The sequence below is a fragment of the Pseudomonas sp. 22082 genome, from assembly GCF_052046055.1.
GTDB lineage: Bacteria > Pseudomonadota > Gammaproteobacteria > Pseudomonadales > Pseudomonadaceae > Aquipseudomonas > Aquipseudomonas pharyngis.
In genome coordinates this window covers 124,880-180,204 of the sequence record NZ_JBQEQB010000012.1, presented here as the reverse complement: position 1 = coordinate 180,204, position 55,325 = coordinate 124,880, and the positions used below count along the sequence as shown (strand labels likewise).

General features: G+C 62.6%; 54 protein-coding genes and 1 pseudogene (2 of these 55 running past the window's edge). 28 read left to right on the top strand and 27 right to left on the bottom strand.

Annotated features, from left to right (window positions below; translation table 11 throughout):
- The 4 genes from ACTJK9_RS16250 to ACTJK9_RS16235 form a co-directional block, all read left to right on the top strand.
- Positions 1-17, top strand: the final stretch of a protein-coding gene (locus tag ACTJK9_RS16250) for an IMPACT family protein (protein ID WP_085613581.1). The gene continues 565 nt to the left of window position 1, outside the view; the window shows 17 of its 582 coding nt (coding positions 566-582); the start codon falls outside the window, past its left edge; it ends in the stop codon at positions 15-17.
- Between the two features lie 537 nt (positions 18-554).
- A complete protein-coding gene (locus ACTJK9_RS16245) occupies positions 555-2,105 on the top strand; it encodes an ABC transporter ATP-binding protein (protein WP_440814841.1) in 1,551 nt (516 codons plus the stop codon).
- A 12-nt stretch (positions 2,106-2,117) separates the two neighbouring features.
- Positions 2,118-3,224 (top strand): ABC transporter permease, encoded by a 1,107-nt coding sequence (locus ACTJK9_RS16240; RefSeq protein ID WP_085613579.1) that lies wholly within the window; start codon positions 2,118-2,120, stop codon positions 3,222-3,224.
- Positions 3,224-4,150 carry an ABC transporter permease gene (locus ACTJK9_RS16235; protein WP_085613578.1) on the top strand — a complete coding sequence of 309 codons (927 nt, stop codon included), beginning with the start codon at positions 3,224-3,226 and terminating at the stop codon, positions 4,148-4,150. The genes ACTJK9_RS16240 and ACTJK9_RS16235 overlap by 1 nt, the downstream gene beginning before the upstream one ends.
- Here ACTJK9_RS16235 and ACTJK9_RS16230 read toward each other — a convergent pair.
- Positions 4,147-4,563: a hypothetical protein gene (locus ACTJK9_RS16230; RefSeq protein WP_221398630.1), complete on the bottom strand. Its 417-nt coding sequence runs from the start codon at positions 4,561-4,563 to the stop codon at positions 4,147-4,149. The two genes, ACTJK9_RS16235 and ACTJK9_RS16230, sit on opposite strands and share 4 nt — an antisense overlap.
- A gap of 83 nt (positions 4,564-4,646) precedes the next feature.
- Here ACTJK9_RS16230 and ACTJK9_RS16225 point away from each other — a divergent pair, with 83 nt between their 5' ends.
- The 3 genes from ACTJK9_RS16225 to ACTJK9_RS16215 all read left to right on the top strand — a co-directional run bounded on the left by ACTJK9_RS16225 (position 4,647) and on the right by ACTJK9_RS16215 (position 7,261).
- Positions 4,647-4,997 (top strand): MerR family transcriptional regulator, encoded by a 351-nt coding sequence (locus ACTJK9_RS16225; RefSeq protein ID WP_074689712.1) that lies wholly within the window; start codon positions 4,647-4,649, stop codon positions 4,995-4,997.
- Positions 4,998-5,024: 27 nt separating this feature from the next.
- Positions 5,025-5,720, top strand: a complete 696-nt coding sequence (locus tag ACTJK9_RS16220) for an SDR family oxidoreductase (protein ID WP_440814837.1) — start codon at positions 5,025-5,027, stop codon at positions 5,718-5,720.
- A gap of 182 nt (positions 5,721-5,902) precedes the next feature.
- Positions 5,903-7,261 carry an 8-oxoguanine deaminase gene (locus ACTJK9_RS16215; RefSeq protein ID WP_440814835.1) on the top strand — a complete coding sequence of 453 codons (1,359 nt, stop codon included), beginning with the start codon at positions 5,903-5,905 and terminating at the stop codon, positions 7,259-7,261.
- Between the two features lie 60 nt (positions 7,262-7,321).
- Here the strand turns inward: ACTJK9_RS16215 and ACTJK9_RS16210 are convergent, their stop codons facing one another.
- The gene (locus tag ACTJK9_RS16210) at positions 7,322-8,413 is read right to left on the bottom strand and encodes a calcium:proton antiporter (protein WP_285412942.1); all 1,092 of its coding nucleotides are present in this window, start codon (positions 8,411-8,413) and stop codon (positions 7,322-7,324) included.
- Positions 8,414-8,700: 287 nt separating this feature from the next.
- On the opposite strand from ACTJK9_RS16210, the gene ACTJK9_RS16205 reads away from it, so the two are divergent.
- From ACTJK9_RS16205 to ACTJK9_RS16195, 3 genes are all read left to right on the top strand, one after another.
- Complete coding sequence (locus tag ACTJK9_RS16205; protein WP_064593279.1) at positions 8,701-9,774, top strand: BMP family ABC transporter substrate-binding protein; 1,074 nt, start codon at positions 8,701-8,703, stop codon at positions 9,772-9,774.
- A 76-nt stretch (positions 9,775-9,850) separates the two neighbouring features.
- Positions 9,851-10,816 carry a 2-oxoglutarate and iron-dependent oxygenase domain-containing protein gene (locus ACTJK9_RS16200; protein ID WP_440814832.1) on the top strand — a complete coding sequence of 322 codons (966 nt, stop codon included), beginning with the start codon at positions 9,851-9,853 and terminating at the stop codon, positions 10,814-10,816.
- A gap of 81 nt (positions 10,817-10,897) precedes the next feature.
- Positions 10,898-11,851 (top strand): adenosine deaminase, encoded by a 954-nt coding sequence (locus tag ACTJK9_RS16195; protein WP_007958502.1) that lies wholly within the window; start codon positions 10,898-10,900, stop codon positions 11,849-11,851.
- Positions 11,852-11,946: 95 nt separating this feature from the next.
- On the opposite strand, the gene ACTJK9_RS16190 is transcribed toward ACTJK9_RS16195, so the two are convergent.
- From ACTJK9_RS16190 to ACTJK9_RS16180, 3 genes are all read right to left on the bottom strand, one after another.
- Positions 11,947-13,329 carry an MFS transporter gene (locus ACTJK9_RS16190; RefSeq protein WP_440814830.1) on the bottom strand — a complete coding sequence of 461 codons (1,383 nt, stop codon included), beginning with the start codon at positions 13,327-13,329 and terminating at the stop codon, positions 11,947-11,949.
- A gap of 126 nt (positions 13,330-13,455) precedes the next feature.
- A complete protein-coding gene (locus tag ACTJK9_RS16185) occupies positions 13,456-14,190 on the bottom strand; it encodes an ArsR/SmtB family transcription factor (protein WP_440814829.1) in 735 nt (244 codons plus the stop codon).
- Between the two features lie 304 nt (positions 14,191-14,494).
- The gene (locus ACTJK9_RS16180) at positions 14,495-15,424 is read right to left on the bottom strand and encodes a LysR family transcriptional regulator (protein WP_085613573.1); all 930 of its coding nucleotides are present in this window, start codon (positions 15,422-15,424) and stop codon (positions 14,495-14,497) included.
- 117 nt (positions 15,425-15,541) lie between these two features.
- On the opposite strand from ACTJK9_RS16180, the gene ACTJK9_RS16175 reads away from it, so the two are divergent.
- The 3 genes from ACTJK9_RS16175 (at position 15,542) to ACTJK9_RS16165 (ending at position 17,221) form a co-directional block, all read left to right on the top strand.
- Positions 15,542-15,835 carry a putative quinol monooxygenase gene (locus ACTJK9_RS16175; RefSeq protein ID WP_011332308.1) on the top strand — a complete coding sequence of 98 codons (294 nt, stop codon included), beginning with the start codon at positions 15,542-15,544 and terminating at the stop codon, positions 15,833-15,835.
- 31 nt (positions 15,836-15,866) lie between these two features.
- Complete coding sequence (locus ACTJK9_RS16170; RefSeq protein WP_064593274.1) at positions 15,867-16,880, top strand: zinc-binding alcohol dehydrogenase family protein; 1,014 nt, start codon at positions 15,867-15,869, stop codon at positions 16,878-16,880.
- A 167-nt stretch (positions 16,881-17,047) separates the two neighbouring features.
- Positions 17,048-17,221 (top strand): hypothetical protein, encoded by a 174-nt coding sequence (locus tag ACTJK9_RS16165; RefSeq protein ID WP_166742328.1) that lies wholly within the window; start codon positions 17,048-17,050, stop codon positions 17,219-17,221.
- A gap of 10 nt (positions 17,222-17,231) precedes the next feature.
- Here ACTJK9_RS16165 and ACTJK9_RS16160 read toward each other — a convergent pair whose 3' ends face one another.
- Both ACTJK9_RS16160 and ACTJK9_RS16155 read right to left on the bottom strand, forming a co-directional pair.
- A complete protein-coding gene (locus ACTJK9_RS16160) occupies positions 17,232-18,434 on the bottom strand; it encodes a multidrug effflux MFS transporter (protein WP_085613571.1) in 1,203 nt (400 codons plus the stop codon).
- Positions 18,435-18,537: 103 nt separating this feature from the next.
- Positions 18,538-18,735 (bottom strand): heavy-metal-associated domain-containing protein, encoded by a 198-nt coding sequence (locus tag ACTJK9_RS16155; protein ID WP_007958490.1) that lies wholly within the window; start codon positions 18,733-18,735, stop codon positions 18,538-18,540.
- Between the two features lie 148 nt (positions 18,736-18,883).
- Here ACTJK9_RS16155 and ACTJK9_RS16150 point away from each other — a divergent pair, with 148 nt between their 5' ends.
- The 3 genes from ACTJK9_RS16150 (at position 18,884) to cueR (ending at position 22,148) form a co-directional block, all read left to right on the top strand.
- Entirely contained in the window at positions 18,884-19,267 is a 384-nt protein-coding gene (locus tag ACTJK9_RS16150) for a hypothetical protein (RefSeq protein WP_064593272.1), read from the top strand.
- Between the two features lie 77 nt (positions 19,268-19,344).
- Entirely contained in the window at positions 19,345-21,738 is a 2,394-nt protein-coding gene (locus ACTJK9_RS16145; RefSeq protein WP_440814827.1) for a heavy metal translocating P-type ATPase, read from the top strand.
- A complete protein-coding gene (cueR, locus tag ACTJK9_RS16140) occupies positions 21,735-22,148 on the top strand; it encodes a Cu(I)-responsive transcriptional regulator (RefSeq protein ID WP_007958485.1) in 414 nt (137 codons plus the stop codon). The genes ACTJK9_RS16145 and cueR overlap by 4 nt, the downstream gene beginning before the upstream one ends.
- Here cueR and ACTJK9_RS16135 read toward each other — a convergent pair.
- Positions 22,102-23,319, bottom strand: coding sequence for an MFS transporter (locus tag ACTJK9_RS16135; protein WP_440814824.1), 1,218 nt, complete (start codon positions 23,317-23,319; stop codon positions 22,102-22,104). The two genes, cueR and ACTJK9_RS16135, sit on opposite strands and share 47 nt — an antisense overlap.
- 56 nt (positions 23,320-23,375) lie before the next feature.
- A complete protein-coding gene (locus ACTJK9_RS16130; protein ID WP_221398624.1) occupies positions 23,376-24,272 on the bottom strand; it encodes a PA4780 family RIO1-like protein kinase in 897 nt (298 codons plus the stop codon).
- 441 nt (positions 24,273-24,713) lie between these two features.
- On the opposite strand from ACTJK9_RS16130, the pseudogene ACTJK9_RS16125 reads away from it, so the two are divergent.
- A pseudogene (locus ACTJK9_RS16125) lies at positions 24,714-25,802 on the top strand (cache domain-containing protein); the annotation flags it as partial.
- Positions 25,803-25,892: 90 nt separating this feature from the next.
- The gene (locus ACTJK9_RS16120; RefSeq protein WP_371850984.1) at positions 25,893-26,660 is read left to right on the top strand and encodes a methyl-accepting chemotaxis protein; all 768 of its coding nucleotides are present in this window, start codon (positions 25,893-25,895) and stop codon (positions 26,658-26,660) included.
- Between the two features lie 49 nt (positions 26,661-26,709).
- On the opposite strand, the gene ACTJK9_RS16115 is transcribed toward ACTJK9_RS16120, so the two are convergent.
- A complete protein-coding gene (locus ACTJK9_RS16115; protein ID WP_085643975.1) occupies positions 26,710-27,987 on the bottom strand; it encodes an acetyl-CoA C-acetyltransferase in 1,278 nt (425 codons plus the stop codon).
- 177 nt (positions 27,988-28,164) lie between these two features.
- On the opposite strand from ACTJK9_RS16115, the gene ACTJK9_RS16110 reads away from it, so the two are divergent.
- From ACTJK9_RS16110 to ACTJK9_RS16095, 4 genes are all read left to right on the top strand, one after another.
- Positions 28,165-29,517: a 3-oxoacyl-ACP reductase gene (locus ACTJK9_RS16110; RefSeq protein ID WP_440814821.1), complete on the top strand. Its 1,353-nt coding sequence runs from the start codon at positions 28,165-28,167 to the stop codon at positions 29,515-29,517.
- Between the two features lie 2 nt (positions 29,518-29,519).
- Positions 29,520-30,374: a MaoC family dehydratase gene (locus ACTJK9_RS16105; RefSeq protein ID WP_440814819.1), complete on the top strand. Its 855-nt coding sequence runs from the start codon at positions 29,520-29,522 to the stop codon at positions 30,372-30,374.
- A gap of 306 nt (positions 30,375-30,680) precedes the next feature.
- Positions 30,681-32,243, top strand: coding sequence for a collagen-like triple helix repeat-containing protein (locus ACTJK9_RS16100; protein WP_178076452.1), 1,563 nt, complete (start codon positions 30,681-30,683; stop codon positions 32,241-32,243).
- A 134-nt stretch (positions 32,244-32,377) separates the two neighbouring features.
- On the top strand, positions 32,378-34,048 hold the full coding sequence (locus ACTJK9_RS16095) for a ShlB/FhaC/HecB family hemolysin secretion/activation protein (RefSeq protein ID WP_440814817.1): 1,671 nt from the start codon (positions 32,378-32,380) through the stop codon (positions 34,046-34,048).
- 37 nt (positions 34,049-34,085) lie between these two features.
- On the opposite strand, the gene ACTJK9_RS16090 is transcribed toward ACTJK9_RS16095, so the two are convergent.
- The 8 genes from ACTJK9_RS16090 to cpaB are packed head-to-tail and all read right to left on the bottom strand — an operon-like array spanning position 34,086 to position 41,555.
- A complete protein-coding gene (locus ACTJK9_RS16090; RefSeq protein WP_039772498.1) occupies positions 34,086-34,358 on the bottom strand; it encodes a DUF3613 domain-containing protein in 273 nt (90 codons plus the stop codon).
- 16 nt (positions 34,359-34,374) lie between these two features.
- A complete protein-coding gene (locus ACTJK9_RS16085; protein WP_064593262.1) occupies positions 34,375-35,094 on the bottom strand; it encodes a tetratricopeptide repeat protein in 720 nt (239 codons plus the stop codon).
- A 34-nt stretch (positions 35,095-35,128) separates the two neighbouring features.
- A complete protein-coding gene (locus ACTJK9_RS16080; protein ID WP_440814814.1) occupies positions 35,129-36,013 on the bottom strand; it encodes a type II secretion system F family protein in 885 nt (294 codons plus the stop codon).
- Between the two features lies 1 nt (position 36,014).
- The gene (locus ACTJK9_RS16075; RefSeq protein ID WP_221398620.1) at positions 36,015-36,899 is read right to left on the bottom strand and encodes a type II secretion system F family protein; all 885 of its coding nucleotides are present in this window, start codon (positions 36,897-36,899) and stop codon (positions 36,015-36,017) included.
- A gap of 18 nt (positions 36,900-36,917) precedes the next feature.
- Positions 36,918-38,186 carry a CpaF family protein gene (locus ACTJK9_RS16070; protein WP_085610989.1) on the bottom strand — a complete coding sequence of 423 codons (1,269 nt, stop codon included), beginning with the start codon at positions 38,184-38,186 and terminating at the stop codon, positions 36,918-36,920.
- Positions 38,183-39,373, bottom strand: coding sequence for a pilus assembly protein (locus ACTJK9_RS16065; RefSeq protein ID WP_221398618.1), 1,191 nt, complete (start codon positions 39,371-39,373; stop codon positions 38,183-38,185). The genes ACTJK9_RS16070 and ACTJK9_RS16065 overlap by 4 nt, the downstream gene beginning before the upstream one ends.
- The gene (locus ACTJK9_RS16060; RefSeq protein WP_440814811.1) at positions 39,370-40,593 is read right to left on the bottom strand and encodes a type II and III secretion system protein family protein; all 1,224 of its coding nucleotides are present in this window, start codon (positions 40,591-40,593) and stop codon (positions 39,370-39,372) included. Before ACTJK9_RS16060 ends, ACTJK9_RS16065 begins: the two co-directional genes overlap by 4 nt.
- A 20-nt stretch (positions 40,594-40,613) precedes the next feature.
- The gene (cpaB, locus tag ACTJK9_RS16055) at positions 40,614-41,555 is read right to left on the bottom strand and encodes a Flp pilus assembly protein CpaB (RefSeq protein ID WP_440814809.1); all 942 of its coding nucleotides are present in this window, start codon (positions 41,553-41,555) and stop codon (positions 40,614-40,616) included.
- Positions 41,556-41,894: 339 nt separating this feature from the next.
- Between cpaB and ACTJK9_RS16050 the strand changes: the two genes are divergently transcribed.
- Both ACTJK9_RS16050 and ACTJK9_RS16045 read left to right on the top strand, forming a co-directional pair.
- A complete protein-coding gene (locus tag ACTJK9_RS16050) occupies positions 41,895-42,101 on the top strand; it encodes a Flp family type IVb pilin (protein ID WP_039772511.1) in 207 nt (68 codons plus the stop codon).
- Positions 42,102-42,178: 77 nt separating this feature from the next.
- A complete protein-coding gene (locus ACTJK9_RS16045; protein ID WP_064593256.1) occupies positions 42,179-42,586 on the top strand; it encodes a response regulator in 408 nt (135 codons plus the stop codon).
- A gap of 22 nt (positions 42,587-42,608) precedes the next feature.
- On the opposite strand, the gene ACTJK9_RS16040 is transcribed toward ACTJK9_RS16045, so the two are convergent.
- Together ACTJK9_RS16040 and ACTJK9_RS16035 are read right to left on the bottom strand one after the other, a co-directional pair.
- Positions 42,609-43,385, bottom strand: a complete 777-nt coding sequence (locus ACTJK9_RS16040; RefSeq protein ID WP_440814807.1) for a response regulator transcription factor — start codon at positions 43,383-43,385, stop codon at positions 42,609-42,611.
- A gap of 126 nt (positions 43,386-43,511) precedes the next feature.
- Complete coding sequence (locus ACTJK9_RS16035; protein WP_085610993.1) at positions 43,512-43,982, bottom strand: A24 family peptidase; 471 nt, start codon at positions 43,980-43,982, stop codon at positions 43,512-43,514.
- Between the two features lie 75 nt (positions 43,983-44,057).
- Here ACTJK9_RS16035 and ACTJK9_RS16030 point away from each other — a divergent pair, with 75 nt between their 5' ends.
- A complete protein-coding gene (locus ACTJK9_RS16030; protein ID WP_064593254.1) occupies positions 44,058-44,504 on the top strand; it encodes a TadE/TadG family type IV pilus assembly protein in 447 nt (148 codons plus the stop codon).
- On the top strand, positions 44,501-47,248 hold the full coding sequence (locus ACTJK9_RS16025; protein ID WP_440814804.1) for an ATP-binding protein: 2,748 nt from the start codon (positions 44,501-44,503) through the stop codon (positions 47,246-47,248). The genes ACTJK9_RS16030 and ACTJK9_RS16025 overlap by 4 nt, the downstream gene beginning before the upstream one ends.
- On the opposite strand, the gene ACTJK9_RS16020 is transcribed toward ACTJK9_RS16025, so the two are convergent.
- The 5 genes from ACTJK9_RS16020 to ACTJK9_RS16000 form a co-directional block, all read right to left on the bottom strand.
- Positions 47,245-49,242, bottom strand: coding sequence for a pilus assembly protein TadG-related protein (locus tag ACTJK9_RS16020; RefSeq protein WP_440814802.1), 1,998 nt, complete (start codon positions 49,240-49,242; stop codon positions 47,245-47,247). The two genes, ACTJK9_RS16025 and ACTJK9_RS16020, sit on opposite strands and share 4 nt — an antisense overlap.
- A gap of 151 nt (positions 49,243-49,393) precedes the next feature.
- Entirely contained in the window at positions 49,394-49,951 is a 558-nt protein-coding gene (locus ACTJK9_RS16015; protein ID WP_064593251.1) for a DUF4136 domain-containing protein, read from the bottom strand.
- Between the two features lie 53 nt (positions 49,952-50,004).
- On the bottom strand, positions 50,005-50,619 hold the full coding sequence (locus ACTJK9_RS16010) for a DUF4136 domain-containing protein (RefSeq protein ID WP_221398613.1): 615 nt from the start codon (positions 50,617-50,619) through the stop codon (positions 50,005-50,007).
- A 12-nt stretch (positions 50,620-50,631) separates the two neighbouring features.
- Complete coding sequence (locus ACTJK9_RS16005) at positions 50,632-51,381, bottom strand: methyltransferase (protein ID WP_440814799.1); 750 nt, start codon at positions 51,379-51,381, stop codon at positions 50,632-50,634.
- Positions 51,381-51,683 (bottom strand): MazG-like family protein, encoded by a 303-nt coding sequence (locus ACTJK9_RS16000; protein ID WP_085610997.1) that lies wholly within the window; start codon positions 51,681-51,683, stop codon positions 51,381-51,383. The genes ACTJK9_RS16005 and ACTJK9_RS16000 overlap by 1 nt, the downstream gene beginning before the upstream one ends.
- Positions 51,684-51,826: 143 nt before the next feature.
- Between ACTJK9_RS16000 and ACTJK9_RS15995 the strand changes: the two genes are divergently transcribed.
- Positions 51,827-52,120: a hypothetical protein gene (locus ACTJK9_RS15995; RefSeq protein ID WP_007951010.1), complete on the top strand. Its 294-nt coding sequence runs from the start codon at positions 51,827-51,829 to the stop codon at positions 52,118-52,120.
- A gap of 37 nt (positions 52,121-52,157) precedes the next feature.
- Positions 52,158-53,507: an MATE family efflux transporter gene (locus ACTJK9_RS15990; RefSeq protein WP_103387223.1), complete on the top strand. Its 1,350-nt coding sequence runs from the start codon at positions 52,158-52,160 to the stop codon at positions 53,505-53,507.
- A 9-nt stretch (positions 53,508-53,516) separates the two neighbouring features.
- Here ACTJK9_RS15990 and ACTJK9_RS15985 read toward each other — a convergent pair whose 3' ends face one another.
- Both ACTJK9_RS15985 and ACTJK9_RS15980 read right to left on the bottom strand, forming a co-directional pair.
- Positions 53,517-54,311 carry a DUF4123 domain-containing protein gene (locus ACTJK9_RS15985; RefSeq protein ID WP_440814796.1) on the bottom strand — a complete coding sequence of 265 codons (795 nt, stop codon included), beginning with the start codon at positions 54,309-54,311 and terminating at the stop codon, positions 53,517-53,519.
- Positions 54,308-55,325, bottom strand: the 3' portion of a protein-coding gene (locus ACTJK9_RS15980; RefSeq protein ID WP_221398610.1) for a type VI secretion system Vgr family protein. Its footprint extends 332 nt past the window's final position; the window shows 1,018 of its 1,350 coding nt (coding positions 333-1,350); its start codon lies beyond the right edge, outside the window — the gene reads right to left on this strand; the stop codon is at positions 54,308-54,310. The genes ACTJK9_RS15985 and ACTJK9_RS15980 overlap by 4 nt, the downstream gene beginning before the upstream one ends.

Genomic DNA, 55,325 nt, shown 5'->3' with positions numbered 1-55,325 from the left:
TCCTGCTGCAGCGTTGAAGCCCCGCCATGTTTTGGGGCACCAGCCCGTTTGCTTATGCCCGAGACTTGCCCACATCCGCTGTGCACCCGGCTGTGGATAACCTGAGCACAGGAGGCTGTAACCCTTCTGTCACGTGGCTTTGCGGGATTTGCTCACTTTTCGTCCAATCGCCCATCGCAATGAACAATTTCACGTAAAAACAATCGCTTAGCGTTGTTTATCGCCTTTAGAAGAAAGCCCGGCAGTGCTTATGCCCGGGATTTTGTCTTGCGCACAAATACTGTGGAGCAACCTGTGGATAAGCCGTTCATGGCTGGCGCAGTCGCAGGTTCTGCATGGCTTCGGCGGGGTTGCTCGTTTTTTGATCAGCCAGTTGCGGGCAAAACTGGAGCCTGATCAAAGGCTTTGCCCTCAAGTGGTGCCGTGCAGGCAACCGAATTCGATTCACAGGCTCTGCGCCACAGGCTGGCAAACAGCAGCCACCTGCGTTCCTGACTCAATGGCCAGGAAATTGCTTTATCCACAGGCACAACTCCAAGCAACCCGAGCCTGTCATGCCAAACCCCACGTCCACACCGCAGCTGCAACTGCGCCACATCAGCAAACGTTATCCCGGTTGCCTTGCCAATGACGCCATCGACCTGAGCATCGCCCCCGGTGAAATCCACGCGCTGCTCGGTGAAAACGGGGCAGGCAAAAGCACGTTGATGAAGATCATCTACGGCGTCACCCAGGCCGATTCGGGTGAGATGCTGTGGCAGGGTCAACCGGTGATCATGCGCAACCCGGCCCAGGCGCGGCAGTTGGGCATCGGCATGGTGTTCCAGCATTTCTCGCTGTTCGAGACCTTGAGCGTGGCGCAGAACATTGCATTGGCGATGGGTGCAGCGGCCGGTTCGCCGAAACAGCTTGAGGCGAAAATCCGTGAAGTGTCGCGCCGATATGGCATGGCGCTGGAACCTCAGCGACTTGTCCACAGCCTGTCGATCGGCGAGCGGCAACGGGTCGAGATCGTGCGTTGCCTGATGCAGGACATTCGCCTGCTGATTCTCGACGAACCGACCTCGGTGCTCACGCCGCAGGAAGCCGAAGAGTTGTTCATCACCCTGCGCCGGCTCGCGGCCGAAGGCTGCAGCATTCTGTTCATCAGCCACAAACTTGGCGAGGTCCGCGCCTTGTGCCACAGCGCCACAGTGTTGCGTGGTGGTCGGGTGGCCGGGCATTGCGTGCCCGCAGACTGCACTGATCGGCAACTGGCGCAATTGATGGTGGGCGACGCCGCGACATCGATCGGCGAGTTCACGAAGGTCACCGGTGGCGCGGCGTTCTTGCAGGTCAGCGGTCTGAACTGGCACAACCCGGATCCGTTCGGTTGCTCCCTGAGCGACATCGATCTGCAGGTGCGCAGCGGTGAAATCGTCGGCATCGCCGGCGTGGCGGGCAACGGGCAGGACGAGCTTCTGGCATTGCTCAGCGGCGAACAGACATTACCCCGCGACGCAGCGCAAACCATCTGCTTCCAAGAACACCTCGTCGCCGATCAGCGCCCGGATGCCCGACGCAGACTCGGCCTGGCGTTCGTCCCCGCCGAACGCCTCGGGCATGGCGCGGTGCCGGACATGAGCCTGGCGGACAACGCCCTGCTCACCACCTTTCAACAAGGCCTGGTCAGCCACGGCTTGATCGAGCGTGGCAAGGTCGAAGCCCTCGCCCAAACGATCATCCAGCGCTTCGGCGTGAAAACCCCGGACACCCAGACCGCCGCCCGCAGCCTGTCCGGCGGCAACCTGCAGAAATTCATCCTCGGCCGGGAAATCCTCCAGCAACCGAAACTGCTGATCGCCGCGCACCCGACCTGGGGCGTGGATGTCGGCGCGGCGGCCACCATTCACCGGGCGCTGATTGCCCTGCGCGATGCCGGGGCGGCGATTCTGGTGATCTCCGAAGACCTCGACGAACTGTTCCAGATCAGCGACCGCCTCGGCGCGCTGTGCGGCGGGCGCCTGTCGGGGTTGCAGGACACGGCGCAAACCCGCCTCAGCGACGTCGGCGGCTGGATGGCCGGCCAGTTCGACACCCCTCAATCACAACCGGCCACGGTTTAACGGAGTTTTCCCATGTTGCTTTCCCTCGAACCCCGTGGCCGGCAATCACGGCTGATGCTGTGGTGCTCGCCGGTGCTGGCGGCGGTGCTGACGCTGGTCTGCGGATCGTTGCTGTTCATCGCCCTCGGTCACGACCCGCTGAAAACCCTGCACACGTTATTGATCGCCCCGGTCAGCGACCTGTATGGCGTCTCCGAGCTGCTGGTCAAAACCCTGCCGATTCTGCTGTGTGCACTGGGCCTCGCGGTGGCCTATCAGGCGCGGATCTGGAACATCGGTGCCGAAGGCCAGTTGCTGCTCGGCGCGCTGGCCGGCAGTGCGCTGGCGGTGAACATCATCGACATGCAAAGCCGCTGGGCGCTGGTGCTGATCCTGCTGACCGGCACGTTCGCCGGCGCCGCCTGGGCCGGGCTCACCGCCTGGTTGCGTACCCGCTTCAACGCCAACGAAATCCTCACCAGCATCATGCTCAACTACATCGCGCTGAACCTGTTGCTGTTCTGCGTACACGGGCCGCTGAAGGATCCGGCCGGATTCAATTTTCCCGAATCGGCAATGTTCAGCGACGCCAGCCGCCTGCCGCTGTTAATGGAGGACGGTCGGGCACACATCGGCGTGTATTTCGCCTTGCTCGCGCTGGTCGCGGTGTGGGTGTTGCTGCAGAAAAGCTTCGTCGGTTTCCAGATCAAGGTGCTGGGGCTGGACAAGCGTGCAGCAGGATTTGTCGGGTTTCGCGAGAAGCGTCTGATCTGGCTCGCACTGCTGATCAGCGGAGGATTGGCGGGACTGGCCGGTGTCTGCGAAGTCACCGGACCGATCGGCCAACTGGTGCCGCAGGTCTCGCCGGGCTACGGCTACGCGGCGATCACCGTGGCATTTCTCGGCAGGCTCAATCCGATCGGCATTCTGTTTTCCAGCCTGTTGATGGCACTGCTGTACATCGGCGGAGAGAGCGCGCAGATGACACTGAATCTGCCGCAGGCGATCACTCAGCTGTTCCAGGGAATGATGCTGTTTTTCCTGCTGGCCTGTGACGTGCTGATCCTCTATCGGCCACGCCTGAACCTGCGCTGGGTGCGGCGCACTTCTACCACCGCCGTAGCCGCCGGAGCGCTGTGATGGATATCGATCTGTTGAGCAATATTTTCTACGCCATGGTGCGCTGCGGTACGCCACTGCTGCTGGTGGCGTTGGGTGAATTGATCTGCGAGAAGAGCGGCGTACTCAACCTCGGCCAGGAAGGCATGATGCTGTTTGGCGCGGTGATCGGTTTCATCGTCGCGTTCAACAGCGGCAACCTGTGGCTCGGCGTGGTGCTGGCGATGCTCGCCGGGATGTTGCTGTCGTCGCTGTTTGCTCTGGTGGCGCTGGTGTTCAACGCCAATCAGGTGGCGACCGGGCTGGCGCTGACAATTTTTGGCGTCGGCCTGTCGACCTTTGTCGGCGCGGCGTGGGTCGGCAAACCGCTGGCGGGATTCGAGCCGCTGGCGATTCCCTACCTGAGCGAAATCCCGTTGATCGGCCGCATGCTGTTTGCCCAGGATCTGCTGGTGTACCTGTCGTTCGTACTGTTTGCGCTGGTGGCGTGGGTGATCGTGAAAAGCCGTGTCGGGCTGATCATTCAAGCGGTCGGTGAGAACCCGGATGCGGCCAGTGCCATGGGATTGCCGGTGCTGACCGTACGCACACTGGCGGTGCTGTTCGGCGGCGCGATGGCCGGACTGGCCGGCGCTTATCTGTCTCTGGCTTACACGCCGATGTGGGCCGAGAACATGACCGCCGGACGCGGCTGGATTGCGCTGGCGCTGGTGGTGTTCGCCAGTTGGCGGGTGTGGCGCTTGCTGCTCGGTGCGTATCTGTTCGGACTCGCCAGCATCCTGCACCTGGTGGCGCAGGGGCTGGGGCTGGCGATTCCTTCGAGTCTGCTGGCGATGCTGCCGTATGTCGCGACGATTCTGGTGCTGGTGTTGTTGTCGCGGGATGCGCTGCGTACACGGTTGTACGCGCCGGTATCACTGGGGCAGCCGTGGCAGGCCGGGCACTAAGCCGCTACGGCTCGCGACAGCGGCCGGACCGGCAACGCCTGAGCGATGCCCCACGCCATTTCGAGAACCAGGAATCCCACCACCAACGAATTGGCGCCGTGGGCCAGGGCATACGTCATCCACGCGGCGAACAGAAACCGCGTCACCGCGTCATAGCGCCCATAAACCGGCTGCGGATCACGAATCCGCAGCACCGCCCACATGCACACCACCGAACCGAACAAATTGGCTATCAACAGATGCGCAGGTTCGAACGGCGGCAGCTCGCCGGGCAGCTCCAGCGCCTGACTCAGCGCCGTCAGCAACCCGTGCAACACAGCAAAACTCCACGGCGTGACAAACGCCGCCGTCACGATCAAGTCATACCAGGCGCTGCCGCGCACCACCTGCCGATACTGCGTTGAAGTCCACATCATCCTTGCTCCAAAAATTCAGGGAGCAACCACGGTAAAGCCTGGAGTATGCTCCAGGGTCAAACACTTTCGAGACCTGCAAGATGCGCATCGGTGAGTTGGCCCAGGCCTGCGATGTCAGCCGTGACACGCTGCGTTTTTACGAGGAGCGCGGATTGATCGCGGCGCAACGCAGCGCCAACGGTTATCGCGACTATCCGCCGGAGATGGTGCAATTGGTGCTCTACATCAAAACGGCTCAGCGTCTGGGCTTTACCCTCGGCGAGATCGGCAGCAGCGTTGGCGCGCTGTGGCAATCGCCAAATCCTGACACCACCGTCACGCAACTGCTGCAAGACAAACTCAAGCTGGTCGAAACCCGCATGGCCGAACTCGGCGAGCTGCGCCTCGAATTGCAGCATCGGCTCGGTCAACGCTGTCCATTGAACCCGTGATCTTTCAACTTTCAAGGAAAGCCCGTCATGTTCGCACTTAATCCTGCCAAGCACGCACTGATCATCGGCGCCTCCCGGGGCCTGGGCCTGGGACTGGTGAAAACCCTGCTGGCCGACGGCTGGCAAGTCACCGCCACGGTTCGCAATCCTTCCAACGCCGAGGCTCTCGAAGCACTGGGTAACGTGCAAATCGAAAAACTAGACATGGACGACCAGCAAGCGGTGATCGCCCTGAGCCAGAAGCTCAAGGGCGAGACCTTCGACCTGCTGTTCGTCAACGCCGGGGTCAAAGGCCCCGAAGTGCAGACCCCGGGCGGCGCGACGCTGGCGGAAGTCGGTCAGTTGTTCTTCACCAACGCGGTGGCACCGATCAATCTGGCCCAGCGCTTTGTCGGGCAGATCCGCGACGGCAGCGGCGTGCTGGCGTTCATGAGTTCGGTGCTCGGCAGCGTGACCATGCCCGACGCGCCGGAACTGGCACTGTACAAGGCCAGCAAAGCGGCGCTGAACTCGATGACCAACAGCTTCGTCACGCAGTTGGGCGAGCAGAAACTCACGGTGCTGTCGCTGCATCCGGGCTGGGTGAAAACCGACATGGGCGGCGAAGGTGCCGACATCGACGTGGAGACCAGCACCCGTGGCCTCGTGGATCAGGTGGATGCGTTCGCCGGCAAGGGCGGCCATCACTTCGTGAACTACAAGGGTGAAACCATTCCCTGGTAATCACTGGACCCTGTGGGGGCTCACCCCACAGGGTTATCCCGGTGTCTGGTCGGGTTGGGCTTGCCCGTCGCAACATTTTGTTCGAAACTCCGCACCTCGTCCTTCGCGGCGACCCTGGATCAGCAGACAGGGCAACACTGAGCTGGCAACCCTGAACCCAACTTTCAGAGGAGCCGGCCACAATGCCTGCGACCCGTATCTGGTTAAAAAATCCCCTCGCCATTTTCACGGCCAACGGTCTCGATGCCCGTGGCGGTCTGGTCCTGCAAGACGGTGTGATCACCGAAGTGCTCGGCGCCGGCCAGCAACCTTCCGCGCCATGCAATGAAGTGTTCGACGCCCGTGAACACGTGATCCTGCCGGGCCTGATCAACACCCATCACCACTTTTATCAGACCCTGACCCGTGCCTGGGCGCCGGTGGTCAATCAGCCGTTGTTCCCGTGGCTGAAAACCCTGTACCCGGTCTGGGCGCGCCTGACGCCTGAAAAGCTCGCCCTCGCCACCAAGGTCGCGCTGGCCGAGTTGCTGTTGTCGGGTTGCACCACCGCTGCCGATCACCATTACCTGTTCCCGGATGGCCTGGAAAACGCCATCGACGTGCAGGTCGAAACCGTGCGCGAACTGGGCATGCGCGCCATGCTCACCCGTGGTTCGATGAGCCTCGGCGAGAAGGACGGCGGCCTGCCTCCGCAGCAGACCGTGCAGGAAGGCCAGGTAATTCTCGACGACAGCCAGCGCCTGATCCACGAGTACCACGAACGTGGCGACGGCGCGCAGATCCAGATCGCTCTGGCGCCGTGCTCGCCGTTCTCGGTGACCCCGGAAATCATGTCCGCCAGCGCCGAACTGGCGAACAAACTCGATGTGCGCCTGCACACTCACCTCGCCGAAACCCTCGACGAAGAAGACTTCTGCCTGCAACGCTTCGGCCTGCGCACGGTGGATTATCTGGACAGCGTCGGCTGGCTCGGCCCGCGCACGTGGCTGGCCCACGGCATCCATTTCAACCCCGACGAAATCGCCCGTCTCGGCGCGGCGGGCACCGGTATCTGTCATTGCCCGAGCTCGAACATGCGTCTGGCGTCCGGCATCTGCCCGAGCATCGAACTGACCGATGCCGGCGCGTTGTTCGGTCTCGGCGTGGATGGCTCGGCGTCCAACGATGCGTCGAACATGATCCTCGAAGCGCGTCAGGCCCTGTACATCCAGCGCTTGCGTTACGGCGCCGAGAAGATCACTCCGGAACGTGTGCTGGGCTGGGCGACCAAGGGTTCGGCGAGCCTGCTGGGTCGCACCGACATCGGTGAACTGGCGGTCGGCAAGCAGGCGGATCTGGCGTTGTTCAAGCTCGATGAACTGCGCTTCTCCGGCAGCCATGACCCGATTTCGGCGTTGCTGCTGTGCGGCGCGGACCGGGCGGATCGGGTGATGGTCGGCGGCAAATGGCGTGTGGTTGACGGGCAGGTTGAAGGGCTGGATCTCAAAGGCCTGATTGCCGATCACAGCCAGGCGGCTCGGCAGTTGATTGCCGGTAACTGATCCAAGCGGAAGTCTGAATGTGGGAGCAAGCCCGCTCCCACATTTGGTTTTGTGATCGGCTCAGAGACCAAGCAACGACAGCATGATGAACGTCGCAAACAGCACAAAGTGGGTCATGCCCTCGATGGCATTGGTCTCCCCGTCATTGAGGTTGATCGCGCTGACGATCAGCGTGATAAAGATCATCACCGTCTGCACCGGGGTCATCGCCATCTGAAACGGCTGCCCCGTATAGAGCGCCATCGCCTCCATCACCGGCACCGTCAGGATCACCGTCGACAACGAAGCGCCCATCGCAATGTTGACCACCGACTGCATACGGTTGGCCAACGCCGCGCGCAACGCGGTCAGAATCTCCGGCGCCGCGGAAATCGCTGCCACCAGAATCGCCGTGATCACCGGTGGTGCGCCCGTCCCTTCCAGGCCCAGATCGAGGGTCTTGGACATCACCTCGGCCAGTGCGCCGATCACCACCACACCGAACACCAGAATGCCGATCGACAGTGCCAGGCTGACCGGTTTCGGCTCTTGTTCCACCGGCTCTTTCTTGCGGCGTTTGTCCGGGTAGCTGTAGCTGAAAAAGTAACTGTGCGGCCCGACCTGCATGCGCAGGAACAACGCATAAAGCACCACCATCGCGCCGATGGTGAAGGCCGAATAGATTTTCCAGTTGGCCTCGGGAATGAACTCCGGCACCACCATCGACACGCCCATGGCGGTGAGAATCATCACGCTGTAACTGCGGGCCGAATCGTCGTTGTAGGACTGCTCGCCATGCTTGATCCCGCCCATCAGCGCGGCGAGGCCGAGAATGCCGTTGATGTCGAGCATCACCGCCGAATAGATCGTGTCGCGCACCAATGTCGGCGAGGCTTCGTTGCTCATCATGATCGCCAGGATCACCACTTCCACCAGCACGGCGGCAAGGGTCAGGATCATCGTGCCGTACGGATCGCCGACTTTTTCCGCGAGCAGTTCAGCCTGATGGGCAACGCGCATCGAGGCGGCGACGATGAAGGCAATCAGCACCAGCCCGGCCGTCAGCGCGACAAACTGGCCGCTATGCAGCAGCCAGTGCTCCAGCGGATACGCGACACAGGTGGCGATGACGGCCAACAGCAGAAAGCTTTCTTGCTTGAGGATGGTGAACATGACGGGCCTTTTTGCCGAAGAGTGCGAATGAGCTACTGACTGCGGGGTGGCGCTAACGTTTCGTTACACCTTAGCGCACCAGTGGATGGCGTCCGTGTACGGGCATGCACTTTTTTCGGCCCGGCCGGCCTCATCGCAAGCAGGTCCGCTCCCACAGGGATCGCGGTGCTTTTGTGGGAGCGGGCTTGCTCGCGAAGGCCTCGCCGCGATTTCGACTCGATTTGTTGTCCGCTTGGTCAGCCTTTTGCATTGCCCTCCCCACACACAACAAAAGGGAGTTCGCGTTCATGCAAAAACGTCCACTGCAAACACTGCTGTGCATCGCCATGGGCCTTGGCCTCAGCCTGAGCGCCAGTGCCGCCGATCCACTGAAAGTCGGCTTCGTCTACATCGGCCCCATCGGCGACCACGGCTGGACGTATCAGCATGAACAGGGGCGCAAGGCGCTGGCGGAAAAACTCGGCACGCAGATCACCACCAATTACGTGGAAAACGTCGCCGAAGGCGCCGACGCCGAGCGGGTGATCCGCAACATGGCCAAGGACAATTACGACCTGATCTTCACCACCTCCTTCGGCTACATGAACCCGACGGTGAAAGTCGCCAAACAGTTTCCCAAGGTGACCTTCGAACACGCCACCGGCTACAAGCAGGACAAGAATCTCGGCACCTATCTCGCGCGTACGTATGAGGGCCGTTACGTCGGTGGTTTCCTCGCGGCGAAGATGACCAAGAGCAAAAAAATCGGCTACGTCGCCTCGTTCCCGATCCCCGAAGTGATCCGTGACATCAACGCCATTCAACTGGCCTTGAACAAGTACAACCCCGGCACCGAAATCAAAGTGGTGTGGGTCAACTCGTGGTTCGACCCGGGCAAGGAGGCCGACGCGGCCAACGCGCTGATCGATCAGGGCGTGGACGTGGTGTTCCAGCACACCGACAGCCCGGCGCCGATCCAGGCCGCCGAGCGACGCGGCGTGTACGCCGTGGGCTACGCTTCGGACATGGCGCACTTCGGGCCGAAAGCGGTGCTGACCTCGATCGTCAACGACTGGGCGCCGCACTACATTCAAGCGACCCAGAGCGTGATCGACCACAACTGGAAATCCCAGGACTACTGGGGCGGATTGAAGGAAGGCACGGTCGAACTGCCGATCAGCGACCTGGTGCCGGCACCGGTGAAGGCCGAAGCCGAGCAGATCATCGCCGACATCAAGAGCGGCGCCCTGCAACCGTTCACCGGGCCGATCAAGGATCAGGCCGGCGTCGAGAAAATCCCGGCGGGGGTTAGCGCCACCAACGCCGAACTGGCGTCGATGAATTACTACGTCGAAGGCATGAAGGCCGAGATGCCGAAGTAAATTCCAACATCTACCCGGTGATCGTTCCCACGCAGAGCGTGGGAACGATCCCCCTTATACCTTTCAAGGATTGTGTATGGATCAGCTTCCGATCATCGACATCTCGCCGCTCTACTCCAACGATCAGAACGCCTGGCCCGCCGTCGCCGAACAGATCGACCACGCCTGCCGCGAATGGGGTTTCTTCTATATCAAGGGTCACCCGATTTCTGCGCAGCGCATCGAATCCCTGCTCGATCACGCCCGGCACTTCTTCGCGCTGCCGAGCGCGGAAAAACTCAAGATCGACATCACCCAGACCGTCCATCATCGCGGCTACGGCGCCATCGCCACCGAACAGCTCGACCCGGACAAACCCAGCGATCTCAAGGAAACCTTCGACATGGGCCTGCACCTGCCGGCCGATCATCCCGAGGTGCTGGCAGGAAAACCGTTACGTGGCCCCAACCGTCATCCGGCCATCCCTGGCTGGGAGGCGCTGATGGAGCAGCACTACCTCGACATGCAGGCCCTGGCGCAAACCCTGTTGCGGGCCATGACGTTAGCGCTGGGCATCGAGCGCGACTTCTTCGATACACGCTTCAACGAACCGGTCAGCGTGCTGCGGATGATCCATTACCCACCGCGCCACACCGCCAGTTCCGCCGAACAGCAAGGTGCCGGCGCGCACACCGATTACGGCTGCATCACGCTGCTGTATCAGGACAGCGCCGGCGGCCTGCAGGTGAAGAACGTCAACGGCCAGTGGATCGACGCACCGCCCATCGACGGCACCTTCGTGGTCAACCTCGGCGACATGATGGCGCGCTGGAGCAATGACCGTTATCGCTCGACCCCGCACCGGGTGATCAGCCCTCTCGGGGTGGATCGCTACTCGATGCCGTTCTTCGCCGAGCCGCACCCGGACACCCGTATCGAATGCCTGCCCGGTTGCCAGGACGCACAGCATCCTGCGAAATATCCGACCACCACCTGCGCCGAATTCCTGCTGTCGCGCTTCGCCGATACCTACGCCTATCGACGGGAGCAGGAAGCGGTGTGATGGATCGGTTGGTCAGGTTTTGCCAATTGTTTCGGCGGGCATCTGTAGAATGCCCGCCATTGCACCTGATGAGAAAAGAATATGTACGACTGGCTCAACGCCCTGCCCAAGGCTGAACTGCACCTGCACCTCGAGGGCTCGCTGGAGCCCGAGCTGTTGTTCGCCCTGGCCGAGCGCAACAAGATCGCCCTGCCGTGGAGCGACGTCGAAACCCTGCGCAAGGCTTACGCCTTCAACAACCTGCAGGAATTCCTCGACCTGTATTACCAGGGCGCCGACGTGCTGCGCACCTCCCAGGACTTCTACGACCTGACCTGGGCCTACCTGCTGCGCTGCAAAGAGCAGAACGTGATTCACACCGAACCGTTCTTCGATCCGCAAACCCACACCGACCGTGGCATCCCGTTCGAAGTGGTGCTCAACGGCATCGCCGCCGCGCTGAAGGATGGCGAGCAGCAACTGGGAATCACCAGCGGTTTGATCCTGAGTTTCCTGCGCCACCTGAGCGAAGACGAAGCACAGAAAACCCTAGACCAGGCGCTGCCGTTCCGTGATGCATTTGTCGCCGTAGGTCTGGACAGCTCCGAGATGGGTCACCCGCCGAGCAAATTCCAACGCGTGTTCGATCGTGCCCGCCACGAAGGTTTCCTGACCGTTGCCCACGCTGGCGAAGAAGGCCCGCCGGAATACATCTGGGAGGCCATCGACCTGCTGAAAATCCAGCGTATCGACCATGGCGTGCGCGCCATCGAAGACGAGCGCCTGATGCAGCGGATCATCGACGAGCAGATTCCGCTGACCGTGTGCCCGCTGTCGAACACCAAGCTCTGCGTGTTCGATCACATGTCCCAGCACAACATCCTCGACATGCTCGAGCGCGGCGTGAAAGTCACGGTGAACTCCGATGACCCGGCGTACTTCGGTGGTTACGTGACCGAGAACTTCCATGCGCTGCACACCCACCTGGGCATGACCCAGGATCAGGCCAAACGCTTGGCGCAGAACAGCCTGGATGCGCGCCTGGTAAAACCATAAAGAGCAATACAAAAACTGTGGGAGCGGGCTTGCCCGNTCAATGTTGACTGACGGTCCGCCATCGCGGGCAAGCCCGCTCCCACAGGGTGCTGTATTTAGCTGAGCATCTCGGTTTCAGTCAGCTCTTCCAGCGTCTTGCCCCGGGTCTCCATCCCGAACAGCCACACCACCCCCGCCGCAATCGCAAAGCACAGCGCCCCCAGCGCAAACACCCCACCCTGCCCGGTGATCGGGAACACCAGCCCGGTGACCAACGGCCCGAGCAGCGAACCCACGCGCCCGATGGCCGAGGCGAACCCCGAGCCCGTCGCCCGCGCCGAGGTCGGGTACAGTTCCGGCGTGTAGGTGTAGAGCACCGCCCACATGCCGAACAGGAAAAACTGCATCAACAGCCCCGTGCCGATCAGCAGCGCCACGTTGCCGCCGAACACTGCGCTCTGCCCGTACAGAAACGCCATCACCCCGCCGCCGAGTAGCGTGACAATGCACACCGGCTTGCGTCCCCAGCGCTCGACCAGCCACGCCGCCATCAGGAAACCGGGAATCCCGCCGAGGGAAATCAGCACCGTGTAATACACCGACTGGGTGACCGCAAACCCCGACTGTTGCAGCAGCGCGCTGAGCCAGGAGGTCAGGCCGTAGAAGCCGAGCAGCGCGAAGAACCAAAGGCTCCAGATCATCGTCGTACGCCGGCGATACTGCGGCGACCAGATCTGTTTGAGCGCCGAAAGGAAATGGCCCGGCGGGGTCACGCTACGTGGCAGACGAACCGGCGCCGGCAATGCAGCACCGCCCAGCGATGCCCGTACCCGCGCCTCGATGCCGCACAAAACCTTGTCCGCTGCGTCATGTTTGCCGGCCTGTTCCAACCAGCGCGGCGACTCGGGAATGAAAAAGCGGATCGCCAGCACGAACACCGCCGGCACCGCCAGTACCAGAAAGATGTCGCGCCAGCCAATCAACGGCAGCAGGAAATACGACAGCACGCCCGCCGCGACAAAACCCAGCGGCCAGAAACCGTCCATCAAGGCGATATAGCGACCCCGACGCTGGGCGGGGATCAACTCCGACAACATCGACTGAGCAATCGGAAACTCCATGCCCATGCCGATTCCCAGCAGGATGCGAAACAGCGTCAGGCTTTCGACCGTCTGCGCCGTGGAGCACAGGTAACTGGCCAGCCCCCACAGGACGATGCTCCACTGGAACACCGGTTTTCGGCCGAATCGATCAGCCAGCATCCCGGACAGCGACGCCCCCAGCACCATGCCGAAAAAGCTCGAACTGGCCAGCAGACCAGCCTCGGCGCTGCTCAGGCCGAACTCGGCTTTGATCGAACCGAGCAGGAAGGTCATCATCGCCAGATCCATGGAGTCGAAGAAAAACGCCAGGGCGATGATGATGAAGATGATCCGGTGATAACCGCTGACTGGCAGGCGCTCCAGTCGATCTGCCGCGCTGTAGTTTCCCGTGTCCATGCCACCTCCTCAATCCGAAAAGTCCCCGGATCGAGTGTGCGCGATAGCGGTTGCGCGCCTGTGCCAGATGCGACTTGTTCGCAGCCGTTGGCGACGTTCAGGAGTACATCCGTGGAAGAAAGCGCTCTATAACGCCATTTCCAGCTCGGTTTCACAGGCAAATCGATGAATTTCCCGCTGGCCCGCCGCCGTCAGTTGCAAAGCACGGGAGTCCTTGGGCAGCACCAGCCAGCCCGACTGCATGAACAGCTGCAACAACGCCGCCCCCAGCGAGCCTCCCATGTGCGGACGACGCTCGCTCCAGTCCGGGCAGGCACACGCCACCTGGGCGTTGCGGTGAGCCAGGGCCTGGATGTAAACGCCGCGCCCGGCCAGTTGTGTCGAGCCTTTGTGCGTCACGACCACCCGGTTTTCAAGCTGCTCGATCCAGCCGGCGTCAAGCAGCCGCTGGTACAGATCGGCGGCCAGCGTGCCCCCGAGATGGTCGTCGCAAAACCGCGCGCGCAGCAGTGACGACGGCGCGGCCTGGGGTCTGACGACCGGCGAGGCACGCTTGAACACGTCGGGGATTTCTCGCGGGGCGCTGGCCANGGTGGCACTGGCCAGCGCCTCGATGGCCGCACCGATTTCAGGAGCCGCCAGACGAAAGAAGCGTTTGCGTCCGCGCGCCTCGACCTTCAACAGACCGCCAGCGGACAAGCGCCCCAGATGCGCACTGGCTGACGAAGGCGAAAGCCCGGCCAGCAACGCCAGCTCCTCGGTCTGCCGCGCCGAGCCATCCATCAACGCCCACATCATTGCGCTGCGTTTGGGATCGGCCAGCAACGTGGCGATCTGGCTGATGCAAGGTGCATGTTCCATGTATTCACTCCCTGTTGAATCGTATCGTCTACTGCTCATAGACATCTTGACCAGTAATCAGTCGTCGGCCAAGACGCGCAAAGTGCCTTGAGCCGAGGCACTTTGCGCGCCGCAGCGAGGAAACCGCAGTACTGTCGCGACCCTCGTTCCTGCCCCGCCGGTTCCGGTCTGATCGTTCTCTTGCCGGCCTGTCGGTGCGGGCTTCAGGCGGTCGCTAGTATAAGCGGGTTGCTCGCTGCGTCCTGCGCCGGAGTGGCCGTGGCTGGTGATTGTTCCTGAGAGAAATTTCGCTATTTACCTGCGACTAATGATCGGTCTCCAAGAAAACGGGAAATCGGCTACTCAATTCAGCGCAACGACTGGCGAGCATTTCCCTCAGAAGGTTCACTGGCTTACTCAATTGTGCGCGATGGGCGCACAGCAGATTCAGCGGAGCGCGTTCACAGAGCAGCTCCGGCAACAGCACTTTCAGTCGCCCCGCCAGTACATCACCGGCCACATCAAGCCACGACTTATATGCGATCCCCGCGCCAGCCACCGCCCACAGACGCACCACATCGGCATCATCACTGAAGCGATCGCCACTGACGGTCAGGCTGACCTCGCGCTTGCCATCATGAAAACTCCAGTGGTCATGCACCCGGCCACCGAGCATGTACAGCAGGCAGTTGTGCTGCGCGAGCTGTTCCAGATGCAGCGGCTCGCCGTGCCGCGCCAGGTAGAGCGGCGAAGCGCACAGTACCCGTCGGTTGTGCGGGGCAATCGGCAATGCCACCAGACTCGAATCCTCCGGCTCGCCGTAGCGCAAGGCGATGTCCACCGGCTGGCGAAACAGGTCGGCGATGCGGTCACCCAGCAGCAGTCGCACCGTCAGCTTCGGATGTTCGCGTTGAAATTCATCGAGCCACGGCAACAGCAGGTTGCGACCGAAGTCCGAAGGCGCCGACAGTTGCAGAATGCCGCTGACCTGGTCCTGCCCGCTGGCCAGCAGGCGGCGCCCCTCATCCAGGTTGCTCAACGCAGCGCGGGCGTATTCGAGAAACCCTTCACCTTCGGCCGTCAGCCGCAGACTGCGGGTGGAGCGTGCCAACAGGCGCGCGCCCAGTTGCTGCTCGATCCGCTTGAGCGCGGCACTGGCCACCGCGGCGGACAGGTCCATCACCCGCGCCGCCGCCGACAGGCTGCCCAGATCCGCCGCCCGGACAAACAACTGCAAGTCATCGAAACGCAGCATCCTCAGCCTCGATTATCAAAAAAACATTGAAAGAGACTGCTCTTTTAGCCGGTTTTATCTCGGGCAGAAATAGCCAATCATGCCTTCCATCGAATTCATCCCGTCCCGGAGTCGAACATGTCCCAGCCTTTCACCGCTATTGCCACCCTGATCGCCCGACCTGGCCAGCAGGACGCTCTCGAACAGCACCTGCGCGCCCTGATCGAACCGACCCGCGCCGAAGCGGGTTGCGGTCAGTACGAACTGCATCAGGACCTGGCCAATCCACTGGCCTTCTACATGATCGAACAGTGGGCCAGCGACGAAGCCCTGCAAGCCCACGATGCCAGCGCGCATATCCAGCATTTCCGCAGCCAGGCCGAGGCGTTCCTCGAACACTTCGAACTCAAGCGCCTGCGCGTCATCGCCTGAAACCTTCCTTTATTCACTTTCGGAGTTCTCCATGAAAGCCATCGCCTATTACGCCTCGCTCCCGATCAGCGACGAAAAATCCCTGCAAGACATCGAACTGCCAGAACCGGTAGCCGGCCCCCGCGACCTGCTGGTGGAAGTCAAAGCGATTTCGGTCAACCCGGTCGACACCAAGGTTCGCCAGAACGTCGCGCCGGAAGGCGGCGCCGCCAAGGTACTGGGCTGGGACGTGGCCGGTGTGGTCAAGGCCGTCGGAAGTGAAGTGACCCTGTTCAAGGCCGGCGACAAGGTGTTCTACGCCGGCTCCATTGCCCGGGCCGGTGGCAACAGCGAATTGCACGTTGTCGATGAGCGGATTGTCGGCCACATGCCGAAAACCCTCGGCTTCGCCGAAGCTGCCGCCTTGCCGCTGACCGCCATTACGGCGTGGGAATTGTTGTTCGAACGTCTGCAGATTCGCGAAGGCAACACTGACGAAGGCCAGAGCCTGCTGATCGTCGGCGCGGCCGGCGGCGTCGGTTCGATCCTCACCCAACTGGCCAGCCAGTTGACCGGACTCAAGGTGATCGGCACCGCCTCCCGCCCGGAGACTCGCGACTGGGTGACCGAGCTGGGCGCCGACGTGGTGATCGATCACAGCCAGCCGTTGAGCGAAGAACTGAAACGCGCCGGTGTGGCCCACGTGACCCACGTCGCCAGCCTGACCCAGACCGAACAGCACCTGGACCAACTGGTCGAGGCTCTGGCGCCGCAAGGCAAACTGGCGCTGATCGACGATCCGAAAGCGCTGGACGTAACCAAACTCAAGCGCAAGAGCCTGTCGCTGCACTGGGAGTTCATGTACACCCGCTCGCTGTTCGAAACGCCGGACATGATCGAGCAGCACAAACTGCTCAATCGAGTGGCCGGGCTGATAGACAGCGGCACCTTGAAAACCACGGTCGGCGAGCACTTCGGCACGATCAACGCGAGCAACCTGCGCCGCGCCCATGAATTGCTGGAAAGCGGCAAGGCCAAGGGGAAAATTGTTTTAGAAGGTTTCTAAAACTCGCAAGACCGCAGCCTTCGCCAGGGCCAAAAAATGTCTGGCTCGGGGGCTGCGGCGCTTTTTTGCCGTCAGTCAGATGCTTGACCCTTGTCACAATTGCGATCGTATTCAGGACTACAATCGAAACCTCTGCGATGCAATCTTTTACGTACGGGAGGTCAGCAATGAAGATCCTGATAAAAGAAGTGGCAAAGTCCCAATGGCAAGTCCGTCTTGACCAGCACGCCGTGACCTTCCGCAGTGAGGCCGAAGCGCTGGCCTTCACCCGCACCCTCGAAGCGCGTCTGCACGCTCCCCATCAGATTCCCGATCCCGGCCAGCAGCGCGCTGTCGGCTGAGGCTTTCGTTTCAGTTTTCAGCCTGCGCCTTTGCCAGCGCCCGGGCATTCTGGATGCGCCGGGTGAGTGTTGCTGCGCACACCACCAGCAAACCACACAGGCTGATGACCATGGCCATCGGCACGGCGGTGCCATCGTGCAGGATCCCCACCAGCGCCGAGGCCCCGGCAGCGACGCTGAACTGCAGGCTACCGAGCAACGCTGAAGCACTGCCGGCGCGACCGCCCTGCCCGTTCATCGCACACGCCGCCGCATTGGGGCTGATGCAGCCAAGGCTGGCAACGCAAATGAACAAAGGAATCAGCAGTGGCCACAGGGACTCGGTGTGCAAGGCGCTGACCGCGAGCAGCGTCAGCCCGGCACCCAGGTAAACCCAGACCGCCCGTGACAGCAGAAAGGCCGGACCGCGTTTGGCCAGCAGGCGCGCATTGACCTGTGCGACCAGAATGAACCCGGCCGCGTTGGTGCCGAACAGCCAGCCGAAATGCTCGGCCGGCACGCCGTACAGTTTGATGAATATGAAAGGGGAACCGGCGATGTAGGCAAACATCCCGGCGATGGCGATACCGCCGGTCAGGGCATGGCCCATGTAGACCGGATCCGCCAGTAGCCGACCGTACTGACGCAGGGCACCGGACAACGGCTGGCGCGGAACATGCGCCGGCAGACTTTCCGGCAGGCCGAGGGCCACGGCCAGTCCGGCCAGGGCACTGAATCCGGTCAGCACCAGGAAAATCGACTGCCACCCCGTGGTGTTGACCAGCAGGCCGCCGAGCATCGGCGCCAGAATCGGTGCCAACCCCATCACCAGCATCAGCTGCGAGAACACTTTCGCCGAACCCACCGCGTCGCACTTGTCGCTGACCACCGCCCGGGCAATCACCATCCCCGCACAACCGCCCAGCGCCTGCACCAGCCGTGCCGCGATGAGCCACTCCAGATTCGGCGCATAGGCGCAGGCCACTGACGCCAGCGTGAACAGCGTCAGACCGATCAGCAACGGAATCCGCCGGCCGAAGCGATCCGCCAACGGCCCGTATGCCAGTTGACCGATGGACAGGCCGAAGAAGTAAGCCGACAGCGTCAGCTGGACGTGTTTCTCGTCGGTGCCGAACGCCAGCGCCATAGTGGGAAACGCGGGCAGATAGAAGTCGATCGCCAACGGACCGAAAGCGGTCAGGGCACCGAGAATCAGAAGGGTACGGAAGTTCATCAGGCGTCCAGGTCGGGCGGGCAGTTGAGTTGAGTGCAGCCCGACAGTCTAGCTGCGCGAGGACGCCTTGAACATTCCGGTAGCTCGCTAACTATTAAAAAGATCAGGCGAGTTTGATGGCGTAGCCTTCTTCGCTGATCGCCTCGATCACCTGCTCGGCGCTCAGCGCACTTTCGACGCCGACTTCCTTCGCCGCCAGATCGACCCGCACGCTGGCGGCCGGATCCTTGCTCTGCACCGCCTGGGTGACGGCCTTGACACAGTGACCGCAGGACATGCCTTCAACAGTGAACACTTGCATGGAATGACTCCTTTGAGTGAGGTTGCCGGCAGTTTCAGGCTTGCCACGATGGCAAGGTCAAGTTCTGCAAAAAACTGCCGGGCTGGCAATCGGCGCCGCGCTCGGCCAAGCTGCACGCATCAATGACATGAATTCAGGAGATTCAGCCATGCGCTGGTCAGCTTTCAGCCTGTTTGGCTTACTCAGCCTCTTTGCCGCGATCCCTTCGGTGCAAGCCGCCGGGGAAGATTACGGGGTGCTGATCATTTCCCGCGAGCGCCTGGAAGTGGCGACCTCCTGCGAAATCGGCGTGTACATCCAGGATCAGCTGTCGGCGCGCCTGTTTCAGGAGCAAAGCACATCGTTCAACCTGCCGCCGGGCAATGTCTCGCTGCGCCTGAAGCTGCTGCCGGGGCAAATGCCGGGTTGCAATCCGGGCATGCTCGCGCCGGGCTCGCAGGAGATCAGACTGCATGCCGGCGACATCCTGAAATTCCGCATCGCGATGAACCAGGAAGGCATGTACCTCAAGCCGACCGGCCTCGGCTACTGACGCTTTCGGATTGGGGCTTGACCTTGCCAGCATGGCAAGGTTGATCCTGTAGGCATCTTCTACAGGGAGTACGACCGATGTCCGATTCCATCACGTTCGATCTGCCCATCAGCGGCATGACCTGCGCCAGTTGCGCCGGCCGTGTCGAGCGGGCGTTGAGCAAAGTCAGCGGCGCCAGTGCCGTCAGCGTCAACCTCGCCACCGAACAGGCCCGGGTGCAGGCCCCCGGCGACAGCCTGCCGGCGCTGATGGAAGCAGTCGAACGCGCCGGTTACAGCGTGCCGCAGCAGACCGTGGAATTGAACATCGACGGCATGACCTGCGCCTCCTGCGTCGGTCGCGTCGAACGCGCCCTGAACAAGGTTGCGGGGGTGAAAAGCGTCAGCGTCAACCTCGCCAATGAACGCGCTCATCTCGAATTGCTCGGCGCGGTCGACCCGCAAACCCTGATCGCCGCCGTGAGCAAGGCCGGTTATTCGGCCAGCCTCTTCGAACTCGAAAATCCGCAATCCGACAATCGTCAACAGCGCCTGGACCATGAGCGCTGGGCACTGATCTGCGCCATCGCCCTCGCCTTGCCGCTGGTGCTGCCGATGCTGCTGCAACCGTTCGGCATTCACTGGATGCTGCCGGCCTGGGCGCAATTCGCCCTCGCGACCCCGGTGCAATTCATTTTCGGTGCGCGGTTTTATCTGGCGGCGTGGAAAGCCGTACGCGCCGGGGCCGGCAACATGGATTTGCTGGTGGCATTGGGCACGAGCGCCGGTTATGGCTTGAGTCTCTACGAATGGGCCACCGCCGACGGGCGCATGCCGCATCTGTATTTCGAGGCCTCGGCGGTGGTCATCGCTCTGGTGCTGCTCGGCAAATACCTGGAAAGCCGTGCCAAACGCCAGACCGCCAGCGCCATCCGCGCACTGGAAGCGTTGCGCCCGGAGCGGGCAATTCAAGTCATCGATGGCCGCGAACAGGACGTCGCCATCAGCGCCCTGCGTCTCGGCGATCGGGTTTTGGTCAAACCCGGTGAGCGTTTCCCGGTGGACGGCGAAGTGCTGGAAGGCCAGAGCCACGCCGACGAAGCACTGATCAGCGGCGAGAGCCTGCCGGTGCCCAAGCAACCGGGCGACAGGGTCACCGGCGGCGCGATCAACGGCGAAGGCCGCTTGCTGGTAAGCACTACGGCGCTCGGTGCGGAAAGCGTGCTGGCGCGGATCATCCGTCTGGTGGAGGACGCCCAGGCTGCGAAAGCACCGATTCAGAAACTGGTGGATAAAGTCAGTCAGGTGTTCGTGCCGACCGTGTTGCTGCTGGCCCTGGCCACGCTGATCGGCTGGTGGCTGTATGGCGCGCCGCTGGAAACCGCGCTGATCAACGCCGTCGCGGTGCTGGTGATCGCCTGCCCCTGTGCCCTCGGCCTGGCGACACCGACCGCGATCATGGCCGGCACCGGCGTGGCCGCGCGGCACGGGATTCTGATCAAGGATGTCGAGGCACTGGAACGTGCCCATGAAGTCAGCGCCGTGGTGTTCGACAAGACCGGCACCCTGACCTCCGGCACACCGCGCATCGCGCATTTCAGTGCGAACGACGGTGATGAAAACGCCCTGCTGACAGCGGCCGGCGCACTGCAACGCGGCAGCGAACATCCGCTGGCCAAAGCGGTGCTGGATGTTTGTGCCGAACGCCATCTGAGCGTGCCGGATGTCAGCGACAGCCAGTCCCTGACCGGGCGCGGCATCGCCGGCAGCCTCGACGGCCGGCGCCTGGCGCTGGGCAACCGGCGCTTGCTGGAAGAAAGCGGTTTGAACGCCGCAACCCTGAGCGAATCCGCCAAGGCCTGGGAAACCGAGGGCCGCACGCTGTCCTGGCTGATCGAGCAAAGCCCGGAACCTCGCGTGCTCGGTCTGTTCGCCTTCGGCGACACCCTCAAGCCAGGCGCGCTGCACGCGGTGCAACAACTGGCCGCGCAGCACATCCACAGCCACCTGCTGACCGGCGACAACCGCGGCAGCGCCCGGGTGGTGGCCGAAGCGCTGGGCATCGAAAATGTCCACGCCGAAGTGCTGCCGGCGGAAAAAGCCGCCACTGTCGCCGAGCTGAAAAAAACCGGGGTCGTGGCCATGGTCGGTGACGGCATCAACGACGCACCGGCGCTGGCCGCCGCCGACATCGGTATCGCCATGGGTGGCGGCACCGACGTGGCCATGCACGCCGCCGGCATCACCCTGATGCGCGGCGATCCACGGCTGGTGCCGGCCGCGCTGGAGATCAGTCGCAAAACTTACGCGAAGATCCGCCAGAACCTGTTCTGGGCCTTCGTCTACAACCTGATCGGCATTCCGCTGGCGGCGTTCGGCTTCCTCAATCCGGTGCTGGCCGGTGCGGCGATGGCCCTGTCGAGCGTCAGCGTGGTGAGCAATGCGCTACTGTTGAAAACCTGGAAACCCGAGGATCTGGAGGACAACCGATGAACATCGGCCAAGCGGCCCGCCACAGTGGCCTGAGCGCGAAGATGATCCGTTATTACGAGTCGATCGGTCTGCTCAAGGCTGCTCATCGCACCGACAGCGGCTATCGCGTCTACGGCGACGATGACCTGCATACGCTGGCGTTCATCAAGCGCTCGCGGGACCTGGGTTTCTCGCTGGAGGAAGTCGGCAAGCTGCTGACCCTCTGGCAGGATCGCCAGCGCGCCAGCGCCGATGTGAAGGCCCTGGCCCGCCAACACATCGACGAGCTGAATCAGAAGATCCGCGAACTCGGCGAATTGCGCGACACCCTGCAGGATCTGGTCGAGCACTGCCACGGCGACCATCGCCCGGACTGTCCGATCCTCAAGGAACTGGCGTCGGGCTGCTGCGCGCAACCCGCGCGCGCCTGAGCAGCAGGATTTTCATCGACAGCACTGTGGCGAGGGGAATGCCGTGGAACAGCAGCACCACGGCACCCGGCGCCCACCACGCATAGAACGGTGCGGCGATCAGCATGCCGACGCCGAACCCGGTCATCTGCAACAGCGTCAGGAAGCTGAAGATCGGCAGGCGCAGGGGCTCCGGTTCCCGTTGCAGGCGTGACATCAGGCCGACTTCCGAGAAACCGTCGCCCAACCCGGCCGGCAGCGAACACAGCAACAGACCGACGACGCTGTGCTGCTGGAACATCAGGATGAAGCCGCAGGACATCAGCAGCACGCCACCGAAGTAGCGGCGCTCCAGATGAATGTTGTCGGTGCCGTTCAGGCGACTGGCGATCCGCGCGCCGAGCAGTTTGCCGACGGCCCACACTGCGAGCATCAGGCCCAGCGTGGTGCTGGCCGAGTCCGGTGTCAGCAGTTTGGAAATGATCGGAAAACCGACGTTGTGCGCAGCGCTGCCAAGGGTGTCGGCCATGGTCACCGCCAGCATCGCGGCCACCACCGGGGCACTGCGCAGGCCTTGCAACAATGCCGACCACTCACCCTGTTTAGCGCTGGATTCGGCCACCGGCTCCGGTGCACTGAACCGCAGCGGCGCAATCAACACTGCCGCCAACAGATAGGTCACCGCATTCAGCGCAAACACCGTTTCAAAACCAAACCCCGCAACCAGCAACCCGGACACCAGACTGCCGCCAACCATCGCCATGGACGAGGCGGATGTGATCCAAGCATTGGTCTTGAGCAACTGCGCCGGCTCGATCAAGCGCGGCAACTGGCTGTTTAGGCCGATGGCGAACATTGAATTGCCAAAGCCCAGACCGAACGCGATCAGCGGCAGCAACAACGCCTGCTGACTGACCGGGACGATCAGCAACAATCCAAGCACGGCAGCGCGCAGCAGATCGAAAGTAATCAACGGCAGACGGCCACTGCATCGACGATAAAACGCGGTGCCGATCAGGCTGGCAAAAATCCCGCCCCCCACGCGACTGGCGAGAAAGATCCCCACGCTCATCGCGCTGTTGCTCAGCAGGTAGACATAAGTGGCCAGCGCAACCATGTTGAGGAACGCGCCGAAATCGGAGATCAGCCGCGCCGTGATGATCAGCCGGGCATTGCGGGAAGTGCTGGTCACAATCAATCCTTGAATGTGTAAAACCCGGCCGAAGCCGGGTTTTGTTTTTCAGATGCTCACTGCATCCACGGTGGTGGCGGAGGTTCGTCGGACTTGCCCTTGGGCTCGTCGTCCGCCGCGCGGATGGCTTGCTTGCGCTCCTCATCCAGACGCGCCGCTTCGATCTCGCGCAGCACCCCGCCGACATCGGCCAGGTCCTCGGGATCGTCGAACTCGCCGGTCAGCACGCTGGCCGGGTGCAGCGTACCCGCCTCGTACAACGCCCACATTTCCTTGGCGTATTTGGTCTTCTTCAACTCCGGGGCAAAGCGGCCGAAGTACGACGCCATGTTGCCGACGTCACGCTCCAGCATGCTGAACGCATGGTTGTTGCCCGCCGCGTCCACCGCTTGCGGCAGGTCGATGATGACCGGCCCCGTCGGCGTCAGCAGCACGTTGAACTCCGAAAGGTCACCGTGCACCAGACCGGTACACAACATCAGCACGATCTGCGAAATCAGGAACGCGTGATACTCGCGGGCCTGATCCGGCTCCAGCACCACGTCGTTCAGACGCGGGGCGGCATCCCCGTATTCATCGGCCACCAGTTCCATCAGCAGCACGCCGTCGAGGAAGTCGTAGGGCTTGGGCACTCGCACACCCGCGCCGGCCAGACGGAACAGCGCCGCGACCTCGGCATTCTGCCAGGCGTCTTCGGTCTCTTTGCGACCGAATTTCGACCCCTTGGCCATCGCCCGGGCCTGTCGGCTGTTACGAACCTTGCGGCCTTCCTGATATTCGGCCGCCTGGCGGAAACTGCGTTTGTTCGCCTCCTTGTAGACCTTTGCGCAACGTAACTGATTGCCGCAGCGCACCACATAAACAGCTGCTTCTTTGCCACTCATGAGTGGACGCAGCACTTCGTCGACCAGACCGTCCTCGATCAGGGGTTCAATGCGTTTTGGAGTCTTCATCAGCTTTTATTGTGGGTCCTTTATTACCAAACACGCGAATGTCATTCGTTATACGGCAATCCTCGCATCGCGGGGAGGGGTTGCCGACCTGTGAACCTGTGGATGCACACACTGTGCCGGATAAATCAGGTCAATTCGCCTCTTTATCGACCGCTTCGAATCATAGCCGAGGCCGGCGAATTTATAGGCGCCAGGACTTGAGGGCATTTGCGACAGAATCTGACATCCAACTGAACAGATCTCGTAAGAATTTTCTCCCAAGACCTCAATTTCCCCCTTCATCAGCCGAATTCCTCTGAGACAGAGGAACTTGTCCGACAATCGTTCCAAAAAAATCTTCGATGTCGCACCCAGGGAAACGGGTGAGAAATAGGTTTTTCGGCTGCCAATAACCGCGAGTCATCTGCACTGCGTGGGCCTACAAGAAAATCTGGAGCGCGGATGAACATCAAACAGAAGTTGACCTGGGCGTTTGCAATCATCGCCTGCTTGCCCGTGGTGCTGGTCGCCACGCTGGTGGTACTCAACCTGCGCAGCGATGCCCGGGACGATTTTGTCGACAGCAGCGGGCGCGAGATCCGTCAGGTCAGCAATGCCATGCAGCTGTTTTTCGACGGCATCAGCCAGAACGTCGATTACCTGGCGGCGCAGCCGTTGGTGAAGAACGCGGACGGCAGCGTTCGCAGCCGCATGAGCGCCAACGCCGCCGATACCTCCGATGGCGAGATCGACAAGCAACTGTTTGCACTGTTCGAAGGGCTGGCCAAATCCCACCCGGCCTACTCCTACGTGTCCTATGGATTGAACAGCGGCGGCTATGCCTTCTGGCCGGGCGATCCGAAGATGGCCAACTACGACCCGCGCACCCGCCCCTGGTACAAGACGGCCATGGCCAACCCGGGCAAGACCCTGCGCACCGAGGCCTATTACTGGGCTGGCGACGACGCGGTTCTGGTCAGCACCGTGCGGGCGGTCGCCAACCAGTTGGGCGCCCAGGGTGGCGTGGTCAACATTGACGTGTCGCTCAAGCAACTGACCGAGATCGTCAAACAGATCAAGCTCGGTGAAAGCGGTTACCTGATGCTGATGGAAAACACCGGCACGGTGCTGGTCGATCCGAAGCAACCGGAGCACAACTTCAAGCGACTCGACAGCCTCGGCGACGGCTACGCGCAACTGGCCAAGGCCGGCAAAGGCCTGGTTGACATCGAGCTCAACGGCGAACGCTACATGGCCAATGTCTGGCCCTCGGAGCAACTGGGCTGGACCTTCATCGGCCTGATCAAACAGAACGAAGTGATGAGTTCCGCCACCCAACTGACCTGGCTGATCGCAATCATTGCGGCCGTGCTGGCGGTGTTTTTCGCGGTGGTCGGTGCCAGTTTCGCCAGCCTGATCGTGCGGCCGATCCGCAGCGTGGCCAGTGGTCTGGAAGGCATCGCCCAAGGCGAAGGCGACCTGACCAAGAGCCTCGACATTCGTGGCAGCGACGAAACCGCGCAACTGGCCAACTGGTTCAACCAGTTCCTTACCGCGATCCGCAGCCTGATCCAGCATATCGGCGGCGCGGCCGGGAAAATCCTCGCCACTTCGCAGAGCTCGACCCGCGTCTCCGGCGACATGGCCGAAGCCGCCGGACGCCAGCGCGAAGCGGTGGACATGGTCTCGACCGCGTTCCACGAAATGGTCGCCACCGCCAACGAAGTCGCCCGCTCGTGCAGCCAGGCGGCGGAGTCTGCCGACAGCGGCCAGCGCCAGGCCCGCGAAGGTCAGCAGCAGATCGATGCGGCGGTGCACAGCGTCGATCAACTGAGCCAGGAGCTGGAGCAATCGGCGCAGTCGATGCAACAACTGGAGCGCGACAGCAACGACATCCAGTCGATCCTCGGCACCATCCGCTCCATCGCCGAACAGACCAACCTGCTGGCGCTCAACGCGGCCATCGAAGCGGCGCGGGCCGGTGAGCAGGGTCGTGGTTTTGCGGTGGTGGCCGATGAGGTTCGCGCACTGGCCAAACGCACGGCGGATTCGACGGCGGAAATCGACGGGCTGCTGGGCAACCTGGCCAAACGCACCAGCGCGGTGACTCAGCAGATGCGCGCCAGCCTCGATGTGTCTCAGCAATCGGTGGCACGCATCGGCGAAGCGCGAGAAAGCTTCGGTCAGATCCGTGAGTCGGTGGATGTGATTCGCGACATGAACACGCAGATCGCCACGGCCGCTGAAGAGCAGCATCAGGTGGCTGAGGACATCAATCGGCATATCAGCCAGATTCATGGTGATGCGCAGTTGGTGGCGGAGCTGGCGAATTCGGCGCGGCTGGATTCACAGAGTCTGGCGGGGTTGTCGAATGAGCTGGACGGGTTGGTGCGCAGGTTCCGTACCTGAGTAACCTTTGTAATCCCCTCTCCCTTGGGAGAGGGGGCTTCTTGTTCCTTCAGCGCTCGACGATGGCAGTCACCCCCTGCCCCCCCGCCGCACAAATCGAAATCAACCCCCGCCCCTGCCCCGCCGCATCCAGCAACTTCGCCAGATTCGCCACAATTCGCCCGCCCGTCGCGGCGAACGGATGCCCCGCCGCCAGCGAGCTGCCCTTGACGTTCAAGCGGCTGCGATCAATCGAGCCCAGCGGCGCGTCCAGCCCGAGCCGGGTCTTGCAGTAGTCCGGATCCTCCCAGGCCTTCAACGTGCACAACACTTGCGCGGCGAAGGCCTCGTGAATTTCGTAGTAGTCGAAGTCCTGCAAGGTCAGCCCATTGCGCGCCAGCAAGCGTGGCACGGCATAGACCGGCGCCATCAGCAGCCCTTCGGCGCCGTTGACGAAATCCACCGCCGCCGCTTCGCCGTCACGCAAGTAAGCGAGGATCGGCAAGCCGCGTTCCTTCGCCCACTCCTCGCTACCCAGCAGCACCACCGACGCGCCATCGGTCAGCGGCGTCGAGTTGCCGGCAGTCAGCGTGCCTTTGGCGCTTTTCTCGAAGGCCGGTTTCAGGGTCGCGAGTTTTTCCAGGGTCAGGTCCGGGCGCAGGTTGTTGTCGCGGGTCAGGCCGAGGAATGGGGTCATCAGGTCGTTGTGCCAGCCTTCGCTGTAGGAAGCCGCCAGTTTGTGGTGGCTTTCGAAGGCCAGTTGATCCTGTTCCTCGCGGGGGATGTTCCAGGTCTGCGCCATCAATTCGCAGTGCTCGCCCATCGACAGGCCGGTGCGCGGTTCGCCGTTGCGCGGGAAGTCGGGGATCAGGTGTTTCGGGCGTAATTGCAGAAAGGTCTTGAGCTTGTCGCCGGTGGTCTTGGCGCGGTTGGCTTGCAGAAGGATCTTGCGCAGGCCTTCGCTGACGCTGATCGGCGCATCCGACGTGGTGTCGACGCCGCCGGCAATGCCGCAATCGATCTGGCCGAGGGCGATCTTGTTCGCCACCAGCAGCGCCGCTTCCAGGCCAGTGCCGCAGGCCTGCTGAATGTCGTAGGCCGGGGTGGCCGGTGACAGGCGTGAGCCAAGCACGCATTCGCGGGTCAGGTTCATATCCCGTGACAATTTCAGCACCGCCCCTGCGACCACTTCGCCGATGCGCTGGCCGTGCAGGTTGTAGCGTTCGATCAGGCCTTCGAGGGCGGCGGTGAGCATCACCTGATTGCTGGCGGTGGCGTAAGGCCCGTTGGAACGGGCGAACGGAATGCGGTTGCCACCAATGATCGCGACGCGGCGCAGCTGACTCATGAAATGCTCCTTGTGAAATATCCGGTCTGAAAATCGAGCGCTGAAAACCCGGTCGGGCCACAAAAGCGCCGAGGGCAAACTACTCTGCTGTTCTAGCGTAGGCCTTATTGCGTGGATCGAACGATTGATTGCCCTTCGCAGTCCACACTTTGAACCCCATCTTCTGGAGAGCGTTCCATGTCTGACCGCTATATCGACTTCGCCAACTCGTCCATCGGCCACCGTCTGGTCGGAGCCCTGGGCCTGCCGTCGCCGGTGCGGCTGGAACGATGGCAGGCGGGGCGCCTGCGGCCAGTGGACGGTGCGCTGCTGATCGGCGGTGGTCCGCTGGCCGAGCAGGTCAGCGCCTTTGCCAACCGGTTGACCGATGCCATTTATCGCTACGGCGATCAGCCGGCCAGCGCCACCCAATGGATTCCCGGCCATGGCCCGAAACTCAAGGCCGTGGTGTTCGACGCCAGCGATTTGCAGCACACCGACCAGCTGAAGCAGCTGCGTGAGTTCTTCCAGCCGTTGATGAAAAACCTCGACAGCAGCGCGCATCTGGTGATCCTCGGCCGCGCCCCGGAAACCCTGCGTGAACCGTTTGCCGCCAGCGCACAGCGAGCCCTTGAAGGCTTCTCTCGCTCGCTGGCCAAGGAGCTGCGCAGCGGCGGCACGCTGCAATTGATCTACGTGGGCGAAGGCGCCGAGGATCAGCTCGAAGGGCCGCTGCGGTTTTTCCTTTCGCCGAAAAGTGCATTCGTCTCCGGGCAGGTGATCCGGCTGACAGCCTGCGCCACCCAGGTCACCGACTGGACGCGCCCGTTGGCCGGATGTAAGGCACTGGTCACCGGTGCGGCGCGCGGCATCGGCGCCTCCATCGCCGAAACTTTGGCCCGTGACGGCGCCGAGGTGATCCTGCTCGACGTGCCGCCCGCGAAAACCGATCTGGAAGCCCTGGCCGCGCGCCTCGGCGGGCGCGCCATCACCCTCGACATCTGCGCCGAAGATGCTGCCGCGCAACTGATCGAACAGCTGCCGGACGGCCTCGACATTCTGGTGCACAACGCCGGCATCACCCGTGACAAGACCCTGGCCAACATGACGCCGGAATTCTGGGACGCGGTGTTGGCGGTCAACCTCAACGCACCGCAAGTGCTGACCAAAGCCCTGCTCGACAGCGGCACGTTGCGCGATAACGCCCGGGTCATTCTGCTGGCCTCGATCAGCGGCATCGCCGGCAATCGCGGGCAGACCAACTACGCGGCGAGCAAGGCCGGGCTGATCGGATTGGCCCAGGCCTGGGCGCCGACCCTGCTGGAACGCGGCATCAGCATCAATGCCGTGGCGCCGGGATTCATCGAGACCCAGATGACTGCGCACATCCCGTTCGGCCTGCGTGAGGCCGGGCGGCGCATGAGTTCGCTGGGCCAGGGCGGCCTGCCGCAAGACGTCGCCGAAGCCGTGGCCTGGCTGGCACAACCGGGCACCGGCGCGTTCACCGGACAAGCGCTGCGGGTGTGCGGCCAAAGCGTTCTGGGGGCCTGAGCATGAGCATCGAATGGCAAACGCTGCACCACGAACCGAGCCTGCCGGGGCTGTATGCCCGGGCGGCCACCCGACGCAAAATCACCGGCACCACCCTGCCCGACAGCGGCCTGCGCTGCGCCGTCGAGGTCGATGGCAAACGTCTGGCGGCCTATCGCCAGGTCTGCGGTTTCGCCGATGACGGCCTGCTGCCGCCGACCTATCCGCATATCCTGGCGTTCGCCCTGCAGATGCAATTGCTGACGGCCAAAGACTTTCCGTTCCCGCTGCTGGGGCTGATTCATCTGCGCAACCGCATCCGCGTGTTGCGTCCGATGGGCGGGATCAGTCGTGCGCAAGTCAGCGTCCGGGTGCATAACCTGCAACCCCATCCCAAAGGCGCGACCTTCGATCTGCTGAGCACCCTCGACGATCAACTCGGCCCGTTGTGGGAAGCCGAAAGCCAAATGCTCTGTCGCGGCGTGAAGCTTGAAGGCGAACCGGTCGAACAGGCCTGGGAGCCGGCGCTGCCGCTGATGCAAGTGGCGCAATGGAAGGCGCCGGCGGACATCGGCCGGCAGTACGCGAAAGTCTCCGGCGACTACAACCCGATCCACCTCAGTGCCGCCAGTGCCAAGCTGTTCGGTTTCCCCACAGCCATCGCCCACGGGTTATGGAACAAGGCCCGCACGCTGGCAGCGCTGGCAGATCATCTGCCCAAGGCCAACCTTGAGGTCACCGTGCATTTTCGCAAACCGGTGCGCCTGCCGAGCGAGGTGAGCCTGTTCGCCAGCGCTGCCGGCTCCAGCGGTGAGTTGCGCCTGATTGGCGCCGGGGATCTGGAGCACATGGTGGGCAACTGGCAGCCGGTAGCCTGACATCGAGGCCGGGAAAACCTGCTCAATTGTGTATATATCACTTAAGTTTTCCCGCGCCGCACAAACATCCCTCGCCGAAACCCAGCCTTGATTTTCAAGGCTTTTTTTTGCGCGCCTATATCCTCGGTATTAGTCGTTAGGCGGCACTCGCATCCCCCTGCATAAAGGCGTTAATACCAACTTGAGAATGGCGTGGATCCGCCCTTGCGACTGATATGAGCACAACGGACGAAGGCACTGCCGGCAACAGAATCGGCGGGCCATCGAAAACAACAAACGTTGTGACAGGTGCAAGGAATAACGCTCATGAAAACTCAGATGAAAGCTCAGGCGGCATGGTGCAAATCGGCAACGGCACTGGCCCTCATTCTCTCCCTCGGTCTGGCCGGTTGCAGCAGTGGCGGCGGCGGTCATCACAGCAGTTCCGGCAGTTCTTCCCCCGACAGCTCGACTGCAGGTACTGGCGGCACCGGTGGCACGGGTGGAACCGGAGACACCGCGGGCACTGGCGGCACTGGCGGTACCGGTGGCACTGGCGGAACGGGAGGGACAACGGATCCGACCAATCCGACCAATCCCTCCAATCCCACCAATCCGACGGACCCGACGAACCCGACCAATCCCACGACGCCTTCGCTGGTGACGACCACCCTGGTGCAGGACGTCGGTAATACCGTCAGCGGCGTCGGCGATGGCGTCGGCCAGGTCGGTGACTCCCTGAGCGGCGTGCCTGTCGTTGGCGGCGTGGTGCAAAGCGCCGCCAAAACCGCCGGCAACGTAGTGACCACGCTGGGTGACGGCGTAGCCAACGGCATCGGCAAACTGGCAACCACCGACAATGGTCTGGGCGTCACCGCTTCGGCGGTCGGCGGCGTGGTGCAGGATGTGGGCAACGGCGTGTCCGACCTGAGCGGCAAACTGGCCACTGCCACGGGCAGCGTTCCCGTGGTCGGCGGTGTGGTAACCAAGGTCGCCCCAGTGCTAAACGGGGTCGGCGAAAAGGTCACCATGCTCGGCGACACCCTCAGCACCGCCACCACCACCGGCCCGCTCGGCTCGGTGACCAAAGAAGTCGGCAGCAAACTGGTGCCGGTGATTGCCATGGTCGAAAGCACCACGGACAAACTCGGTACGGCTACAGGACTGGGCGCGCCGTTGAACGGTTTGGTCCAGAAGGTCGGCAGCACGGTTGACGGCGTGGGTGACAAGGTCACTGTCGCCGGCAACGGCAACGCCCTGACCAACACCGTCGGCGGCGCCCTGAGCAATGTCGGCACCGCGGTCGGCAAGGCCGGTGGGCTGGTGGACAACGGCACCGGTTCGGGAACAGGCGTCGGTGGCGGTCTGGGCAGCAATGGCTTGCTGCAAACCGTCGGCGGCGCCGTGGTCAACGTCGGCGCCGGCTTGAGCAGCGGCAATGGCACTCTCGCCGCACCCGGTGGCGTGCTGGCGGCGGCCGGCAAAACCGTGGCCTCGCTCAACACCGTGCTCGGCGGTTCGGGCTCGCCGATCACCAGCCCGACCACTCCCCTGGCAACCCTGGGCAACAACGTGGGTGCCGGACTTGCGCCAGTCACCACGGCGGTCACCAGCCTGACCCAGAACGTCGGCGCCGCCACCGGGCTCGGCACTCCGGTCGCCGGTCTCACCGGTCAGGTCGGCGGTGCCGTCGGCAATCTCGGCAACACGATTGCCAGCACCAACAGCAACCCTGTAGTGACGGCGGTCGGCAACACCGTCACCACGGTGGGCAATACGGTCACTGCGGTCGGCGGACTGGTCAACGGTGGCACCGCCACCGGGACTGGCGGCGGACTGGGTGGCGCCCTCGGCGGTCTTACCGGCGCCCTGGGCGGCAACAAACGCTGAATTGCACCTGGCCGATTCGACGGCCGAACCTACAGCGCCTACGCTTGGTTGAGGGCGGAAGATTCCCACGAGTCTTCCGCTTTTTTCTTAGGAGAAAACCCGCCCGGTGCTGGGGTTTGAACATGGAGTGTCCTATGCGCGTTATGGCATCCCTGCTGTTTCTCGGTCTCAGTTGCACAACCCTCGCCGACACCCTGCCCAGCTTTCTCAACAGCAACGAAACCATTCGCAACCTGCCGGTGCCGAACCTGCCCGCCGACGCCTACCGGCCGAACGCCGCGCCGCTGCAAGTGCCGGAGCCCGGCGCCACCGCCGCCCAGCCGCTGCTGATGAGTACAAAGATCAACCTCAGGACCGTGCAGATCGAAGGCGGCACGCTCTACCCGCTGAACGAACTGGCCGAAATCTACAAGCCCCTGATCGGTCGCGAGAGCAGCCTTGCCGACCTGATCGAAGCCACCCGCAACATCACCCGTCGCTACCAGCAGGACGGTTATCTGCTGTCCTACGCCTTCCTGCCACAACAGAACTTCGACGACGGCGTGGCGCGCGTCGTGCTGGTGGAAGGCTACGTGCGGGACGTGCAGATCGCGGGCGACGTCGGGCGGGTCAAAGCCCTGCTCGAGCGACTGGCGGCCAAGCTTCAGGCTGAGCGCCCTCTCACACGCAAGACGTTCGAGCGCTACACCACACTGATGACCCGCATTCCCGGCGTGACGATCCAGGCCCAGGTGCCGCCACCCGGCACCACCGACGGTGCAACGACGCTGGTGGCCCAGGCCAGCCGCAAACCGTTCACCAGCACCCTGAGCACCACCGAAGACAACCGCAACGGCACTCAGGCCCTGCTCGGTATCAGCAGCAATTCACAAACCTCGATGGGCGAACAGCTGAGCCTCAGCGGCCTGTTTCCACCGGGGGATGATCACGAGCGTTACTACCGGCTGGACTACAACCAGTTCGTCAACGACGAAGGTGCGCAACTGAGCCTGTCGGCCTCACGCTACCGGGCCGATCCCGGCACCAACGTAGTGCTGAACAACGGTCTGGAACTCAAGCCGCATCGCGAAAACGACCGTTACTCGCTCGGCTTCAGCCTGCCGCTGATTGCCGCCTCGGATGAACTGCTGACCGCCGGATCGCGCCTGTACGCCGTCAACGACAAGACCCGCTACAACGTGATCGGCTACCCGCTGAGCGTCGAAGAACGCACCGACATCCGCGCCCTCGCCTTCGAAAGCGACTGGCGCAAGGCCGATGCCCGGCAACTGCGCATTCTAAGCGGCGGCGTGTACCAGGGCTTCGACAGCCTGGGCGCGCACACGAACAACAGCGCCATCGACCTCGATTTTTTCCGGGTGCGTCTGTCGGGGGTGCAGAGCGACAAGTTCTTTGATAACTGGCAAGGCGTACTGTCAGCCGCGTTGTACTGGAGCGACGACACCCTGCCCGACAGCGAGCGCGCGGTGTTCGGCGGGCAGAATTTCGGCCGTGGTTATCCCGATGATCAGGCGTCCGGCGACAAGGGCTGGGGTGTGGCTTACGAAATCAACTACAGCTTCAACCGCGACGGCAACTGGGTGCGCATCCTGCAACCGTACTTCGTGCTCGACCGCTCGCGCAGCTGGTTCAATGAATTGCCGGTGCAGGCCAACAACCTGTCATCGGCGGCGGTCGGCCTGAGATTTGGCGATGCGAAGTACTACAACATCGCCCTGGAAGCCGCCAAGGCGATGTCGGATGAAGCGCTGGACTCCTTCAATCGCCGGCCGCGTTACAGCATCAGTTTCAGTTATCAGCTATAGACCGCCGTCGCAGGCAACGCCGGTTGCCTGCGACGAGCTAGTTATTCGTCTCGATCTTGCCCCCGGCATCCGGGTCGTAGAAATCGGGGATTTCATATTTGTACTTCTTCAACCAGCGCTGCATCGCCAGCTCACGCTCGGTGGCCGTGGCCGCCTGCGGATCGGGGGACGCGGCCTTGTTGCGGCTTTGCAGCAACAGCCAGCCTTCGGTTTCCTGCTGCTGTGCCGATGCCGGGCCGGCGTCGATGGCCAGTGCGCCGAGCGGCAGACTCAACAGGCTCAGGCAACACAGGGTCTTGAACGTGTTCATGGCATCTCCTTGAGGCTCACTTGATCGCCGGTTGCGCATCAATCGCCACCGCGACCTGATTGCCAGCGACGGGTCTGGCTCTGACCGGCGACTTGAGTTTCTCCGCACGCGCCTGGGCATCGCTGAACTGCTCCGGCGTCAGGTGCGCGCGGCTGACCACTTCGGCGGCTTGCTGCCAGTTGTTCTGGTAGAGCAGCAGGGTCACCAGATTCAGCGTCGCCAACTGATTGTTCTGCTTCAGCTCGATGGCGGTCAGGAACTCGAAACGAGCGTCCTCGAGCCGCAGCTGATTGAGGTACACCACGCCCAGATCATTGCGGATGTTTTCATTGGTCGGCGCCAGCCGCGCCGCCCGTTGCAGGTGGGCCTGCGCCTGGCCGTTGTCACCACGGGCGGCGTACAACTGGCCCAGGCCATGTTCGGCGTCGGCGTTCAGGCATGTGCCCAGCAGACTGCGATACAACGGCTCCGCTTCACTGCGACCCAGCAGGCGATAGACCTTGGCCTTGCGCAGCCGCACCTCGACGAGGTTGTCGGGCAGACCCTGCAGATTGGCCAGGCTGGCGTGCAGCTTGCCGTCGTTGACCAGATCATCGGCGAGGTTCAGCGACAGCTCCTGTTCGGAGCTCAACTTGCTGCAGCTGGCCGGCGCCAGCATCGTCGTCCACGGTGCCTGACCGTCGGTTGCGCAACCGCCGAGCAGCAACAGGCTAGCCATGACCATCAGTGCTTTCATCAATCGCTCTCCATCGCCATTGTCATTGTCATTGTCAGGACGCAAACGCCCGGGTGATTGCGGTAAAACCGGGGCCCGCCAAAACGATCAGCAAGGCCGGAAAAAGCAGCAGCATCATGACCACCGACATCTTCGCCGACATCTTCGAGATGTATTCCTGCAAGCGTGTCAGGCGTCGGTCATCCAGCAGTTGCTTGAGCGTCAGCAACGACTTCATCGCGCCGCCGCCCTGTTGAATCAGTTGTTGCAGGATCACGCAGGTGTCGGTGAACTCATCCACCGCCAGCATCGCGGCCGCCTTGTTCAACTCTTGTCCGAGTTCCAGGCCCGAGTCGACACGGGCCAGGATCAGACGCAGTTCGCCGGTCAGTTCCGGCAGCAGTTTTTGCCCCTCGCTGCTGAGTACACGCAGGGCCTGCTCGACGGCCATGCCGGACTCGAACAGGATTCGCAGCAGGGGAATAAACGTCGACACTTCCACCGCAATGATTTTCTGCCGACGGGCAGCGGCATACGCCAGCAGGCGTTTGGGCAGCAGATAGCCGACGCCGGTGGCGATCATCGGCACCAGCCAGCCGTTGGGTGCGAGGGGGAAAAACACCTCTTTCAGAAACACGCCCAGCCCCAGCGTCAGCAGCGGCGTGCCGATCTGGCAGGCGGCAAACAGCGAGCGCTCGCTGGCCCGGCGCCAGCCGAGCCGGCTGAGCAGGGTCTGGGTTTCACTGTCGATGCTCACCGAGCGCTGGCCGAACCGGCTGCTGCCCAGTGCCCGCAGCCAGCTGGCGAAACGGTTCTCGCGCACCAGGTGCCCCTGCAGACGCTGATTGACCTGACGCACCCGGCGCCGCTCGGTCAGCAGGTGATTGCCGACCAGCAACAACGCCCCGAGCAACAGCATGAGACTGGCCAGCATCAGCATGTCAGACACTCCTCAGCATGCGCCACAGCGCCAGGCAACCGGAGACCTGCAACACCACCGCGACAATCAGCATGGTCCGACCGCCGGAGTCGTTCCACATGCCGAGCATGTAGCCGGGATTGGTCAGCATGAAGTAACTGACCAGGATCACCGGCAGCGATCCGAGTACCCACGCGGTCATCCGCGTTTCGCCGGTCAGCGCACGCAGTTGCCGGGCACCCTGGTCACGTTCGCGAATCAGTTTGATCAGGTTCTCCAGCAACTCGCTGGCGTTGCCGCCGTAGCGATGGTTGACCTTCAGGCCCAGGGCGAACATGCGCAGTTCGTCCTGCTCGTAGAGCTCGGCGAAATCGCTGACCGCGTCCGGGAGGTTCACCCCCAGCTGCACGTTGCGTTGCACCCGGCCCATCGCGGCTTTCAGCGGGTCCTCACTGGCTTCGATACCGCCCATCACTGCATCGCTCAGGGTCCGGCCGGACTTGAGGCTGCGCACGGTGTGGTCGAGCAACTGCGGTAACTGTTCGATCATCCGATTGAGCCGGCGTCGATACAGCCAGGCGATGTACAAGCGCAAAATCAGCGGCGGCGCCAGTATCAGCACCAGCAGACCGATCCAGTCGGCCAGCAGATAACCCAGCATCATGCCCACGACCCACAACGACAGCCAAAGCCCGAATCGCTCGCTCGGCCGGCCAAGGCCTGCCCGCAGGAACATCCGCTCCAGACCGGTCCACGAGTTTTTTTCGGCCGTTGCTTGCGGTTGTCCGACGGCGAGGCGAGAGAGCACCCGTTCGTTGGCAGTCTTGCGCACGCCCTGCAGGAACAGGCGAATCGACAACCCCAGCAGCAACAGGCAAAGGACAATCAGGATCACCGGTCCGATCATGACGAAGGCTCCATGCGTTCAGCCCAGACTCGACTCGCGCCGCAACTTGTCGCCGGCCGGGTTGACCGCTTCGCGCAGGAAGCCGAAACCGCTGCGTCGATCCAGACGGAACAGAGTATTGGTCACGTAGACGTCTTCGCGCACGCCGACCACTTCCACCACTTCACTGACACAGCGGCGGCCGTCAGGCATGCGGGTCAACTGAATGATCACGTCGAGCGCCGCACAGATCATCTGCCGCAGGGTGCGTTCGGCCACCGTGCGGCCGGTCAGGCCGACCAGGGTTTCCAGGCGCAGCAACGCATCCTGGGCATTGTTGGCGTGGACCGTGCTCATCGAACCGTCGTGACCGGTGTTCATCGCTGTCAGCACGTCGAGCACTTCAACGCCACGGATCTCGCCGAGAATGATCCGGTCCGGGCGCATCCGCAGAGCGTTGCGAATCAGGTCGCTGGCTTTCACTTCGCCATGGCCCTCGGCATTCGGCGGCCGGGTTTCCAGACGCACCACGTGAGGGTGGCCGAGTTGCAGTTCGGCGACGTCTTCGATGGTCACCAGTCGTTCGTGGGGGTTGATCAATTGGCTGAGAATGTTCAGCAGCGTGGTCTTGCCGGTGCCCGTGCCGCCGCTGATCAGGATGTTGCAGCGCTTGCCCACGGCCTCCTGGAAACACTCGAAAATCGGCAGGTCGATGGTCTGCATCGCAATCAGGTCGCTGCTTTTGAGCATGTCCTTGCGGAATTTTCGAATCGACAGGCACGGGCCGTCGAGGGCGATCGGCGGGATGATCGCGTTGACGCGGCTGCCGTCGGGCAGGCGCGCATCGACCATCGGCGAAGACTCGTCCAGCCGCCGACCGAGCGGCGCAAGAATGCGCTGCATGACCCGTTCGACGTGGTGCGCATCGATAAAGCGCAGGTCACTCTGATGCAGTACCCCGTCACGCTCGACGAACACCCGATGCGGGCCGTTGACCAGGATTTCGGTGACGGCGGTGTCGCGCAGCAAGACTTCCAGCGGACCGAAGCCGGTCAGCTCATCGACGATTTCTTCCCCCAGCCGCTCCATCTCGTAACGGGAAATCGCCAGGTGCAGACGGGCGATGTATTCGGCGACCTTGTCGGTCACAAATTGCGCCAGCAACTGCCGCGAGCCTTCCAGCAGGTTTTTCCCGGACTCCTCGATGGCATCGATGATGTAGCGATGCAGCACCAGTTTCAGGCCTTCGTGGTCGGTGTTGCCCGACTGGCCCCGCGCCGGTGCACCGAAAAGTTTTTCCGGGCTCATGAGGTGCCTCGCAGCCGGTCGAACCAGGTGACCTTGGGTTTGGCCAGACCTTCGGAGCGCTTGGCCAGCCGTTCGCCGAGTACCCGCAGGCTCTGGGTGAGTTTTTCCCTGGGCGCCAGTTCAAACAGGCTGACGCCCTGGTTCTTGGCGTTCATGCGCAGTTCTGGACTCAAAGTCAGCACCGCGATCACTTCCAGGTTGAAGGTCTTGCCGAGGGTGTCCGCATCTGGCGCGACGTTGCTCAGATAGCGGTCGACCAATAGCCGCCCGTGATCGAGCTTCATGCCTTTTTCCCGCCACAGATTGAACACCGCCAGATTGCGCCGGCAATCGAGCACGCTCTGGTCGGTGTACCAGATCAGCTTGTCGCAATGGCTGACAAAGGTCCGCAGGGCTTCGCTGTCAGGCTGGCCGGTGAGGTTCACGACGATGTGCTGGAAGTGCTGGCGCAAGGCGCTGAGCAACATGAACAGCTCGGCGGCGCTGGTGCTTTCCAGTGGTGCGTCATTGTCGGCGTAGGCCAGAATCCGCAGCCCCGCTTCGGCGCTGGTGAAGGCACTGTCGATGAGCGTGGCGTCGAGCCTGCGCAGGTGGCGCAAGGCATCGCCGAAGTGGAACGAACTCTCCAGCCCCAGCAACGCCAGGCTATCGCCACGGGGTAGCCCGAGATCCAGCAGCAGCGTCTGCTGCCCGCTCTTTTGCACCACCAGTGCCATATGGTTGGCCAGCAGTGCGCCGTCGGAACTGCTCTGTACGCCGTACAACACCGTCAGGCCGCCCAGTTGCGCGTTGTGGGTCACCGGCGGCAGGCGTTTGCTCAAGCGGCGCACCAGCCCGGCCACTTCGCTGGAGCGCGAACCGTAGGCGACGAAATCCCGGGCCCCGGCGCGCATCGCATTGAGTACAAGCTGGTTGTCCATGCCGTCGCCAAGCGCAACGATCGCCAGCATCGGCTTGGCCTCCAGCGCGCCTTCGATCAGCGCGCTCTGGGCCACCACGTGTTCCCGGTCGAGGCCGACGAACACCAGGCTGGCGAAGGTGACGTCCACCAGCGCGAGCAATTCGTCGAGGCTGCCGCCACCGGCACTGACCACCTGGCCCAACGGCGCAAGCGCGCTTTGCAGCCACTCCAGATCGGTGTTGTTGCGGGTGATGGCGAGGAAGGTCTGACTCAGGCTCTGGCTCATTGGGACAACCCGCTGCGCTTGTCGAAGTTACCGTTTTCCAGGAAAAACATGCGGTAGAAATTCGGGTCGTAGTTACGCAGTTTTTCACCCGGCAACGACGGCAGTTGCGCCTCCGCCGAGAGCGGGCGCACCAGGTGCGGGGTGACGATCATCAGCAGCTCTCGCTCTTCGCGCTTGATCTGCGAGCTTTTGAAAAAGGCCCCGAGCACCGGGATATCGCCCAGCCCCGGAAACTTGTCGACCTGGGAAGTGTTGGTGGTGCTTATCAGACCGCTGATGACAAAACTCTCGCCATCGGCGAGGGAAATGCTGGTGTCGGTGCGGCGGATGGTCAGGGCCGGCACGGTGGTGCCGGCGATGTTCACCGCGTTGCTGAAATCCAGTTCGCTGACTTCCGGCGCCACTTTCAAGGCGATGCGATCGTGGCTGATGATGGTGGGCGTCAGGGTCAGGCGGATGCCGAATTCCTTGTATTCGATCGACACGTTGTCGCTGCCGGAGCTGGGCACCGGAATCGGAATCTGCCCGCCCGCGAGGAAGCTTGCGCTTTGCCCGTTGAGGGCCACCAGACTTGGCCGCGCCAGGGTGTAGGCGAAGCCGCTGCCCTCGAGGGCATTGATGATCGCCATGGTCTTGCCGCCGATCCACGAGAAGTTGAACAGCGAGTTGTCCACCGGCAATCGCGGTTGCGGGACACCGTCGATGGGCGGCAACGTGCCGGGGGAACCGAACAGGAAATTGCCGCGGGTGCCGATCAGCGAAGCGGAGGCCTGTTTGAGTTTGGTGCGGCTGACTTCGACAAAACGAATGTCGGTCTGTACCTGCGAGGGCAACAGCGCATCATCCGACGGCAGCGCACCGGTGTTGGTGAGGGCCGAGGTGGCGGCGCCCTTGACGAACACCATGCTCTGGCGCGGCTCGCTGGAGCAGCCGGTCCAGACCATCAGACTGGTAGCGCCCGGCGCCACGGCGGTGAGCAGAAACGACGAATTGCCATTGGCATGCACATCGGCGATTTTCGGATCGCCGATGGCCAGGCGTGTGATCGCCACCGGTGATTGCATGTCCTGCTGCCAGCCTTCGTTGATTTCGATCACTGGCGGCAAGCGCCCGAGGGCCGCGCAGTTGCCGGTGGCCGCCTGCGCGGCATTGATTGACAGTCCCATCAGCAGCAAGGCCCGGAGCACGGGATTGAAGGTCGGCCAGGAACGACTCTGCATGCACTTGGATCCTTGCTCAGTCATGGGTTTTGTGGGTTGGTCTGATTGCCGCGAATCACTTCCACCGCGGGCCGTATCGCACCGCTGTGGTCGCTGCCGGGCGCGGTTTTCGGCGCGGTCCCCAGCGCCAACTGAGTGAACTGGAAGAGTTGGCTGTTGGCGGCGACCAGCTTGTCCGGCGCCTGACGTTCGCCGGCCCAATACCTGGCCAGGCGCTGTTCTTCGCTGCTGCGCACGGCCAGGCGCAACGTCCCGACCTGGGTGGCGAGCATCATTCGACTCAACAATTGCTCAGGCACCGCCAGCACCACGGTGCGCGCGGTGAGCCGGCGCTGGTCCTGTTTGATCTTGTCGTCGGCACTCATTGCAGGAGCGGACGGCTGGCCGTCGTTGGTCAGCCCGTATTGTTCGCCGACGCCGAGCACACGCATGGCCGGCACCACAATCTGTGCCGACTGTTGCGGGTTGCTGGCGTCCTGGCGCAGGAACAACAGCACGTCGACGTAATCCCCGGGAATCAACTGCCCGGCCGCGCCGATCACTTCATCGACCGACACCGCGAGCGCGCGCTCGTCACTGTGGATCATGCGCGCCAGTGTGCCGCCGGCCTCGAAGCTTTCTTCGTTGAGCCAGGTGCCGGCGCTCAGGTGTCGCCACGGTGTGCGGCCCACGGCCTGCTCGATTGTGCCGAGGCTGCCGGCGGGGGCGCTGAGCAGCTTTTCAACGGCCAGGTCGGCCGCAGTAAGAGGAGTGAATGGAGGGACGTCACGCACGAGCACCACGACCGGCTGGCGGGTCTGGTCTTCGGCGGCTGCGACGGTTTTTTCGACGGTGACCACCGCAGGCGCGGGAGCCTCGGCAACCGGAGCGGGCTGCCGGCTGAGCACCAGGCCCCAATATCCGACAACGATGGCCCCCAGTAAAAGCACCGTTGCAAGGCCCATGGTCACACGACTGTTCATGACGGCTCTCCCTTTCCTGCTGCACTACCAGCCCGCACTTCCTACCAAGGGACATCGCAATCAGGCAGCTATGAACATCCAACTATTTCGCTATTTCCACGCTAGCTGAAACAAGACAAAACGCCATTACTGACAGACAAATAACCCACGAAAGTATGGGCGTTGGCCAATTAGCAGTCGAAATAGCGGGAGAGACGAAGCGACTAATCCTTTATGACTAATCCGTTCTTACAGTTGTTGGGTGGGGCTTTGTTGACAATGCTCAAATGGCACGGCGAACGCTTTGCCGCTGCTGTGACATCGGCGCCAGGTGCGCAAAGGAGTGGGCATATGTTTCGAATGATCGTTGATTATTTAATGGCCAGAGCTTTGCTGCTCTACAAACATGAGGACGGGGCTTCGGCAATTGAATACGCTATCGTCGTGGCCATGGTCGCCGTGGTGGTGGTCGTTTTCGTCACTCCGCTGGGTGATCGTATGCTGGCGATCTTCAACAACGTTCTGGTGTCACTGGGCGGCACGACGCAAACCCGGCCAACGCCATAATCCACAGCACGGTTGCGCCAGCACCTTGCTGATGTCGGGCTACACTCGATCTACCACTCAGCTTTCAGGTACTGCCCATGAACGTGTCTTCTTCCCCACGCCAACAGTTGCTTCTGGTTGACGACGAAGAGGACGCGTTGCTGGAACTGGCGGAATTGCTGGAAGGCGAAGGCTTCGTCTGTCATACCGCGACTTCAGTGAAGCTCGCCCTGCACCATCTGACCCGTCATCCCGATATTGCTCTGGTGATCACCGATCTGCGCATGCCGGAGGAAAGCGGCATGTCGCTGATCAAGCGCCTGCGCGAACACACCTCGCGCCAGCATCTGCCGGTAATCGTGACGTCGGGGCACGCGGACATGGAGGATGTGAGCGACATGCTGCGGTTGCAGGTGCTGGACCTGTTTCGCAAGCCGATCTATCACGTGCGGCTGCTGGAGACCCTGGACAATCTGTTTCCCAAGCCGAAAGTGAGTGCCGGGTAAATGGGTTACCCGGCAGTCTGTTTCAGTGTGCGGTTACCCGCTGGCGCAAACCGGAATTGCCCGGCGATAACGCCAGCGCCAACTGCGTGCGGTTATGCATGTGGGTCAGGCGTAGCACCTGAGAAACGTAAAGCTTCACCGTGTTTTCGGTGATGCCCAGCTCACAGGCAATCTGATAGTTGGTCTGCCCCTTGCCCACCAGGCGCGCCACGTCCAGTTGCCGTGGCGACAGCTGATTGAAGATCGCCGGGATTTCCAGCTCACCGGCCTCACGGGGCGCCTCGTCACTGACGGGCGCCGGCGCGCGACGCACCCTGTCCAGATCCTGATAAAGATCATCGATGGACGACGACAGGTCCTGAAGTTTTTGATTCAGATGGCCCAGTTGCAGGGTTTTCTGCCGCTCCTGCAGCACCGCTTCCTGGCGTTGCAGGCCTTCAAGCAGTTCATCCAGATTGACCGGTTTCTGGTAGTAGTCGGCAATCCCGGCGCGCAAGGCCTTGATCACGTCCTGCTTGTCGGCGCGGCCGGTGAGCATGATGGCTTCGAACGCCCGGTGTTTGCCGGCCAGCCGTTGCAATTCCTGCACCAGTTGAATGCCGTCCATGTCCGGCATGTGCAGATCGCACAGCACCAGGCCGATCGCGGTGTCGCCCGAAAAACGCTCGATCGCCTCTTTGCTGGACTGGCACGGCACACAGCGGTAGCCGCTGCTCTCGAGAAATTCACAGAGTTCTTCGACGATCAGAGGCTGATCATCGACAACGATGACTTTTACCGCAGATGTAAGCTTGTTCACGTGCCACTCCATGCCCGGGCCAAAAACTGACCATTCCTGTACTGTCAGCCGCTGGCTGTATAACTCGTTACTTTGAAGGTAGACCCACTTTCCGACTATGTACATAAGACTAGTGGCGCTTGGCGACTAATGGATCCAAGGTAGTGCAAGCACAAATCCGATCAGGACGAACGGCGCAAATGGCAGCTTTTTTGACACGGATGGCGCCATATACCTAAGTCGGTGCCTAAGCCCTTGACTCATATGCAGCCAGACTCTTGGCGCAAGCAGCATCCAGATCAGGCTCGCCGCACCGGCGCCGATAAAAATCCCGAGCAGCGAGACGCCGTCCGTCGCAAGACCAAGAGCTGTCATTAGTTTCACATCACCGGCGCCCATTCGGCCCATGAAATACCCGGGCAACGTGAATGCCAGGGCCACGACACAGGCCCAGCCTCCCTGCCCGGCTTCGGCGCCCATCCAGGTGGTACCGAAAGACAGCAGATAGACCAGCGCGAGAGTCCCGACACCCAGGGTCAAAACGTTGGCAATTCGTCGTTGCCGGGCATCCTGAGCCGCGCACGCTGTCAACCAGATCAGAAGGACAAGGCTTTGCATCCGGTAAAAACCGTCCGTTTTTGCTGAATGATTCTATGCTGATACTACGCAGTGACTGTCAGGGTAGACGCACGGATGAAAACCGGCTCTCGGAAGGCGCAAAAAGGCGCGGTGGCGATTGAGTTCGCCTTGGTGTTCGTGATCTTTTTCGCGGTGTTTTATGGCCTGGTCAGCTACAGCTTGCCGTTCGTGCTGATGCAGACGTTCAACCAGGTCACCGCCGAAGCCATCCGCCGCGCCGTGGCGGTCGATCCCGCGGTTCCCAACTATGCAAGCGTGCTGGTCAGCACCGCCAATGCCGCGTTGACCCAGCAATTGTCGGTGCTGCCGTCGTCGCTGAACGTGGTGGTCGGCACGGACACGACAACGGTCTACGACCCGGCCCAGGGCACGCTCACCGTCAGCGTCAATTACCCGGTGAGCAAGCTCAATCGGGTCATCCCCTTTCTGGTGTTGCCGGGCGTCGGCGCTGTCCCCAGCCTGCCCGCCAACCTGACCGCCATTTCGAGCCTGAAATTTTGACTCCGGGTGACAACCTGCTCGGCCGCCTGCTCAAGCGAAGTATGGTCGCCAGCGATTTGCCGGACGTACTCGGGACCCCGCTGACGGGCCTGCACATCCACCTCGACAACGACGGCGGCGTGTTGCAAATGGCCGGCCCGCTGCGCCTGCTGCTGGCGCAACAGACGCCCCGCGACAAACCGGTGCCGTTGCACGACTACCTGCTGGCGCACTGCACGCTGGCGATCGAGGGCCGCCCGCAAGACTGGCAAGGCCAACTGCTGGACCTGGATTTTCCCGGTCTGGGCGACCAAACCTTGCACCTGCGCGGCTGGGTCCAGCCGCTGAGCGATGGCTGGCTGCTACAGTTGATCGACATTGCCGACCTGTTGTCCGAACGCCAGCAAGCGCATCAGCGCGAGGCGTGCCACATGCTCGCCGAGCAGATCAGCAAACAGGTGCGCAGCTGCAGCCTGGGACGGTTGCCGATGCTCGTCAGCGAACAATTGCAGGTGATCGCCCAGCGCTGGCAGATCCCGTGCCTGGCACTCGCCCTGCTCGATGAGCAGGAACAGGGCTGGCAGATCCATCAGCAGTTCCACGCCCATGACGCCCCGGCGCTGTGGCATGACGGCCAGCGTCTGGGCACGCCACTCGACAGCCTCAATGGCACCGGCCCACAGCGCCTGGGTGAGCATTACGGCCAGTACGAACACTCAAGGGTCCAGGGGCTGTTCGGCAATGCCGAAGGTTTTGCCGTGCCCTACAGCGATGATCGGGGCGTGATGGCGTGGCTGCTCTGCGGTGTTTACGCGGTGGACAAGACCGCGCCGTATCTGGCCGATCGCGACTGGCTGATGCTGGCAGGCGCCCTGGCCGGGCCCCTTCTCGGTCGCTTGCGCGAGCAGCAGCATCAACTGCAACTGGAACGGCTGGAGTCGTTGCAGACAATGCTTGGCACAGGCTGGTGGGAAATCAGCCATAGCGAGCAGATTCAACTGGCCCCGACGCTGGCTGCCATCCTGCAACAGGACAGCTCGACGCTGACGCTCGAGGCCTGGCTGAGCCTGATCCATCCCGCCGATCGCGAAGAAGTCCGCAGCCGCCTGCAAGCCCTGCAGATGCAAGGGGAAATCCTCGACCTGTGCGTGCGCCTGCATCCTCGGGATGCCAACCAGACGCAGGCGTGGTATCGCCTTCAGGGGCAGGTCACCGGCACCGGCGAGCACCGGCGGCTGGTGGGTTTCATGCTCGACATCAGCGACATCAAGAACCAGCAGCAACTGGCCGCTGCGGCCCATGCGCGGCTGGACAACCTGATCGCCAGTTCACCAGCGGTGATTTACGTCCAGCACTACGTCGAAGGCGCCTTGCTGCCGGCGTTTTTCAGCGCCAGCCTGCAACCGCTACTGGGCTGGAGCCTGGAGGACTGTGACGCCAGTGCGCTGGCAGAGCGGGTTCATCCTGAAGACCGCGCCCTGTATTTCGAGCGAACCCGGCAACTGCTGCGCGAAGGTTCGGTGCGCGCCCGCTATCGCATGCGCGACAGTCGCGGCGGTTACCACTGGCTGCTCGACGAAGCCCGGCTGTTGCGCAACGACCTCGGCCTGCCGGTGGAAGCTGTCGGCTTGTGGCTGGACGTCACCGAAGCAACGCTGGCCGCCGAGCAGGTCAGACAGAGTGAGGAACGCTACCGGATTCTGGTGGAGGACTCGCCGGCGATGATCTGCCGCTATCGCCCGGATCTGATCCTGACGTTCGGCAACCGGCCCCTGGCAACCTATCTGGAATGCGCCCCCGAAGCCCTGGCCGGGGTCGATCTGGGCAGCTGGATGTCCGACGTTCAGCGCGCGGCCTTCGTTGAGCGCCTGGCGCAGTTGACCCCGCAATCTCCCGTCAGCACCGCCGAAATCAACCTGCAATTACCGGGGCGCGAACATGCGTGGTGGGTGTGGTCGGATCGCGGCGTGTTCGATGAACACGGAAAGCTGATCGAAGTACAGGCGGTGGGCCGTGACAACACCGAAGTGCGCCGCTCACAACAGCAACTCACGCAAAGCGCAAAAATGGCCACCCTTGGCGAAATGGCCACCGGCCTGGCCCACGAAATCAATCAGCCGCTGAACGTGATGCGCATGGCCATCGTCAACGTACGGAAGCGCCTGAGCAACGGCGATGCGCAGATCGATTACCTGACCGACAAACTCAATCGCATCGACGCCCAGGTGCAGCGCGCTGCGAAAGTGGTGGACCACATGCGGGTGTTCGGTCGCCGCTCCGAGATCGAGCAGCAACTGTTCAACCCGGCCAGCGCCATCGAAGGCACGCTGTCGCTGCTGGCCGAAGGCATGCGCGGCAAAGGCGTGGATCTGCGCATCAGTGAAACGGCATTCGAGGTTCAAGTGCGCGGGTACGTCGATCAGCTTGAACAGGTGTTGATCAACCTGATGGTCAACGCCCGGGATGCGCTGCTGGGCAAACGCGAGTCCGACTCGACGTTCAAACCGTGGATTTCAATCTACGCGGAGCGCGACGAGCAACACGTGCGACTGTGGGTCGAAGACAACGGCGGCGGTATCGACCCGCGTCTGCTGGAGCGGATTTTCGAACCGTTCTTCACCACCAAACCGATAGGCGTCGGCACTGGTCTGGGGTTGTCGGTGAGTTACGGGATCATCGAGAACATGGGCGGCCACCTCAGTGTGCGCAACTCGGCGGACGGTGCACGGTTCTGCATCGAACTGCCGATCGCCCCCGACGACTAGATCACCAGATAGGCCTTGCCGGTCTGGCCACAGGTCATGTTGGCGCCAACGTCGACATCCATCAGATTGATCCCCAGCCCCTTGAGCAAATTGTTGAGCAGCGGATCCAGCAGCGGACTCACCAGATTGGTGATCACCGGTTGCAGGATCGTCGTGACATCACTGATCAGGCTGGCAACGCCTGGGACAATCGTGCCCAGCGGGTTGCTGCCCTGGGGTTTGTAGACGATCAGATTGATCCCGGCGAGGGTGCTTGCCAGGCTGCTGACGATGTTGCCGGAGGGCGCGGCGGCAATCACGCTTGGCGGCAGTTTCAGGTTGGGCGGTGTGGCGAACGGATTACCGCTGGAAAACACCAGGTTCTGGGTGTTCTGCGCCACGCTGGTGTTGACCATGAGCGCAATACCGCCGGCGCCGTATGGCACGTGAGTGCTCGGGTCACAGCTGCCGATCCCCAGAATCTTGTGGCAGGTCACCGTGCCCAGATCCACCAGCGGCAACGGTGTGACGGTGGGTTGGGCGGCAGAAGAGAAGGCGTTGGTCGGGTCGATCTTGCCCAGTTTGAGATCGGCAATCGAGGTGGTGGTTCGGGCCGTCAGGCTTTTGGTGCCGGCATTGCCGGTCGGACAACTGTAATCGGTGACATAACTGACGGCACCACCGGCGTCCAGGCTGATGTCGATCTGCGGCGAGGGCAACAGCTTCGGGTCCAGTTGCTCACAACCGGCACCGAGCAGGCAGCCGGCCGAATTCAATGTGGCGACCAGATTAAGGCTCAACAGTGCATTGAGGGTCGGTGTCAGCGTGCCAACCAGTCCGAGTACCGCGTTGGCCAACCCGGTCACCCCGGACAGTACCGGCAGATTCACCGAAAGCAGCGTGCGTATCTGCGCGGTGCGCACATAGATCCGGTTCGGCCCGGTGGGATTGGCCCTGGCCAGCGCCGGATCGCCGATCGCGGAAAACTGCGGCGGCTCGATGACTTTGACCCGCACCGTGACATTCGCCAGCCCCAGCACGCTGATCGGCAGGGTCGCGGCCACCGCACTTTTGCTGTTGGCCAGTTGAATCACGCCCTGGACCAGTTGAAGCAACTGCAGATTGGCATCCAGCCCGGCGGCCGTGGTGCCGGTCTGCAATTGCAGGATGTCGCCGAGCTTGACCGGGGCGGCATTGATCGCCGCCACTTGCAGCTGGCCCAGCGCGGTAATCACTTCAGCAGTGGCGCCGTTGAGCTGGACCGCCGTAATCGCGGCCTGGATCAGTTGCGTCACTGTGGCCTGGGTATTGAGCAACTGGGTGTAATTGCCGGCAGCCACGTTGAGGTTGATCGCCAGTTGATTCAGGTAGCCAAGCAGGTTGATGTCAGTGTTGAGCAGGCTTTCCCAGCCCAGGGCCGTCAGGTTGACGTTACCGCCAAGCAGCCCGGAAAACAGTGGATTGAGGATGTTCGATTGCGCGGTACTGATGCTGGCCAGGTTGCTGCGGATGTTCAATTGAGCGACGGTCGGCTTGGGTTTGGCCGCCACCGCCGAAGCGTATAGCACGGTGTTGAGACTGACGGGTGTGCCACTGAACAACGCCTGCACCCCGCCGGCAAAACTGGTGGTGACGGTACGGTTGGCCGCGACCTTGACCGCCTCTGATTGCGTGGCGTCCACCGTAAAAGTGCGCAGGCCGGTGGCGGCTGTCGCCAACTTTCCGCAATCGATCACAAGAACGTTGGTGGCATTGGCGACAAACCCGTTGCGTGTCGCGCTTTGCCCCGCGTAACTGGCCGCGGTGAGGCCCGGCAGGCAGTTGCCGCCTCGGCTGACGGCTTCGAGGGCGGCGGTGTCCACCAGGCGCTGCAGTTTGCGTTGCTCCATGTACAGGCGACCGGTGTCCACGACCAGCAACATCAACACCAGCGCCAGGCTGAGGGTGGCGGCCGCCATCAGGCCGATGGCTCCCCGCTGCCGGGCTGGCCCGCCGCACTGCGAATGACGCGACATGGCGCACTCCTTTGCCGGCGCACGGCCGGGCGCAACCTCCATGGATGGGTAAGAGTGTAGACACGCGCAGGCAACACTGCTGGCAACGCGCCATTTTCACCCGCCCATAAAAAACGGGAGCCATCTGGCTCCCGTACTTTTTTCAACAGACTCAACGCGGCGGATAGTTGGACAGGATCCGCGCCACGGTTTCGCGGATGGCATTGCTGCGATCCGCCGGGTTCGGCGTGCGGCTGAGTATTTGCTCGTCGCTGCCGCGCCACACCAGTTTGCCGTCCTTGCCGTCGAGCAGATCGACCTGAATGGTCGCCACCTTGTAGGTGATGTTGCGGGTTTCGTTGTACATCGGCGCGCCCCAGTAACCGTTCCACGGGCCACCCCAACCGCCGCCGTAGTTGGTGGTCACCTGTTGCTGACGGTCCTCGACGATCAGGTAGGTCTGCACAAACAGATCGCCTCGGGCGCCCGAGGCGGCCGGGCGCAAGCCACGCTGATCCAGTTGATCGGCAACGGCCTGACGGATGCGCTGCTCGGTCAGGTCGCTCTTGATCCGTGGATCATCGGGGCGGTATTGCAGGGCGGGGTCTTTCCAGCTCCAGCTGCGATACGCGGCGAAGTCGCGGCTGGCGTCAAAATCATGATTGACCTGGTTCGAGGCGCAGGCACTGAGCAGCGCGATAACGACCAGTAAAGCAAGACGGCGGAACATGGTTTTTCTCCGGTGGAAGACATGAACCTGAGGGCGCTTTCATTTGCAGAAGGCTAACCGGGAGGATACGCCGACATGGCCTTTTCGACAGCCTCCCGAATCGCATCGGTGCGATCACTTTGTTTACCCTGGGTACCGGTTTCGGCGCTGGCGCTCCAGACCGGTTGACCACTGCCGGCGTCGAACAGATCGACCCGCACCACCACGACCTGCTCCTGATAGGTACGCACGATCGGCACCGTGTTGTACATCCCGTAACCCCGGCCGTAACGGTCATAACCGCCGTAGCCGCCGCCGTAGTAACCGTAATCGTCCTGCACCTGACGCAGGCGGGTTTCCAGGCTCAGGTTGGCACTGACCAGCAGATCGGCCGGGCGGTTGTCATGCAGCGGGCGCAGGCCGCGCTGGTCCAGCGCACTGCTGACGGCCTCGGCCACTTGCGCCGAATCCGCCCAGGCCGTGCCCGGTGGGAGTTGACCGTTGAGCCACGCCCAACTGCGATAGCGCCCGTAATCCCGTGGCGGCGCGGGATAAGCGCTGCGGTCGAAGGTGGTCGCCGCTTGCGGTGGGGCCGGCGGCAACGGTCGTGACTGCGCCACGTAAGGGTTGCTGCCCTGGCAGGCGGCCAACCCCAGACAGATCAGCAGTAACCCTGAATGACCTTTCATATCTCGCTCCGATCAGATCGGCCGGCAGATCCAGTGCAAGTAGCGCCCAAGCCCGGCGAAGCTTGGGTGACGACGGTGGGCGAGTTCCATCTCGAGCAAATCAATCAACTCGGCGCGGGCCTGGAATTCCACCGGCATGTAATCGTGGAAAACCCGCACCCCGCTCTGGGTTTCGACCTGCCACAACCCGGCGAGTTGCGTCGCCAGTTCCCGTGGATCGAGTGGCTGCTGCGGGGTCAGGCTCTGCTTTTCGCCGGCCAGGTCGTTCCTGCGCATTTTCTTGAAATGGCCTTTGAGCAGGTTCCGGTAAATCAGCGCATCGCGGTTGTAGAACGCCAACGACAGCCAGCCGCCGGGCTTGGTCAACTGATGCAGCACCGGCAGGATCGCGTGAGGCTCGGCCAGCCATTCCAGCACCGCATGGCACAGCACCAGATCGTAGGGTTCGGTGAGCTGGCCGAGCAGTTCCTGCCAGGGCGCCTGAATGAACGTCGCGCTTTGCCCGGCTTCGGCAAAGCGCTGGCGGGCGCCTTCGAGCATCGGTTCGGCCGGCTCGGTGAAGGTCACCTCGTGCCCGCGTTCAGCCAGCCACAACGACATGTGGCCCAGCCCGCCACCGATATCCAGCACCCGCAACGGACGATCCGGCAAGGCTTCGGCGAGGTCGGCCTGCAACACGGCGAGGCGGATCGCGCCTTTGGCGCCACCGTAGATTTTTTCGGCGAAACGGGTCGCCAGTTGATCGAAATGACGGTCGCTCATCAGCTGAACCGCCGTTCGCTGTCGGCGAGTTTGCTGCGCACCACTTCATTCATGTCCAGCCCCAGTTCGCTGCACAGCAGCAACAGATAAAGGACGATGTCGCCGACTTCCTGCCCGGCGTGGGCCAGCTTGTCCGCCGGCAGTGCGCGCGACTGGTCTTCGGTCAGCCACTGGAAGATTTCCACCAGCTCGGACATTTCCACGCTGGCAGCCATGGCCAGGTTTTTCGGGCTGTGAAATTGCCGCCAGTCATTGCGGTCGCGAATGGCGTGCAGGCGTTCGGTCAGTTCAACAAGGTTCATCGGGCTCTCCTGAAGGCGTATAGCTTCGGGGGGATGCGGATCGAAGGCAAGCGCCAGTCGCCCGTTAAAACCCTCTATGCTTGCAGGGAACTCGACCGCACCCGCTGCGGCCAAAGGCTCAGCTCTTTCATCAGGAAACAGACATGCAGGTAGAAAGCTTTTTCGAATGGCTGGGCCAGGCGCTCGGCTCGATCATCCGCTTCATCGTCGATGGCCTCAGCGGCCTGTTCAATCTGCTCGGCAACGCCGGCGGCAACTTTGTCGACGGGCTGTCGAAGGCGCTGGGCATGGACACGTCGATCATCAGCATCATCGCGCTGATCGTCGGCCTGATGCTGCTGTGGTCGGCGATCCGCGCGTTCATGAATGCCTCGATCATTGCCGGGATCATCTGGTTGCTGCTGGGATTGTGGCTGCTGAGCTGGATCATTCACTGACACCTCCCGTTACAATGCCGCTCCCCAAGGAGCCCGCATGTCCAACCTGATCGCCGACTGGCGCGACCGCCCGACCCATCACCGGGTCTGGGCCCTCGCCGCCCCCATGATCCTGTCCAACATTTCCGTGCCGCTGGTGGCGCTGGTCGACAGCACCGTCATCGGCCATCTGCCCCACGCCCATCAACTGGGCGCGGTGGCGGTTGGCGCCAGCCTGTATACCTTTCTGGCCTGGGCCATGGGTTTTCTGCGCATGGGCACCACTGGCTTCGCCGCCCAGGCCGCCGGGCGCAGCGACGGCGCGGCCTTGCGGCAGATTCTGCTTCAGGGCCTGCTGCTGGCGATGGGGCTGGCGCTGCTGCTCGGGGCGCTGGGTGTACCACTGAGCGGGGTCGCGCTGCACTTCATGCAACCGTCGGCGGAGCTGGATCAACTGACCCGTGACTTCTTCCACACCCGCCTGTTCGGGCTGCCGGCGGCGCTGGCCAGTTATGCGCTGGTCGGCTGGTTCCTCGGCACCCAGAATGCCCGGGCGCCGCTGGCGATTCTGCTGAGCACCAACCTGATCAACATCGTGCTCAACCTGTGGTTCGTCATCGGCCTGGACTGGGGCGTGGTCGGTTCGGCGCGCGCATCGGTAATCGCCGAATGGAGCGGCGCCCTGCTCGGCCTGTGGATGACTCGGAGAGCCTTGCGCGCTTATCCCGGTCACATCGCCTGGGCTGCTCTGAAAGTCTGGCAGAGCTGGCGTCCGCTGCTGGCGGTCAACCGCGACATTTTCATCCGCAGCCTGGCTCTGCAATCGGTATTTTTCCTGATCACCGTGCAGGGCGCGCGACTCGGCGATGCCACGGTCGCGGCCAACGCGCTGCTACTCAACGGCCTGCTGCTGACCGCCCACGCACTGGACGGACTGGCCCACGCCGTCGAAGCCCTGTGCGGCCACGCCATCGGCGCCCGTGATCGTCTGGCCCTGCGCCGTTCGCTGGTGGTTGCCGGCGGCTGGTCGTTGCTCGCGAGCCTGGGCTTTGCCGCGCTGTTTCTGTTGGCCGGCCACCTGTTCATCGAAATGCAGACCGACATCCAGAGCGTGCGCGAAACCGCGTTCATTTACCTGCCCTACCTGGCTGTCCTGCCGTTGATCGCGGTCTGGAGCTACTTGCTCGACGGCCTGTTCATCGGCGCCACCCGCGCCCGGGAAATGCGCAACGGCATGCTGGCCACCGTGATCCTGCTGCTGCCTGTCGCCTGGGCGCTGCAAGGTCTGGGCAATCACGGCCTGTGGATTTCGTTCCTGTTGTTCATGGTGCTGCGCAGCCTGACCCTCGGGGGACTGGCGTGGTGGCTGCGACGCACCGATGGCTGGTTCAACGGTGCCGCTCACTGAAGCTTTACTTCACGATGGATCGCTCAGCCAGCGTCGACGCAACAGTTCGAGTCGTTCCCGCGGAGTCAGACCTTGCGGCAGCGGCATCAGCTCGGCACGCGGATGCAGCAAACGCAGCCACAACCAGTCGTCCAGCAGCGTCTGCTCGCTGAAGCCCAGTGCCAGACCTTGTTCCTGAAAGGCAGATATCAGCCGAAAGTTGTTTCCCGTCGCCTGACTCCAGCGCCAGACATGCTGATCCAGCAGGCAACGGTGCAAGCGTTCACGCTGTTGACGGGTCAGGCTTTGCTCGATGCGCAGCGGCTCCACGGCCAGCCCCGGATTGCGCAGTTGCTGCCAGCCCTGACTGCCACCAGCCAGATCGGCCCATGTCCCGCCGAACCAGCGCAGCCATCCGATCGGCCCAAGCCAGCAGCTCAATTGCCGGGCATCGCAGGCATCGAAAAAGTAACTGGCGGTCTGCCGATTGTAGAAATTGAGCAGTGCCCGGTGATTCAGGCCGATGGACACGGTCAGCATCCGCTGCAAGTGTTCGCGCAGTGTCTGCGCCGAGACCTCGCTGCCCAGCAGCAGCCCTTGCCAGGTCATGGGATCGGTATGACAGAGCGCCGATAGCGCCGGGCAGTCACGCAGGTCGATCAGCCATGGGCCATGCTCACTGACCGGCTGAAACTCGGTACCGTCAAACAGCTGCAGGCAGTGCACACCGGAGAATCCCTGACGTAACGTCTTCACTGCCTGAGGCGCCTGTGCGATATCCAGCAACAACCATTGAGCGCGTTGTCCGGGGGCTGCGCCGCTCATCTTCCATCGCTCGTTTTGAGCCCGGCGACCAATCGACAGCTGCACAGTGACGCCGAGCAATGGCGATAACTGCCGCCCCCCGGTATCAGGCACAGCAACAACAGAGGCTCGGCCGCCTTCAACCATTGAGGCACGCCGGCGGTATCCAGGCGCTCGGGCAGCGTTGACGATGCGTCATCCTCAATGCCCTCGATGAGTGCCGGGACCTGCAAGACGCCACTGATCACGGGCTGCTCAGGGTCACCTTCGAGAAAGCTCACCACCACCTCTACCCCGTCCTTCAATGATGCCATCGGCGTATCGGCCAACGCCGGCGCCAGCGGCAGCCAGCAGTGGCTGGGGCGGGCCCCTTCGCCCTGATAAAGCCAGTCGAACTGAACGGCCACCGGCCGCACGGCATCAGGTTGCGTCTCCTCGACCGACACCACCCAGGCACGCTGTGGGCTGCACATGCGAGCACCGCGGTATTCAACGGGTGATCGAGGCTCCGGCAACTGGTCAAGGGCAAAAATCCGGTTGCTGTAGGGCGGCTCGAGCGACTGATCGGCTCGATGCTCGATTCGACTCACCAGCCAGTCCGTATTGGCGTCTGCCAAGGGCTCGCCGGAAATCGTCAACCAGTGACCACTGCGCAGGGTTGGCGAATCGGAATGCCCCTGAGCCGTCAGTGTCCGCCGCGGCCCCTTTGCGTGCAGGCGGGCATGCTCGCCCAGTTGCCAGCGGCGCACTGGCGGCGACGGCGCTCCATCTTCGCTCTCGAATTGCAGGTTGCCGGCGCGTGGCAGCCGGGCCGGGTCATCACCGAACACCAGGCAATGCCCCTGGCTCCCTTGCTCGAAGTGATAGTGAATGCGTGCCTGTCCGCACAGCCTCTGTACCAGTTGCAGATCCGACTCGCCGTACTGGGTGCAGAATGTCCGGGGCGGATAAGCGCCTTGCAGATCGAACCGACGCCAGTTGCCACTGATGCCGTGCTCCTTGAGCACCTGATCCAGAATCTGCGGCACCGAGCGG

Bases quoted from the DNA above. Each gene is read 5' to 3' on its own strand.
- ACTJK9_RS16245 (WP_440814841.1), top strand. From the start codon at position 555: ATGCCAAACCCCACGTCCACACCGCAGCTGCAACTGCGCCACATCAGC.
- ACTJK9_RS16240 (WP_085613579.1), top strand. From the start codon at position 2,118: ATGTTGCTTTCCCTCGAACCCCGTGGCCGGCAATCACGGCTGATGCTG.
- ACTJK9_RS16235 (WP_085613578.1), top strand. From the start codon at position 3,224: ATGGATATCGATCTGTTGAGCAATATTTTCTACGCCATGGTGCGCTGC.
- ACTJK9_RS16230 (WP_221398630.1), bottom strand. From the start codon at position 4,563: ATGTGGACTTCAACGCAGTATCGGCAGGTGGTGCGCGGCAGCGCCTGG.
- ACTJK9_RS16225 (WP_074689712.1), top strand. From the start codon at position 4,647: ATGCGCATCGGTGAGTTGGCCCAGGCCTGCGATGTCAGCCGTGACACG.
- ACTJK9_RS16220 (WP_440814837.1), top strand. From the start codon at position 5,025: ATGTTCGCACTTAATCCTGCCAAGCACGCACTGATCATCGGCGCCTCC.
- ACTJK9_RS16215 (WP_440814835.1), top strand. From the start codon at position 5,903: ATGCCTGCGACCCGTATCTGGTTAAAAAATCCCCTCGCCATTTTCACG.
- ACTJK9_RS16210 (WP_285412942.1), bottom strand. From the start codon at position 8,413: ATGTTCACCATCCTCAAGCAAGAAAGCTTTCTGCTGTTGGCCGTCATC.
- ACTJK9_RS16205 (WP_064593279.1), top strand. From the start codon at position 8,701: ATGCAAAAACGTCCACTGCAAACACTGCTGTGCATCGCCATGGGCCTT.
- ACTJK9_RS16200 (WP_440814832.1), top strand. From the start codon at position 9,851: ATGGATCAGCTTCCGATCATCGACATCTCGCCGCTCTACTCCAACGAT.
- ACTJK9_RS16195 (WP_007958502.1), top strand. From the start codon at position 10,898: ATGTACGACTGGCTCAACGCCCTGCCCAAGGCTGAACTGCACCTGCAC.
- ACTJK9_RS16190 (WP_440814830.1), bottom strand. From the start codon at position 13,329: ATGGACACGGGAAACTACAGCGCGGCAGATCGACTGGAGCGCCTGCCA.
- ACTJK9_RS16180 (WP_085613573.1), bottom strand. From the start codon at position 15,424: ATGCTGCGTTTCGATGACTTGCAGTTGTTTGTCCGGGCGGCGGATCTG.
- ACTJK9_RS16175 (WP_011332308.1), top strand. From the start codon at position 15,542: ATGTCCCAGCCTTTCACCGCTATTGCCACCCTGATCGCCCGACCTGGC.
- ACTJK9_RS16170 (WP_064593274.1), top strand. From the start codon at position 15,867: ATGAAAGCCATCGCCTATTACGCCTCGCTCCCGATCAGCGACGAAAAA.
- ACTJK9_RS16165 (WP_166742328.1), top strand. From the start codon at position 17,048: ATGAAGATCCTGATAAAAGAAGTGGCAAAGTCCCAATGGCAAGTCCGT.
- ACTJK9_RS16160 (WP_085613571.1), bottom strand. From the start codon at position 18,434: ATGAACTTCCGTACCCTTCTGATTCTCGGTGCCCTGACCGCTTTCGGT.
- ACTJK9_RS16155 (WP_007958490.1), bottom strand. From the start codon at position 18,735: ATGCAAGTGTTCACTGTTGAAGGCATGTCCTGCGGTCACTGTGTCAAG.
- ACTJK9_RS16150 (WP_064593272.1), top strand. From the start codon at position 18,884: ATGCGCTGGTCAGCTTTCAGCCTGTTTGGCTTACTCAGCCTCTTTGCC.
- ACTJK9_RS16145 (WP_440814827.1), top strand. From the start codon at position 19,345: ATGTCCGATTCCATCACGTTCGATCTGCCCATCAGCGGCATGACCTGC.
- cueR (WP_007958485.1), top strand. From the start codon at position 21,735: ATGAACATCGGCCAAGCGGCCCGCCACAGTGGCCTGAGCGCGAAGATG.
- ACTJK9_RS16130 (WP_221398624.1), bottom strand. From the start codon at position 24,272: ATGAAGACTCCAAAACGCATTGAACCCCTGATCGAGGACGGTCTGGTC.
- ACTJK9_RS16120 (WP_371850984.1), top strand. From the start codon at position 25,893: ATGGCCGAAGCCGCCGGACGCCAGCGCGAAGCGGTGGACATGGTCTCG.
- ACTJK9_RS16115 (WP_085643975.1), bottom strand. From the start codon at position 27,987: ATGAGTCAGCTGCGCCGCGTCGCGATCATTGGTGGCAACCGCATTCCG.
- ACTJK9_RS16110 (WP_440814821.1), top strand. From the start codon at position 28,165: ATGTCTGACCGCTATATCGACTTCGCCAACTCGTCCATCGGCCACCGT.
- ACTJK9_RS16105 (WP_440814819.1), top strand. From the start codon at position 29,520: ATGAGCATCGAATGGCAAACGCTGCACCACGAACCGAGCCTGCCGGGG.
- ACTJK9_RS16100 (WP_178076452.1), top strand. From the start codon at position 30,681: ATGAAAACTCAGATGAAAGCTCAGGCGGCATGGTGCAAATCGGCAACG.
- ACTJK9_RS16095 (WP_440814817.1), top strand. From the start codon at position 32,378: ATGCGCGTTATGGCATCCCTGCTGTTTCTCGGTCTCAGTTGCACAACC.
- ACTJK9_RS16090 (WP_039772498.1), bottom strand. From the start codon at position 34,358: ATGAACACGTTCAAGACCCTGTGTTGCCTGAGCCTGTTGAGTCTGCCG.
- ACTJK9_RS16085 (WP_064593262.1), bottom strand. From the start codon at position 35,094: ATGAAAGCACTGATGGTCATGGCTAGCCTGTTGCTGCTCGGCGGTTGC.
- ACTJK9_RS16080 (WP_440814814.1), bottom strand. From the start codon at position 36,013: ATGCTGATGCTGGCCAGTCTCATGCTGTTGCTCGGGGCGTTGTTGCTG.
- ACTJK9_RS16075 (WP_221398620.1), bottom strand. From the start codon at position 36,899: ATGATCGGACCGGTGATCCTGATTGTCCTTTGCCTGTTGCTGCTGGGG.
- ACTJK9_RS16070 (WP_085610989.1), bottom strand. From the start codon at position 38,186: ATGAGCCCGGAAAAACTTTTCGGTGCACCGGCGCGGGGCCAGTCGGGC.
- ACTJK9_RS16065 (WP_221398618.1), bottom strand. From the start codon at position 39,373: ATGAGCCAGAGCCTGAGTCAGACCTTCCTCGCCATCACCCGCAACAAC.
- ACTJK9_RS16060 (WP_440814811.1), bottom strand. From the start codon at position 40,593: ATGCAGAGTCGTTCCTGGCCGACCTTCAATCCCGTGCTCCGGGCCTTG.
- cpaB (WP_440814809.1), bottom strand. From the start codon at position 41,555: ATGAACAGTCGTGTGACCATGGGCCTTGCAACGGTGCTTTTACTGGGG.
- ACTJK9_RS16050 (WP_039772511.1), top strand. From the start codon at position 41,895: ATGATCGTTGATTATTTAATGGCCAGAGCTTTGCTGCTCTACAAACAT.
- ACTJK9_RS16045 (WP_064593256.1), top strand. From the start codon at position 42,179: ATGAACGTGTCTTCTTCCCCACGCCAACAGTTGCTTCTGGTTGACGAC.
- ACTJK9_RS16035 (WP_085610993.1), bottom strand. From the start codon at position 43,982: ATGCAAAGCCTTGTCCTTCTGATCTGGTTGACAGCGTGCGCGGCTCAG.
- ACTJK9_RS16030 (WP_064593254.1), top strand. From the start codon at position 44,058: ATGAAAACCGGCTCTCGGAAGGCGCAAAAAGGCGCGGTGGCGATTGAG.
- ACTJK9_RS16020 (WP_440814802.1), bottom strand. From the start codon at position 49,242: ATGTCGCGTCATTCGCAGTGCGGCGGGCCAGCCCGGCAGCGGGGAGCC.
- ACTJK9_RS16015 (WP_064593251.1), bottom strand. From the start codon at position 49,951: ATGTTCCGCCGTCTTGCTTTACTGGTCGTTATCGCGCTGCTCAGTGCC.
- ACTJK9_RS16010 (WP_221398613.1), bottom strand. From the start codon at position 50,619: ATGAAAGGTCATTCAGGGTTACTGCTGATCTGTCTGGGGTTGGCCGCC.
- ACTJK9_RS16005 (WP_440814799.1), bottom strand. From the start codon at position 51,381: ATGAGCGACCGTCATTTCGATCAACTGGCGACCCGTTTCGCCGAAAAA.
- ACTJK9_RS16000 (WP_085610997.1), bottom strand. From the start codon at position 51,683: ATGAACCTTGTTGAACTGACCGAACGCCTGCACGCCATTCGCGACCGC.
- ACTJK9_RS15995 (WP_007951010.1), top strand. From the start codon at position 51,827: ATGCAGGTAGAAAGCTTTTTCGAATGGCTGGGCCAGGCGCTCGGCTCG.
- ACTJK9_RS15990 (WP_103387223.1), top strand. From the start codon at position 52,158: ATGTCCAACCTGATCGCCGACTGGCGCGACCGCCCGACCCATCACCGG.
- ACTJK9_RS15985 (WP_440814796.1), bottom strand. From the start codon at position 54,311: ATGAGCGGCGCAGCCCCCGGACAACGCGCTCAATGGTTGTTGCTGGAT.